The sequence below is a fragment of the Streptomyces atratus genome (assembly GCF_014648655.1).
GTDB classification, from domain to species: Bacteria; Actinomycetota; Actinomycetes; order Streptomycetales; family Streptomycetaceae; genus Streptomyces; species Streptomyces atratus.
The window spans coordinates 426,092-483,762 of the sequence record NZ_BMRN01000001.1; the positions used below are offsets into that span (position 1 = coordinate 426,092).

Here is a 57,671-nt window from a genome sequence, read left to right on the forward strand (position 1 = left end):
CAGCACCGAGGGCAAGTCCAGCGGTAGCACCGAGGGCAAGTCCAGCGGCAGCACCGAGGGCAAGCCCAGCGGTGGCGTTCAGGCCGGCGGCGGCTTCATGGCCCGGGTCATCACCGACGACGAAGGCGGCCGTGGCGGCGACGAGGGTGGCCGCGGCGGCGACGACGAGGGTGGCCGCGGCAGCGACGAGGGTGGCCGCGGCAGCGACGACGAGGGTGGCCGCGGCAGCGACGAGGGCCAGTCCAGCGGTAGCGACGAGGGTGGCCGCGGCGGCGACGACGAGGGCCAGTCCAGCGGTAGCGCCGAGGGCAAGTCCAGCGGCAGCGACGAGGGCAAGTCCAGCAGCAGCACCGAGAGTAAGCCCAGCGGCGGCGTCAACGCCGGCGGCGGCTTCATGGCCCGGGTCATCACCGACGACGAAGGCGGTCGTGGCGGCGACGAGGGTGGCCGCGGCGGCGACGACGAGGGCGGTCGCGGCAGCGACGACGAAGGCGGTCGCGGCAGCGACGAGGGTGGCCGCGGCGGCGACGACGAGGGCCAGTCCAGCGGCAGCGACGAGGGCAAGTCCAGCGGCAGCGCCGAAGGCGGCCTCAGCGGCGACGAGAGCAAGCCCAGCGGCGGCGTCAACGCCGGTGGCGGCGGGATGGCTACGACCAACAGCAGCCTGGCCGCCGGCTCGGCGCTGCTGATCGGTGGCATCGGCGTCGGTGCGTACAAGCTGCGCCGTCGCCAGTCGTCGGGCGGTGCGATCGCCTGACCGGGCCCAACGGCTGACTGGTCGTTTCGTTTGTCGCGGCCGTCGTCCCTCGGGGCGGCGGCCGCGGCTTCGATTGCACACCACCACCCCACCACCGCACCCCACCCCTCCCCCCTTTCTCCTTTCTCCTCTCCAACACCGCACAACCGAAAGGCACGTTCCCATGGCCGCCCCGCAGTCTCCCGGCTCCATCCCAACCCGGACTGCCCCCGGAACCCCACTGGGCCGCGCCTTGATGTGGCCCGCTGTGGCAGCCGGGGTCGGCATGCTCGTGATCTACAACTCCATCGAAACCTCGGTCGACGACAAGCCGCCCGCCCCACCCGCCGCCGTCGCGCCCGCAGCCGTACCCGAGGTCCTCGGCTCCCATGCCGCGCCCCGACCCGTCACCCCGTCGGCGCCCGCCGTCGGCCCGGCGATGTCGCGTTCCGTCCCGACGCGGCTGCAGATTCCGTCCCTCGCCGTCAAGGCACCGTTCACCGACCTGTCCATCGGCGCCGACGGTCGGCTGAACCCGCCGCCCCCGAACGACAGCAACTTGGTGGGCTGGTTCAAGGGCGGTGTCACCCCTGGCGAGCGTGGTGCCGCGATCGTGGCGGGCCATGTCGACACGACGACCGGTCCGGCCGTGTTCCTGCAGCTCCAGTTCCTCAAGCCGGGTTCCACGGTCGACATCACCCGCGCCAACGGATCGGTCGCCACATTCAAGGTCGACTCCGTCGAGACGTTCAGCAAGGCGAAGTTCCCGAACAAGCGCGTCTACTCGGACACCCCGTCCGCGCAGCTGCGCCTGATCACCTGCGGCGGCCCGTACAACAGGAAGGCCAAGCACTACGAGGACAACGTGGTGGCCTTCGCCCACCTCGAATCCTCCAAGAATGGCTGACGGCCGGTCGACGGTCGACGCCGGGATACAGCCACCCGCCGGGCCGGGAGGTCGTACGGGGCGGCACGGAGCCTGAGTTCCTGTCGCCCCGATTCACCTTCTGAACACCGGAGTTGATCAACGTGCCCGTGCTCTCCCACCGCCGCCGCCCGGCGATCGCAACCGGCATCGTTCTGGTCGCCGGAGCTGTCTTGATGCCCGTCGGCCACGCCACGACGAAGCCGACCGCCCCTGCGGCAAGCACGCCGAGCGCCAGGGCATGGGCAGCTACTGTCACTACAACGTCGACCCGACGACCCGTCAGTACCACGGCTTCGAGGTGCCGGTGAAGCCGGGCGTGAGGTTCCACGATCTGCTGGTGGTCCCGCTCGGCGGTCAGGGACCGTACGAGCACGTCATCAACGACACCGGATCCGCCACGTCCGGGGCGAGCACCGTTCCGTCGCAGGTGGTGTCCTTCCCGTAGCCGGGGGGGAGCGGGGTCCGGTCGCGGCGACAACGGCGGCCGGGCCTCGGCCTGCTGCTACGGCTCTACAGCCAGCCCTTTTCCTGGGCGATGCGGACCGCCTCGGCCCGGTTTCGGGCCGCCATCTTCTGGATCGCCATGGAGAGGTAGTTGCGGATCGTCCCCTGCGAGAGGTGGAGCGCGGCCGCGATCTCCGCGTTGGTGGAGCCGTCCGCCGCCGAGCGCAGCACATCGCGTTCGCGGTCGGTGAGCGGGCTCGCCCCGTCGGCGAGTGCGGCCGCCGCGAGTGTGGGATCGATGACCCGCTCGCCCGCCAGCACCTTCCGTACCGCCGAGGCCAGTTGGGCGGCGGGCGCGTCCTTCACCAGGAAGGCGTCGGCGCCCGACTCCATGGCCCTGCGCAGATAGCCGGGGCGACCGAAGGTGGTGACGACGACGACCTTCACGGCCGGGAGTTCGCGCCGCAGGGCCGCTGCCGCGTCGATACCGGTCATGCCCGGCATCTCGATGTCCAGCAGCGCCACATCGATGCGGTGCTCGTGGGCCGCGGCCAGCACCTCGTCGCCGCGGGCGACCTGGGCCACCACCTCGATGTCGGGTTCCAGGCCGAGCAGTGCCGCGAGGGCCTCGCGCACCATGGACTGGTCCTCGGCGAGGAGGAGTCTGATCATGCTCATTCCGTGGATCCTAGGCCGGAACCGAGCGGAACACTCAAGGTCAGGGTGAAGCCTTTATCGGAACCGGAGTTACCGGCCCGGGTGGTCAGCGTGCCGTCGACCGTGGCGAGGCGTTCGGTGATGCCGGTGAGGCCGTTGCCCGGTTTCGTACCCGCGGCTCCGACGCCGTCGTCCGCGACGGTGAGTTCGAGGACCCTGCCGTCGAGGGTCTGGCGCGGGGTGAGGATTACGGTGCAGTGCCGGGCGCTGCTGTGGCGTACGACATTGGTGACGGCTTCGCGCAGCGCCCAGGCGAGCACCTCCTCCGGCTTCTCGGGGAGGCCGTCGGGGGCCTCGGCCGGGACGTCGGCGGTGATGCCCGCCGCGGCGAGTGCGGTACGGGCTCCGGCCAGTTCGCCGGGGAGGGTGGGCCGGCGGTAGCCGGTGACGGCGCTGCGCACGTCGACCAGGGCCTGGCGGCTGACCTGTTCGATGTCCGCGACCTGGGCGGCCGCCTGCTCCGGGTGGCCGGGGAGCATCCGCCCGGCCAGTTCGCTCTTGAGCGTGATGAGCGAGAGCGAGTGGCCGAGCAGGTCGTGCAGATCGCGGGCGAGCCTGAGCCGCTCCTCGTTGGCGGCGAGCTGGGCGACGGTCGCGCGGGCCTCGCGCAGCTGGATCGTCGTGCGGATCAGCTGCCGTACCCCGGTCATCGCGAACCCGCCGAACAGCGCCGGGAAGACCAGCGCGGTGGTGATCTCGCGGGGGTGGTCGACGGTCAGTCCGATGCAGACCAGTGCGGCGACGACCACGGGGATCAGCCAACGGGCGTTCCTCAGCGGCATGGTGGCGCCGACGGAGACCGCCACGTACACGAAGAGGACCAGCCACGCGGCGCCGAGCGTCAGGGAGAGGACGGCGGCGAGGGCGCCGAGGAAGGCGATCGTCGTGTGGACGGCGCGCCGGTCAAGGGCCTTCGACGTGTGGCGGAAGACCAGGACCAGATAGGCCCCGACGAAGACCAGCAGACCGAGTGCGCCCAGCGCGGTCGCCCACTGCGTGTGGTCGCCGTCGGCCAGATCCTTGACCGGGGCGCTCATGAAGGCGAGCCAGATGCCGATCCAGAACAGCTTGATCCACACCTGTCGGCGGCCCGTCGCCGCGAACCCGATACCTACGGACGTCTCCTCGTCGTTCACGCCTTCAGGGTGTCCTTCCGGTAGAGCCAGGCCGCGCCGCCCGCGAAGATCAGGAAGTAGGCGCAGAGGATGGCGACGTCCTTGGCGTGCGGCGAGCCGCCCATCTCGATCGCCTGACCGAGAGAAGCGTACGCGTGGGTGGGAAGCCACTCGGAAACGTTCTGCAGCCACTGCGGGAAGGTGGCGCTGGGCATCCACAGACCGCCGAGGATGGACAGCCCGAAGTAGATGATCATCGTGATCGGGCGGACCGCGTCACCGCTGGCGATGTAGCCGATGGCGACCCCGAGCGCGGCGAAGACCAGTGAACCGGCCCAGATGACCCCGGCCAGCGTGAACCACTGCCAGGTGTCCAGCCGTACGTGCTTGACGCCGGCGGCGACCAGGAAAACGACCACGATGCAGGGCAGGGTGACGATCGCCGCGCCGGCGATCTTCGCCAGGACGTAGCCGCGGCTGGGCAGTGCGGTGAGCCGGAGCTGGCGGACCCAGCCCTTCTCGCGCTCCTTGGCGATGCGTTCGCTGTTGCCCATGAGGACAGCGGTCAGCGCGCCGAAGGAGGCCATCGAGACCATGAAGAAGGCTTGGAAGGTGAGATCGCTGTGCGGGACCTTGTCGGTGGTGTTCCGGGTGCCGGAGATCAGCAGATAGATCACCGACGGGTAGATGACCGAGAAGAACATGAACTTCTTGTTCCGCAGGGTGCGGGTCACTTCGAGCCTGATCAACGCCCACGAAAAGAAACTCAGCATGCGGTCCTGGCCTCCTCGGCCTCGGTGATGGCTACGAAGGCCTGCTCCAGACCGAGTCCCGCGACTTCGAGCTCGCGCGGGTAGAGGCCGAGTGCGTAGACGGCGTGCACTGTCGCGTCGGCGTTGTGCGACTGGATGCGGACCCGGTTGCCGGTGATGTCGAGCGCGGAGAGGAACGGCAGGGCGCGCAGGGCCGCTTCGTCGACCGGGCCCTCCAGTTCGAAGGAGATCCGGCGGGCTCCGGCCTTCGCCTTGATCTCGGCGGCGGTGCCGTCGGCGAGCAGCCGGCCCTTGTGGAGGACGAGGACGCGGTCGGCGATCGCGTCGGCCTCTTCGAGGTAGTGGGTGGCGAACAGGACGGTACGGCCCTGCTCGGCCTGCTCCCGCATCGTGGCCCAGAAGGCCTGGCGGGCGGTGACGTCCATGCCGGTGGTCGGCTCGTCGAGGACGATCAGGTCGTTGGCCCCGGCGGTGGCGAGCGCGAACCGTACGCGCTGCTCCTGGCCGCCGGAGAGCTTGTTGACCATGCGGTCGGCGATCTGCGCGATGCCGGCCCGGGACAGCACCTCGCCGACCGGGTAGGGCCTGGGGTGCAGTTCGCAGGCGAGGCGGACCAGCTCCTCGACCGTGACGTCCTCCATCAGACCGCCGCTCTGCAGCATCGCGCCGACGCGGCCCGCTGCGATGGCACCCTGCGGGGTCGTGCCGAAGACCCGGACGGAACCGGAGTCGGCGGTGCGCAGGCCGAGCAGCAGGTCCAGGGTGGAGGACTTTCCGGCGCCGTTGGGGCCGAGGAGCGCCACGGTCTCGCCGGGGTGCAGGTCGAGGGTGAGTCCGTCGACGGCGCGAACCGCTCCGTAGGCCTTGCTGACCTGGTCGAAGCGGACCACGGCGGTCTTCGCCCCAGTGGCCTCGGTGGCTGTCGTTGTCATGCGTCCAGCCTGGCGGAGAAGGGGGTACGTCCGGCAGGGCCGCGGGTCGTGGAAACGGGATGACAGATGTCATGCCGCGCGCATGACGCCGCTGTCGTGCCGTACGTCTGCCGAACACGACGCCGCTGCAGTGCCGTATGCCGCCGAACACGACGCCGCCCCCGGCCGGGAGTCCGGACGGGGGCGGTTGTGCGGTGCGGTTCGCCTTGGTGGGGCGGTTATCCGTTGCCGTTCAGGCCGATCGTGACGGTCCGCTCGGCGGTGGTCCTGCCAAGCAGCGCGGTCTGCATGGCTTGTGCCACATCGTCCGCACCGATCTGGTGCTTCTTGCCGTCACCCTTGGTGATCATGATGCCGTCGAAGACGCCGTCGCAGAGGGTGTCGATGGCCTTCTTGTCGTAGTGCTCGACCAGTCGGCCCTTGACCGGCACCATCGTGAGGATCTGCGGCAGCGACTTCGCCGGGCCGAACTGGATCTGCTTGGGACCGGCCTTGATGGTGACGAGGCCGGACATCGCGGGCTTCGCGAAGTCCTTCATCGCCCGGTCCAGTTCGGCCTGGCTGATGGTGGGCTCCCTGGTGGTGACGGGCAGTTCGACGGTGGCCGCCTTGCCCGTCTGCACCTGGGCCCGGTACGCGTCGCGTACCGAGATCATCGACTGGTTGACGTCCAGCGTCTTGCCCGACTTGCCGGGTACGGCGACGGCCTTGCCCGGCTCGAACCTGATCGTGCCGTCGTTGGCCGAGCCGGAGACACCTGCCAGGTCCGTCAGCGCGACACCGAGCTTCTCCTCGTCGACCGGGATCACCGGGTCGACGGTGCGCTCGCCGCCGAAGAGGGAGCCGATGACGGAGACCGGGTTGTAGTCGCTGCCCGCGGCGGAGCGCACGGTCTCCTGGCTGTCGAGGCCGAGCCCGGCCTTGTCCGGTGCGAGCTCGGTCTTCTTGCCGTCCACGGAGAGCTGGAGGGGAGTCTCGGCGCGCTTGCCGAGGGCGGCGTCCAGCTTCGCGACGCCCTCCTCCTTCGTGCCGCCGCCGATGTCGACGCCGAGGACGGTGGTGCCCTTCGGGACGTCGGAGTGGTTCATCAGCAATCCGGCGCCGTACGCGACACCGAGCAGACCGACGACGCCGACGCAGAGGAGGACCAGCTTGGAGCGGCCCTTCTTCTTCGCGGGCGCGGGCGCCGGGGCGGGACGGGCGGCGGGGGTGGGCGCCGGGGCGGCGGGACCGCCGGGTCCTGCCGGTCCGGTGCCCATCGCGTCGTCCGGGATACGGGGAGTCAGATCGGGACGCCCGCCACCGGCGCCGCCCGCGCTCGGGAACAGGGACGGCGAGCGGTGCTCCGGCGGAACGACGGGGATGCCGCTGGTGAGCGTGTCACCGGAGACGTTGCCGCCGGGCCCGGCGGAGGCCGGGGCCGCGAACTGAGGCGTCAGCACCGCCGTGTCGTCGGACATCCGCGGGGGCACGCCACCGGATGCGCCAGGACCCTGCGGGCCCGCGGGACCACCGGAGCCTCGCGGACCGCCGGGGCCCGGGCCGCCCGCTCCGTCGAGGTTCGGGGTGAGGGACGAGGCGCCGGTGACCGGGCCCGCGGTGGGTCCGGAGGGGCCCGGCGTACGCACCCCGAGGTTCGGCGTGGGGCGCGGGCCGGCTGCGGGGCCGCCGTGGCCGAACTCGTCGAGGGCGCTGCCACCGGGGCGGGGTGCGTCCTGGTCGGCCGCGCGCTGCGGGCCGTCCGAGAAGTACGGCAGGTCGGCGCGGGGCGGGGTGGGTGCCTCGCCCGTGGGGCCGTCGGCGCCACCGGCAACGCTGCCGCCGACGACCGAGGTGTTCGTGGGGGCCTTGCGCGGGGCGAACCAGTCGCTGCCGCTCTTCTCCCTGGCCGGCTTGTCGGCAGCCGGTTCCGCGGGCGCGGAAGAACCGGCTCTCGCCTCGGCGCCCGGGTCGGCGTCGGACGCACCCGACGCGCCGCCCGGCGCGGGCGAGCCGGGGCGCGGAATGCTGCCCGTGCGCTCGCCTTCGGCCGTGTCGGCGTCGCTCATGGGCGTACGCATGACAACCGGCGGGATGGGACGCGAGCCCGGAATGTTGATCCGGATGCGCGTCGTCAGCGTCGTCTCGGTCCTCGGCTCCTCGGACTGAGGCGGGTCCGCAGGCTCCGGGGCCCCCTCCGGGGCGTCCTGCGAAGGGTGCAGCGACGGATACTGGCGGGATCCGTACGGCGGCGTCCCCGAGGGGTACGCGGCTCCCCCGCGCCCCTGGGGCCCGGAGGACGAAGTGTCAGTTTCACGACTCAAAGCAGGTTCTCCCGATTGGCTCCGCCGCCCGTACTTCCCCCATGCCGCAGGCCAGGGGACGGCTCGGCGCGCGGACCACCTTACTGGCCGCCGCCGACAGACACCCCGCGACCGGGGGAAACGACTGCGTGACCACCGGACGGACAAGGGGCATTACGGGATCGGACGTGGCACTCTACTTGCCAGGTCGGCCGCTGTCGGCGCCCGGTTGAGGCGACCGCGACATGGTGGCACAGATCACAGCGATCACCATCCCGCCCAGCAGGAAAAGGGTGAGGCCCGTTTCATCGCCGAAGACATAGTCGCCTTCCGGTCGTCCGCCGAGCAGTAGAAGGACCGAAATCAGCCAGCCCGCCGCGGGTGCCAGGGCGCCGAGCTGGGTGCCGAAGACGCAGCGCCCGCCGTAGAACAGTCCGGCGCAGGCGGCCAGCGCGAGCAGCAACCCGCCGGGGAACCAGGCGGCTTGGACGAGCGCCCCGGCGATCCCGACGAGCGCGCCGAGCACGGCGAGGCCCGCATAGGCGGCGATCCGCCCGGGGTTGAGGGGCGCGGCGAGACCGGTGCCCCGAACGTCCCGGGAGGGTGCGCCGGTGCGCGGTGTGCGCTGCTTGCCGCTCATTGTTCCGCCCCCGGTACACCGGCGAACAGGTCGTCCTCGCGCACCCCTTGAGGGGCCCCGGAGGCGCCATGTACCAACTCGTAGTACTCGGTGGTGAAGACGGGCTGGCCGAGGTCGTTGGAGAGGGCGAAGAAGGGGCCGTCCACGGCGATCTGCGTGGCGTGGGCCCGCATCGCCGCGCGTTTGGCCGCCGCATGGGCGGAGCCGTCGATCTGCGCTGTGATCCTCGTGTCGTCGACCACACCCGGTACGTCGTCGATGGCGGCGATCCCCGGGAAGGCGTCCGGCACCGTGTCCCGCAAGCGCGCGAAGCCCTCTTCGGCGACCGAACGCGGCACCCGGTTCCAGTAGATCTTCGCGACGGTGTGCACCGCGCCCGCCCCGGTGCGGTACGCGGGATCGGCGGCGAGCTCCGCCGCGCGCATCGCGACGCGGTGCGCCTGGATGTGGTCGGGGTGCCCGTAGCCGCCGTCGGGGTCGTAGGTGACGAGGACCTGCGGGCGCACCGAGCGGATCACCTCCACGAGGTACTGGGCTGCGTCGTCCACGTCCGCGTCCCAGAAGGCGGCGGGGCGGTGATTCTGCTCGGCGCCCATCATTCCGGAGTCGCGGAAGCGTCCTGGGCCGCCGAGGAGCCGGTGGTCGGTGACCCCGAGCTCCTTCATCGCCGCGGCCAGTTCGCCCTGGCGATAGGGGCCCAGGGTGTCGTCCCGGTCTGCCGCGAGATGGGCGAGCGCGGGCGGGATGATCTCGCCCTCCTCGCCGAGCGTGCAGGTCACCAGGGTGACCTGGGCACCCTCGGCCGCATACCTGGCCATGGTGGCGCCGTTGTTGATCGACTCGTCGTCGGGGTGCGCGTGCACCAGGAGCAGACGCCGGGCGGGATGGTCCGTCATGGGGACCAGCCTACGAGCCGGGCAGACCCTGGTCCGACCGCGCCCGCGCACGAGCCGCCGACGAGCCGGGGCTCAGAGAGCGGTTCGAACCGCCCTCTCAGAACTTGAGGCTTCCGATCATCCCGGCCACATTCGTGGTCAGGTTCGAGATGCTGGGCGCAATGGACGAGCTGGCGAGATAGAAACCGAGCAGCGCGCAGACCACCGCATGTCCGCCCTTAAGTCCGGATTTCCGGATCAGCAGGAAGACGACGATCGCCAGCAGCACCACCGCCGAAATCGAGAGTGCCACGGCGGTTCACCTCCATCAGTACGGTCGGGACGGGCAGCACACATGGAGCCAGCAGGTTCATACCCACCAAGCGCTACGGATCATAACTATCCGTGGCACCGCATTGATCGGGGCACAGCAGCACGAGGGGCGCACGACCGGGCGGTCGGGGACTAGGTTCGGGCTCATGACTTCGCAGAAGATCTCATTTCCGCGCCAGCACGCCAGGACGATGCGTTTCACCCTCGGCGCTCCCCGCGCGTTCACCGTTTCACCCGACGGGGAGCGGGTGATCTTCCTGCGGTCGGGCTCCGGCACGGACCGGACGGGCCGGCTGTGGGTGCTGGATCTGCCTGCGGGCGGTACGCCGAAGGAGCGCGTCGTCGCCGACCCCGAGACGCTGCTCGGCGGTTCGGCGGAGCGGCTGTCGGCCCAGGAGCGGGCACGGCGCGAGCGCAGCCGTGAGGGTTCATCGGGGATCGTCGGCTACGCGGTCGACGCGGCGGCCGAGTTGGCCGCTTTCGCGCTCTCCGGGAAGGTGTACGTCGCGGAGTTGCGGGCGGGTACGGCGCGTGCGCTGCCGGTGCCGGGCCCGGTGATCGACCCGAGGCCGTCACCGGACGGGCGCCGCATCGCGTATGTGTCGAAGGGCGCGCTGCGTGTCGTGGGTGCCGAGGGCGACGGGGACCGGGCGCTCGCGGAGCCGGAGGGCGCGAACATCTCCTACGGCCTCGCGGAGTTCATCGCGGCCGAGGAGATGCAGCGCTCGCGGGGCTTCTGGTGGTCACCGGAGTCGGACCGGCTGCTGGTCGCCAGAGTCGACGACAGCCCCGTACAGCGGTGGTGGATCGCGGATCCCGCACACCCGGAGCGCAGGCCCGCCGAGGTCGCCTACCCGGCGGCCGGGACGCCCAACGCCGAGGTGCGGCTCTTCGTGGTGGGCCTGGACGGCACCCGTACCGAAGTGCTCTGGGACCGGGCACGCCACCCGTATCTGGCACAGGTGCACTGGTCGTCGGCCGGGGCTCCGCTGCTGCTCGTGCAGGCCCGGGACCAGCAGAGCCAGCTCTTCCTCGCGGTGGACACAAAGACGGGTACGACGCGGACGGTACATGTCGACGAGGACCCGGTTTGGCTGGAAATCTTCCCCGGCGTGCCCGCCTGGGCGCCGGACGGGCGGCTCGTGCGGATCGCGGACGAGGGCGGGGCGCGGGTGCTCGCGGTCGGCGACCGGCTGCTGACCGGGGCGCAGTTGCAGCTCCAGGCGGTCCTGGACATCGGTGAGTCGGATGTCCTGATCTCGGCGTCGGCGGGCGAGGAGGCCGCGGAGCCGGAGATCGGCGAAAGCCATGTGTACCGGGTCAATGAGCTGGGCGTCGAGCGGGTCTCCGAAGGGGCGGGGATGCATTCGGCCGTCCGCGCGGGCGACGTGACGGTGCTGGTCTCCCACTCGCTGGAGCGGCCGGGGGCCCGTGCCGACGTGTTCCGGGACGGCAAGCGGATCGCCACCGTCGCAAGCCATGCGGAAGAGCCGGTTCTGTCGGCGCGGGTGCACCTCACCGAGGGGGGCGCACGGCGGATTCCGTGCGCCGTGCTGCTCCCCGAGGGGTACAAAGAGTCGGACGGCCCGCTTCCGGTACTCATGGATCCGTACGGCGGTCCGCACGGCCGGCGGGTGCTCGCCGCCCACAATCCGCATCTGACGTCGCAGTGGTTCGCCGATCAGGGCTTCGCGGTGGTCGTCGCGGACGGCCGGGGCGCACCGGGGCGTTCACCGGGCTGGGAGAAGGCTGTCAAGAACAACCTCGTCCTCACCGTGGACGACCAGATCGAGGCGCTGCACGCGCTCGCCGGACGGTTCCCGCTGGACCTCGGCAAGGTGGCGATCCGGGGCTGGTCGTTCGGCGGCTACCTGGCGGCCCTGGCCGTGCTGCGGCGGCCGGATGTCTTCCACGCGGCGGTGGTGGGCGCGCCGGTGACCGACCAGCGGCTGTACGACACCCACTACACCGAGCGCTATCTCGGCGACCCGGCGAAGCAGCCGGAGGTGTACGCGCACAACTCGGTGCTGACGGACGAGGGGCTCTCCGAGGCCGCGGACCAGGTCCGGCCGATGATGATCATCCATGGTCTGGCGGACGACAATGTGGTGGTCGCGCACTCGCTCAGGCTGTCGTCGGCGCTGCTCTCGGCGGGGCGCCCGCACGAGGTGCTGCCGCTCAGCGGGGTGACACATATGACGCCGCAGGAGCAGGTGGCGGAGAATCTGCTGCTGCTCCAGGTGGACTTCCTGAAGCGGTCGTTGGAGCTGCGGGGGTGACCTGACCGGCGGCGCCCGGTGATCGCTTCCGGCCGCGCCCGTCACCAGCCGGGCGGTGGCTGGGACGGGGGCGGCGGACCGAAGACGCCGGGCGGCGGATAGCCGTACCCCTGGTCATAGCCCTGGTGGGGCCCGTCAAGGGCGTCGGCGGAGCCCCGCCGGGCCAGCACGATGAACACCACCACGGCGACGACCGCCTCGAAGAACCAGGTCACCACCGTGAGCTGGTCCTCGGTCGGCAGATCGCCGAAGCGGTCGAGCATCTTGTAGTGCACGGCGCGGGACACTCCCGTCACCCCGCCGGTCAGCAGCAGACCGACGGCGATCAGGCCGAACGGCCGTGCGTGCACGGCGCGGGAGAGCGCGCTCACCGCCGCGAACAGACACAGCAGCGCGATGACCGCGTCGCCCCAGCCGGGCGGCGGATCGATCAGCCCCTGGAAAAGCCGGTCCCCGCCCACGTACCACTGCGGGAAGATGTCGGGGAACCGCACCACCTGACGGATCTCCCAGGCGATCACGACCGCCCCCGAGGCGCCCAGCAGCAGAAAGGTGGTCACACCCGCGCCCCGGCCCGGCCGGGTCGGCGTGCGTTCGGAGAAGTCACGCGGCGGTCTGCGTCCGGCCCCCGCGGTGATGACGAGCGCGATGCCCGCCGCGAGGGCCGCGAAGGAACAGATCAGGGCGCGGGTACGGAGGTCGTCGGCGAAGCGGGCACTCATCGCGGGCTCGCCGATGTTCCAGAGCCCGGGCAGCCGCATGGCGAGCGTCACCACTCCGGTGGCGACCAGGGCGGTGGCGGCCGCCGAGGACCGCAGGGCCGCGAAGAAGGCGACGACATACACCACGAGCAGCGCCACGTCGTTGGCCGAGGTGGTGGGCATCGCGGAGAGCCGCACGTCGTAGTAGCCGGCCCAGTACCGCACCAGATCCGCGGGCTCCTCGACCGCCCTGAAATCCCGTACGAGCCAGCCGGCGACGATCAGCGCGAGCAGGGCGCAGAGAACGGCGCCGGTGATCCTGGCCCCCCGTGTGAGTATCACGCGAGCGATACTCCACCGTCGCGGCCCGCCGGACAAGGGAGTTGTCCGGGCAGTGCGCGAACGGGCAACCGGCCGGGGAGACTTGACGGCCCCCGGCCGGTTCACGGCACCCGCACGGCCGTACGCCGACCATGGTGGCGCGTTCGTATGTCGGCTGTGAGACAGCCGAGTTGCCCGCGCGTCAACGTGTTTGCGGTCAGCCGGCCCGGCTGCTCCCGGAGGACGGCGGTCCGTCCTCGTGGCCCACCGCGTCGGACGGGCCCGGGGGGTCCTCCTGGCCGGACTCGTCCGCCTTCTCCTGCGAAACCGCCTTCCCCACCACCGTCTCCCCCGGCGTCTCCAGCAGCCCCTCCGGCGGCACCACCTGCTTCTCCTCCGCGAAGTGGCAGGCCGAATCGTGCCTGGCCGGCGAGTCCGCCGGCCGGAAGACCGCCGGCACCGCCAGCAGCGGCACTTCCCGTTCGCACCGCTCCTGCGCCTTCCAGCAGCGGGTGCGGAACGGGCAGCCGGAGGGCGGGTTGGCGGGCGAGGGGACATCGCCGTGCAGGAGGATCCGCTCCCGGTGCTCGCGGGCCATCGGGTCCGGCACCGGGACGGCGGACAGCAGCGCCTGGGTGTACGGATGCGTGGGGTGGTCGTAGATCTGCTCGTCGGTGCCGATCTCGACGATCCGGCCCAGATACATCACGCCCACCCGGTCGGAGATGTGCCGGACGATCGACAGGTCGTGCGCGATGAAGACGTAACTCAGCCCGAACTCCGCCTGGAGCCGGTCCAGCAGGTTGACGACCTGCGCCTGCACGGAGACGTCGAGGGCGGAGACGGGTTCGTCGGCGACGATGATCTCGGGGTTCAGGGCCAGCCCGCGGGCGATGCCGATGCGCTGGCGCTGGCCGCCGGAGAACTGGTGCGGATAGCGGTTGATGTACTCCGGGTTGAGCCCGACGACGTCCAGCAGATCCTGGACCTTTCTGCGCCGGTCGCCCTTCGGGGCCACCTCGGAGTGGATCTCGTACGGCTCCCCGATGATGTCGCCGACGGTCATCCGGGGGTTGAGCGAGGTGTACGGGTCCTGGAACACCATCTGGATGTTGCGGCGCACGGCCTTCAACGCGCGTCCCGACAGTTTGGTGATGTCCTCGCCCTTGTACCTGATCGCACCGGCCGTCGGCTGTTCCAGATGCACCAGCATCCTGGCCACGGTCGACTTGCCGCAGCCCGACTCCCCCACGATGCCGAGCGTCTCGCCCGCCGCCAGGTCGAAGGAGACCCCGTCGACCGCCTTGACGGCGCCGATCTGCTTCTTGATCAGGATGCCCTGGGTCAGCGGGTAGTGCTTGACCAGATCGCGTACCTGCAGAATGGGTTCGCCGCCCACGCGGACGCTCCCCGGTTCAGCGTGCATCGAGCGTCTCCTTCCAGAAGTAGCAGGCGCTCTCACGGTGCCGGGCCACCTCGAAGAGAGGCGGTACCTCGCCTCGGCAGATCTCCTGAGCCATCGGACAGCGCGGGTTGAAGGCGCAGCCGGGCGGGATGTGCAGCAGGTTGGGCGGCAGGCCCTTGATCGCGTACAGCTCCTGGCCCTTCTGGTCCAGGCGCGGGATCGACTGGAGGAGGCCCTTGGTGTACGGGTGGGCGGGGGCCTTGTAGATCTCGTGGACGGGGGCCGACTCGACGATCCGGCCCGCGTACATCACGGCGATGTAGTCGGCCACGTCCGCGACCACGCCCAGATCGTGAGTGATCAGGATGAGTCCCATGTTGAGCTCGCGCTGGAGCTCGGCGAGCAGGTCCATCACCTGGGCCTGGACGGTCACATCGAGGGCGGTGGTGGGTTCGTCCGCGATGATCAGCGAAGGTTCCAGCGCCATCGCCATGGCGATCATGATGCGCTGGCGCATGCCGCCGGAGAACTGGTGCGGGTAGTTCCCGACGCGTTCCCTGGCGGCCGGGATGCGGACCCGGTCCATCAGCTCGACGGCCTTGAGCCTGGCGTCCTTGTGGGACATCCCGCGGTGGACGACGAACATTTCGCCGAGCTGTTCCCCCACGCTGAGCACGGGGTTGAGGGAGGAGAGCGCGTCCTGGAAGATCATGGCCATCTCCTGGCCGCGGATCTTCCGGCGCTCCTCCTTCTTCATCTTCAGCAGATCGCGGTCCTTGAAGACGATCTCGCCGCCGCTGATCTTTCCCGGGGGCATGTCGAGAATGCCCATGATCGCCTGTGCGGTGACCGACTTGCCGGAGCCGGACTCGCCGAGGACGGCGAGCGTCTCACCCTCGGCCACCGAGTAGTTGACCCCGTTGACGGCTTTGGCCACCCCGTCGCGGGTGTGGAACTCCACGTGCAGATCGCGCACTTCGAGCAACATGGCAACGGGCTCCTCAGCGCAGCTTGGGGTCGAGGGCGTCGCGCACCGCGTCGCCGAGCATGATGAACGCGAGCACGGTGATCGCCAGCGCCCCGGCGGGCCAGAGCAGCATGTGCGGGGCGTTGCGGATGTAGTTGGCCGCGGCGGAGATGTCGATGCCCCAGGAGACGGCAGGCGGTTTCAGGCCGACGCCGAGGAACGAGAGAGTCGCCTCCAGAGCGATGTACGTACCCAGGGCGATGGTCGCGACGACGATCACAGGGGCGACGGCGTTCGGCGCGATGTGGCGCAGCATCATCCGCGAGTTGGAGGCGCCGAGCGCGCGGGCCGCCTGGACGTAGTCGTTCTGCTTGGCGGTGATGACCGAGCCACGTGCGATACGGGCGATCTGCGGCCAGCCCAGCAGCACGATGAAGCCGATCACCGGCCAGACGGTGGAGCTCGGCACCACGGAGAGGAAGACCAGGCCCCCGAGGACCACCGGGATACCGAAGAAGATGTCGGTGATGCGGGAGAGGAACGAATCCGACAGGCCGCCGTAGAAGCCGGCAAGGCCGCCGAGGAGGCCGCCGAGCAGGGTGACGCCCAGGGTGGCGCAGACGCCCACGGTCACCGAGTTCCTGGCCCCGTAGACGGTCCGGGTGTAGACGTCGCAGCCCTGTCCGTCGAAGCCGAAGGGGTGGCCGGGCTGTGAGCCCTCCTGGGCCTTGCCCAGGTTGCAGTTGAGTGGGTCCTGGTCCGCGATCAGTGACGGCCAGATCGAGATGATCACCAGGAAGAGGATGATCAGGGCGGAGATGATGAAGACCGGGTTGCGGCGCAGGTCCCGCCAGGCGTCGGACCACAGACTGCGCGGCTTCTCGGCGGGGCCGGTACCTTCGGGGCCGCCCGGTGTCTTTTCGAGGGTCGCACCCTCCTCCAGGGCGAGGTCCATCGCACCTCCCGCTCCGGCCGACGAGATCGCCTCGTCCGGTGTCTGCTCAGGCATAGCGGATCCTCGGGTCGAGTACGGCGTACAGCAGGTCGACGATGAGATTCGCCGCCAGGAAGACGAGGACCAGAATGGTGACGAACCCGACGACGGTCTGGGAGTTCTGTCGCAGGATGCCCTGGTAGAGCTGATAGCCGACGCCGTGGATGTTGAAGATCCGCTCCGTGACGATCGCCCCGCCCATCAGGGCGCCCACGTCCGTACCGATGAAGGTGACGACGGGGATCAGGGAGTTGCGCAGCAGATGCCGGATGATCACGCGGCGCCTGGGCAGGCCCTTGGCGATGGCGGTACGGACATAGTCGGCGCGGGCGTTCTCGGCGATCGAGGTCCTGGTGAGCCGGGTGACGTACGCCAGGGAGACGGAGGCGACGACGAGCCCCGGGATGATGAGTTCGTCGAGCGGCGCCTGTGAGGAGACGGACGGATGGATGATCCCCCACTTCACACCGAGGAGGAGCTGGAGCAGCAGACCGGTGACGAAGGTCGGGATGGAGATGACGACCAGGGTCAGGATCAGCACGGTGGTGTCGATGGGGCGGCCGCGGCGCAGACCGGTGACGACGCCGAGGCTGATGCCGATGACGATCTCGAACAAGAGCGCCACGATGGTGAGCCGGATGGTGATGGGGAAGGCGGTCGCCATCAGTTCGGTGACCTTCTGCCCGTTGAACGCGGTGCCGAAGTCGCCGGTGAAGACGTTGCCCATGTAGGTCAGGTATTGCTGCCAGACGGGCTTGTCGAGGCCGAATTCCGAGCGGAGTTGTGCTGCGGTCGCCGGATCGCACTGGCGTTCGCCGCAGAGGCCCGCGATGGGATCACCCATCACGTTCACCATGAGGAAGATCAACAGCGTGGTGCCGAAGAAGACCGGGATCATCTGCAGCAGCCGCCGGATCACATAACGTCCCATGAAGGGCTCCGGAGGTCGCGGGGGTCAAAGGCGCGTGGCTGGGGAGTGACGCGTCGACGGGATGCGGAAGCCGGGCGGCCGGTGCCAGGAACGCACCGGCCACCCGGCCTCAACGGGTCACTTGACCTTGATCTGCTCGTACACCGGGACGCTGAACTGGTTCAGCGACACATCGGTGATCCGGTCCGAGTGACCGGCGCTGCCGTTCTGGTACCAGAGCGGGATCACGGGCATCTGCGCGACCAGGACCCTCTCCGCGTCCTGGAAGGTCGAGACGGCCTTGGCCTTGTCGGACTCGGCGTTGGCCTTGTCGACGAGGCCGTCGAACTGCTTGTTGCTCCACTTGCCGTCGTTGGACGAGGCGTCGGTGTAGTACACCGGCTGCAGGAAGTTCTGGATGAGCGGGTAGTCCATCTGCCAGCCGGCCCGCCAGGCGCCGTTCAGCTTCTGCTGGGAGACCTGACTGCGGAAGTCGGCGAAGGTGCCGACCGGGGCACCGACGCACGCCTTGTTGTTGCCCATCACCTTGTTGATGCTGTTGCAGACGGCGTCGACCCACTCCTTGTGGGAGCCGGTGTCCGCGTTGTACGAGATCTTGAGCTGGCCGCCGGGGATGCCGCCGCCCTCCTGGATCAGCTTCTTGGCGTTCGCCGCGTTGTATTCGCAGGGTGCGCCGCACAACCCCTTCTTGAATCCGCCGTCCACGCCGAGGACCGGGGAGGTCCAGTCGGAGGCGGGGGTGCGGGTCTTCTGGAAGATCTGACTGGTGATCTGATCGCGGTTGATCGCCATCGACAGGCCCTGGCGGACCTTGATGCCGCCGGGGGTGTCCCACTTCTTGTCGTAGAAGGGGAAGGCGAGGGTCTGGATGATGCCGGCCGGGGTGTTGATGTACCGGTCGCCGAGGTCCGCCTTGACGTTCTTCAGCTGCGAGGCGGGCACATCGTCGACGAGGTCGAGGTTGCCGGCCGTCAGGTCGGTGTAGGCGGTGTTGTTGTCCGTGTAGACCTTGAGGTCGATGCCGCCGTTCTGCGCCTTGTCGGCCCCGGGGTACTTGTCCCACTTGCGCAGGTTCATCGACGAGCCCTTGGTGTAGTTGTCGATGGTGTACGGGCCGTTGCCGATCGGCTTGGACACCCAGGCGGCGTGGTCGGTGAAGAAGGTCCTGGGCAGCGGGGCGAAGGCCGGATAGCCGAGCGTGTCGGGCCAGAGGGAGAACTTCTGCATCAGCTTGACCGTGAAGGTCTTGTCGTTGACGAGCTTGAGGCCGGAGAGCGTGTTCGCCCTGGAGCTGCCCGACTCGGGGTGGACCTTGCTGTATCCGTCGATGTAACCGAAGAAATAGGCGTTCTTCTGATTGTTCTTCAGCAGGGCCCCGTAGTTCCAGGCGTCCACGAACGACTTCGCGGTGACCTTCTCGCCGTTGCTGAAGGTCCAGCCGTCCTTCACGGTGATCGTGAAGTTCTGGTTGTCCTTGGTCTCGATCTTCTCGGCGAGCATGTCGGTGGCCGCACCGGTCTTCGGGTCGTACCTCTTGAGTCCCCGGAAGATCATGTCGAGGACCTTGCCGCCCTGCACCTCATTGGTGTTGGCGGGCTCCAGCGGGTTCTGCGGGTCACCCCAGGAGGAGCTCACGATTCCGTTCGCCCCACCGCCGCCACCACTGCTGTTGCCCCCGCCGCCACATGCCGTCGCCGCCAGGGCGACGACCACCGCACATGCGGCCCACTTGGCCTGTGTGGCTCCGCGCATGGAGTGCCTCCTCTTTGTGCTCCGCCTTACGTAGAGTCGAATATCACCGCATAACACTCTTTCCACACATTTACCCCCGCCATCCGGGCGCGCCGGAATCACCTGACCCCAGCCGGGCGGGGGACCCGGGTGCCACTCGACACGACCACGGACAGGCCGGGCGTGAACCTGACCAGCGTCCGAGCGGTAACGGCCACGCATCGAATGCGCATCATCCATGTACACACCTGACCGGATGTACGAATTCCGAGACACTGCCGCCCGAATATCGGACCCATTGCCCGATTCACCCTCGATGGCCCCGAATGCGCTTTCGGGGAAGTTAACAACGGGTAAAGATATGCTCATCAAGAGACCATGAAGTGGTCAAATTTCCAAAGAGCGACCCATGGGGACCGACCATTCATTGACTCTGCATGAATTGCGTTGAAAAGGTCCGGGTAGCCCGTAGGTGTGCCCTGCGGAGTCCTTCGACCCTCCGGGCCAGGAGCACCATGACGATTCCAACTTCGAACGCAACCACGCCCGTTGAGGTGGAGGACGCGAAGCCGCAGTCCACAACGGGCCCGTCCGCGGTCAAGGGCGGCGACGGCCGCTCACCGGGCAAGATGGCCTGGCTGCGTTTCAAGCGTGACCGTACGGGCGTGATTTCGGCCTATGTGGTCATTTTCTTCTTCGTGATCGCCATCTGCGCACCGCTGATCGCGAAGCTGTACGGCAAGGACCCGCACACGATGTACGGGCAGGACCAAGAGGGTCTGCTCAACGACTTCGGCTTTCCGATCAAGCCCAACGGCGGGATCAGCAGCGACTTCTGGTTCGGGATCGAACCACAGCTCGGCCGTGACCTCTTCACCTTCCTCCTCTACGGCATCCGCAACTCGCTGTTCATCGCCGGTGTGACAACACTCCTGGTGACCTTCCTCGGCATTGCGATCGGCGTGACCGCCGGTTACCTGGGTGGGAAGACCGACTACTTCATCGGCCGGGTCATCGACATCCTGCTGGCGTTCCCCTCGACGCTGTTCTTCATCGCCTTCTGGCCGGTACTCATGTCGATCCTGGTTTCGCCCGAGGAATCCACCCCGATCTGGCTCACCGTCACCAGTCTGATCCTGGTGATGACCGCGTTCGGCTGGGCATCCATCGCGCGTCTCCTGCGCGGCGAGGTACTGGCCCTGCGCGAGCGGGAGTTCGTGGAGGCCGCCAAGGTGACCGGCGCCTCGCCGGTCCGGATCATCTTCAAGGAACTGCTGCCCAATCTGTGGACGCCGATCCTCATCCAGGCGACCCTCGCTCTCCCGATGTTCGTGACCGCCGAGGCGGGGCTCGCCTTCCTCGGTGTCGGACTGACCGCGAAGACGCCCGACTGGGGCGTGATGCTTCAGCGCGGTGCCGACGTCTATCAGGACGACATCACCTTCATGCTCTTCCCGGGCGTGACGATGGTGGTCTTCGTCCTCGCGTTCAACCTTCTCGGCGACTCGGTCCGCGACGCTCTCGACCCGAAGACCAAGCGCTGACAGTTCCGCCCCGGACCGGAGCGACGGGGCTCCGCCGGATCATTCGTCCCTTCTCACCGACCAGGGCAGGTTGCCATGTCTCTCTCCCGCAGAAACTTCGTCATCGCCACATCCGTCGCGGCGGGCGGCTCACTCGTTCTCTCCGCGTGCAGCAGCGGTGACGCCGGCGGAGGCGGCGGCAAGGGCACGCCGCAGGCGGGCGCGACCGAGTACACCGGTGCCTCCGTCAAGATCGGCACCAAGGAGGACTCGACGGGGCCGGCTCCGGAGGTTCCCGGTGCCAAGAAGGGCGGGACGATCTACGGCGTCTCCGAGGACGACTTCTCCCACCTCGACCCGCAGCGCATCTACTTCGCGTTCAACTCCTCCGGGGCGCTCATGTTCGCGCGTGGCCTCACCGGCTACAAGATCGACATGAAGGGCGCCGCGACCCTCGTCGGCGACCTCGCCACCGATGTCGGCACCGCGTCCGCCGACAACAAGACCTGGACCTTCACGCTGAAGGACGGTCTCAAGTGGCAGGACGGCAGCGAACTGACGGTCGAGGACGTCCGTCACGGCATCGAGCGCTCGTGGGCGCCGTTCATCACCGAGGGAGCTGCCTACGTCCAGCAGGCCCTGACCGGCAAGGGTGACTGGCGCAAGGGCTACGAAGGCCCGTACGGCGGGAAGCACCTGGACTCGATCGTCACCGACAAGGCGAAGAAGACGATCACTTTTAAGCTGGCGGAGCCCCGTCCGGACTTCAACTTCACGCTGGCCATGAGCTCCTACGCGGCCACTTCGATGAAGCTGGACACCAAGGAGAAGTACGACAAGCAGCCGGCTTCCTGCGGCCCGTACATCATCAAGCACCGCTCCATCGACAAGTCGATGACGCTGACGCGCAACAAGCACTGGGACCCGGCGACCGACCCGATCCGCAACGCCTACCCGGACAGCTTCGAGTTCGAGTTCGGCCCCACCTCGCTGGAGTCCGCGGACCGGTTCATCGCGGACCAGGGCAAGGACCAGCAGATGGTCTCCATCTACAAGTCCGTGCCGGCCGAGCGCATGCAGAAGGTGCTCACCGACCCGGAGCTGAAGAAGCGCACCTTCAACGGTCTGCTCACCGGCACGTACTACTACGCGATCAACTGCAAGCGCACCACCGACCTCGAGGTGCGCAAGGCGCTCAACACCGCCTGGCCGCTCGAGCAGATCCGCAAGATCTACGGCGGGCCGTCCGCGGGCGACTACGCGAGCACCATCCTCAGCCCCGACATCCTGGGCCGGAAGGAGTTCGACCTCTACGGCAAGCTGAAGACGCCGCAGGGAGACGCCGAGGCGGCCAAGGCCATCCTCAAGAAGGCCGGCAAGCTCGGTCAGAAGGTCGTCTACGCGTACCCGCAGAGCCCGACGTACGACAAGACGGCCGTCGTCATCGAGAGCGCGCTCAAGAAGGCCGGCTTCACGCCGGTCATCAAGGCCGTCGACTCGACCTCTTACTACGACCAGATCCAGCAGGTCGACAACAGCTTCGACGTCATGTGGTTCGGCTGGTCGCCCGACTGGCCGACGGCGTACACGATGATCCAGCCCCTCTTCGACAGCGTCTCCGTCGGCAACGGCCAGAACAACGTCTCCCAGACGAAGGTCGACTGGATCGACGCCGCCATCAAGGAGAACGTCGTCATCAGCGACCAGAAGAAGGCCGGCGAGGCCTGGGCAGCGCTGGACAAGCGCATCATGGACGAGGTCGCCCCGATCATCCCGGAGACCTTCCAGCGGCGCTTCTACCTGTACGGCTCCAAGGTCGGCGGCGCCATGATGGACCCGATGTTCTCGGCGACGCTGCTCTACAAGACGTACGTCAAGGCCTGACGAACGGCCCCCGCGGGGAGCGGGTGACTCTCCAGCGGAGAGTCACCCGCTCCCCCTCCTCCCTCTCGGCATCCGTCAGGAAAACCCACTGCCATGCTGCGCTTTCTTCTCCGCCGTGTCGTCGGCGCCGCGGTCATCCTGCTGATCATCAGCGCCCTGGTCTTCGTCCTCTTCTACACCGCCCCGCGCGACCCCGCCCGGGTAGCCTGCGGCAAGGTCTGCACTCCCGAGACGCTCGCACTGGTACGGCAGAACCTGGGGATCGCCGACCCGATACCGGTGCAGTACTGGCACTGGCTGCAAGGGGTCTTCTTCGGTCGCGACTACGCGTCGTACGGTCATTGCCCGGCCCCTTGCCTGGGTTACTCGTTCATCAACCGCGAGCCGGTCTTCGGCACCATCGTCGACCGGTTCCCGACCACCCTCTCGCTCTCCGTCGGCAGCGCCTTCGTCTTCGTCATCTTCGGCGTCGGCACCGGCATGCTCGCCGCGGTCAAGCAGGGCAAGCTGCTCGACAAGGTCGCCTCCTCCGCGTCGCTGGTCGCCTCCTCGTTGCAGATCTACATCGTCGGCGTGGTCGCCATGTACTTCCTCACCGACCAGCTGCACCTGCTGGACCGGCCGAGCTACACACCGCTCACCGACAATCCCGGCGCCTGGTTCTCCGGCCTTCTGCTGCCATGGCTGGTCCTGTCCGTCATCTTCACGGCCAACTACACCCGTATGGCCCGGTCCCAGCTGGTGGAGTCGCTGAGCGAGGACTACGTGCGGACGGCCCGCGCCAAGGGCCTCTCCCGGCGGACCGTCTTCTTCAGATTCGCCTGGCGCGGAGCCATGGGACCGATCATCACGATCTTCGGCCTCGATCTCGGCGTACTCCTCGGTGGCGCGATCATCACCGAGAAGACCTTCAGTCTCCAGGGCATCGGCGCACTCTCGGTCAAGGCCGTATCCACCAATGACCTGCCGACGCTGCTCGGCGTGATGATGGTGGCCGCCACCGCGATCGTGGTCCTCAACATCGTCGTCGACGCCGTCTACGCCCTCATCGACCCGCGCGTCCGCCTCGCCTAGGGAGAGATCCAGTGAGCACCCCCTTCCTCTCCGTACGCGATCTGCGCGTGCACTTCTCCACCGAAGACGGCATGGTCAAGGCCGTCGACGGGCTGTCCTTCGACATCGAGAAGGGCAAGACGCTCGGCATCGTCGGCGAGTCCGGTTCCGGCAAGTCCGTCACCAACCTGACCATCCTCGGCCTGCACCACCCGGACCACACCGAGATCGAGGGCGAGATCCTCCTTGACGGGCAGGATCTGCTGGCCGCGTCGGAGCGGGAGCTGCAGCGGCTGCGCGGCAACAAGATGGCCATGATCTTCCAGGACTCGCTGGCCTCGCTCTCGCCGTACCACACCATCGGCAGGCAGATCGGCGAGACGTACCGCAAGCACACCGGCGCCTCCAAGCGGGAGTCCAGGGCGCGGGCGATCGAGATGCTCACCAAGGTGGGCATCCCGCAGCCCGATCTGCGGGTGGACGACTATCCGCACCAGTTCTCCGGCGGTATGCGCCAGCGCGCGATGATCGCCATGGCGCTGGTCTGCGACCCGGAGCTGCTGATCGCGGACGAGCCGACCACCGCGCTGGACGTCACCGTGCAGGCCCAGATCATGGACCTGCTCAAGGACCTCCAGCAGGAGACCGGCACCTCGATCATCTTCATCACCCACGACCTCGGTGTCATCGCCGACATCGCGGACGACGTGCTGGTGATGTACGGCGGTCGCTGCGTCGAGCGCGGTACGAAGAAGGAGGTGCTGCGGGCACCCCAGCACCCGTACACCTGGGGCCTGTTGGGCTCCATGCCGAGCCTCGAAGGGCCGGTCGACGTACCGCTGTCGCCGATTCCCGGCTCCCCGCCGAGCCTCCTCAACCCGCCGACCGGCTGCCGCTTCCACCCCCGGTGCACGTTCACCGAGCAGGTCGGCGGCAAGCGCTGCGCGACGGACCAGCCGCCGCTGGAGCTCACCGCCGGGCGCGGCGCCGCCTGCCACCTCACCACCGAGCAGCGCGCCGAGTTCTTCGCAGACTTCGCCGGCACCCGGCCCAACTGACGTACAAGAGACGGGACTTCCCTACGATGAGCAGCACAGATCCCCTCCTGGACGTCTCCGGACTCACCAAGCACTTCCCGATCAAGGGCGGCTTCCCGATCCGGCGGACGGTCGGCGCGGTCCAGGCCGTCGACGGGCTGGACTTCACCGTCGCCGAGGGCGAGAGCCTGGGCCTGGTCGGCGAGTCCGGCTGCGGCAAGTCGACCACGGGCCGGCTGATCACCCGGCTCCTGGAGCCGACGGCGGGCACGATCTCGTACCGCGGGCAGGACATCACCCACGCCACGCGCAAGCAGCTGTCCCCGGTCCGCTCCGAGATCCAGATGATCTTCCAGGACCCGTACGCCTCGCTGAACCCGCGGCAGACCGTCGGCAAGATCATCACCGCGCCGATGGAGATCAACGACATCAACCCGGCCGGCGGCCGCGAGGCGCGCGTACGGGAGCTGCTGGAGACCGTCGGGCTCAACCCGGAGCACTACAACCGCTTCCCGCACGAGTTCTCCGGCGGTCAGCGCCAGCGCATCGGGGTGGCCCGCGCGCTCGCCCTGGAGCCGAAGCTGATCGTGGCCGACGAGCCGGTCTCGGCGCTGGACGTGTCGATCCAGGCCCAGGTGGTGAACCTGCTGCAGCAGCTGCAGAAGGAACTTGGCATCGCGTTCCTGTTCATCGCCCACGATCTGGCCGTCGTACGCCATTTCTCGCAGCGCGTGGCGGTCATGTACCTCGGCAGGATCGTGGAGATCGCCGATCGCGAGGACCTGTACGGCAACCCGCGCCACCCGTACACCAAGGCGCTGCTCTCCGCCGTGCCCGAGGCGAGCGCCGACGACACACCGGCTCGTGAGCGCATCCGGCTCGTCGGCGATGTGCCGTCCCCGGTCAACCCGCCGTCGGGCTGCCGCTTCCGTACCCGTTGCTGGAAGGCGACGGACAAGTGCGCGAGCGAGGCACCGCCGCTTGTGCGGGCCGAAGGCAGCCGGGAAGGCCATCTGACGGCCTGCCACTACCCCGAGGACGCGCAGTCCGTCGCGGCCGTCCCGAAGGCCCGTACCGCCTCGTCCAAGCCGAAGCTCGACAAGAAGACCGCCGAAGACCCCAAGGCCGGGGCCTGACAACCCTGCCCCGACCCCGGGGCGCCTCGCGGACAAGGGACCCGATCGGTCCTCGGACGCGGGGCTCCCCGGTCCCGAGGAACCGAGCACGTGAGCCCATTGACCCGAGCCACCTGCGCGCGCGGTTCCGGGGAAAGGAAGAAGCGCCCGGAACCGATCGGTTCCGGGCGCTTCCGCGTCGTTCGGGCCGTACTACGAAGCCGCGCCGACGATGTCCTTCTCCTCGGCGAAGTGGCACGCCGATTCGTGCGCGGCCGGGGAGTCCACGGACTTGAAGCGCTCGGGGATCGCCAGCAGCGGCGTCTCCGTGGCGCACTTGTCCTGGGCCTTCCAGCACCGCGTACGGAAGCGGCAGCCCGACGGCGGGTTCGCCGGCGACGGGACGTCACCGGTGAGGATGATCCGCTCGCCGCGCTCGCGGGCCTCCGGGTCCGGGACCGGGACCGCCGACAGCAGCGCCTGGGTGTAGGGGTGCGTCGGGTGGTCGTAGATCTCCGAGTCCGTGCCGATCTCGGCCATCTTGCCGAGGTACATCACGCCGACCCGGTCGGAGATGTGCCGGACGATGGACAGGTCGTGCGCGATGAAGAGGTAGGAGAGGTTGAACTCGTCCTGGAGCTTCTCCATCAGGTTGATGACCTGCGCCTGCACCGACACGTCGAGCGCGGAGACCGGCTCGTCGCAGATGATGATCTCCGGGTTGAGCGCGAGGCCGCGGGCGATGCCGATGCGCTGGCGCTGACCGCCGGAGAACTGGTGCGGATAGCGGTTGATGTACTCCGGGTTGAGACCGACGACGTCCAGCAGCTCCTGGACCTTGCGGCGCCGGTCCCCCTTCGGGGCCACCTCCGGATGGATGTCGAAGGGCTCGCCGATGATGTCGCCGACCGTCATGCGCGGGTTCAGCGACGTGTACGGGTCCTGGAACACCATCTGGATGTTGCGGCGCACGGCCTTCAGGGCACGCCCGGACAGCCGGGTGATGTCCTGGCCCTTGTAGAAGACCTCGCCGGACGTGGCCGTCTCCAGCGTCATCAGCAGCCGCGCGACCGTGGACTTGCCACAGCCCGACTCGCCGACGATGCCGAGCGTCTCGCCCTGGTAGAGGTCGAAGGAGACCCCGTCCACGGCCTTGACAGCGCCGATCTGGCGCTTGAAGAGGATGCCCTGGCTCAGCGGGAAGTGCTTGACCAGATTGCGCACCTGAAGGATCGGCTCACCGCGTTCCACCGGGGCCTCGATCGCCGCGACCGCCGCCGTCTCGTCGGCGGCCTCGACCTCCACGACGTCGGTGACGTTCGGGGTGCTGTCCAACGATCCGTCGTTCTTGTCGAGCTCAGCCATGGATCGTCTCCTTCCAGAAGTGGCAGGCGCTGCCGCGGCCGGGCAGCTCGCTGCCGTCCTGCTCGGAGACCGGCACCAGAGCCGGAATCTCCGTGCGGCAGATGTCCTCCGCCTTGGGGCACCTCGGGTTGAAGGCGCAGCCGGACGGAATCTTGAGCAGGTTGGGCGGCAGGCCCTTGATCGCGTAGAGCTCCTGGCCCTTCTGGTCAAGGCGCGGGATCGAGTCGAGCAGACCGCGGGTGTACGGGTGCGCGGGCCGCTTGTAGAGCTCGTGCACCGGGGCCGTCTCAACGATCCGGCCCGCGTACATGACCGCGATCTTGTCCGCGACGTCGGCGACGACGCCGAGGTCGTGGGTGATCAGGATCAGGCCCATGTTGAACTCGGTCTGCAGCTCCTTGAGCAGGTCCATGACCTGGGCCTGGACCGTCACGTCGAGCGCGGTGGTCGGCTCGTCCGCGATGATCAGGTCCGGCTCCAGGGCCAGCGCCATGGCGATCATGATGCGCTGGCGCATACCGCCGGAGAACTGGTGCGGGTAGTCGTTGACCCGCTGCTTGGCAGCGGGGATCTTGACCCGCTCCATCAGCTCGATGGCCTTGGCCTTCGCCTGCTTCTTGGAGAGTCCCTGGTGGACACGGAACATCTCGCCGAGCTGGTAGCCGACCGAGAGCACGGGGTTGAGCGAGGAGAGCGCGTCCTGGAAGATCATCGCGATCTTCTGGCCGCGGATCTTCCGCCGCTCCTCGTAGCTCATGGTGAGCATGTCCTGGCCGCGGTACAGGATCTGGCCCTGCGGAATCTTGCCGGGCGGCATGTCGAGAATGCCCATGATCGCCTGAGCGGTCACGGACTTGCCGGAACCGGACTCGCCGAGCACGGCCAGGGTCTCGCCCGAGTCGACGCTGTAGTTCACACCGTTGACGGCCTTGGCGACACCGTCACGCGTGTGGAACTCCACGTGCAGGTCGCGCACTTCGAGGAGCGGGCTGTCGTCCGACCCCCCGGCACGGGGCGCCGGGATGTCTGCTGTCTTGTCCATGATGGTCACGTCGTACGCCCTCCTCAGCGCAGCTTCGGGTCGAGTGCGTCGCGCACCGCGTCGCCGAGCATGATGAACGCGAAGACCGTGAGGCTGAGCATTCCTGCCGGGAACAGCAGCACATGCACGTTGTTACGGATCTCTTCGCTGCCCGAGGCAATGTCGATGCCCCACGAGATGGTCGGGTCGGCGAGACCCAGGCCCAGGTAGGACAGCGTCGCCTCGGCCGAGATGAAGCCACCGAGGGCGATGGTGGCGACCACGATGGTCGGCGCGAGGGCGTTGGGCAGGACATGACGGAACAGCATCCGGCCGGTCCCCGCGCCGAGAGCGCGCGCCGCCGTCACATAGTCCGCCTGCTTCGCGGTGATCACCGAAGCACGCATCACACGGCAGATCGAGGTCCAGCCCAGGAAGGCGAGGGCCGCGATCACGACGTACACCTTGCGCTCGGCAAAGGCGTTCAGGACGACCATCGTGCCGAGCAGGAAGGGCAGACCGAAGAAGATGTCCGTGACGCGGGAGATGATCGCGTCGAGCCAGCCGCCGAAGTATCCGGAGAGCAGACCCAACAGACCGCCGACGATGGTGATCGCCACGGTGACACCGACGCCGACGAGGATCGAGGCACGGGTTCCGTAGATCACCCGGGCGTAGATCGAGCGGCCCTGAACGTCGTAGCCGAACCAGTCCGCCTGGAAGAAGTGCCCCAACTCGGGCTTCTGCAGGTAGTGGTTGGTAAGGTCGCCGGCCCGCGGGTCGGCGCCGGTGAACAGGCCGGGGAAGGCCGCGATCACCAGCAGCAGGGCCAGCAGGCTCGCCGATATCCAGAACATGGGGCGGTGACGCAGGTCGAACCAGGCGTCACCCCACAGACCACGGGGCTTGCCGGTGGATTCCGCGACGGGGTTGGCCGGCGTCTCGTCGACCGTCACGGCCACGTCCACTCCGGCATCCTTGATGCTCTGATCCTTGGTCATGTCAGGCATACCGGATCCTCGGGTCCAGGACCGCGTACAGCAGGTCGACAATCAGGTTGATCACGAGAATGATCAGTACGAATACGGTGACGACACCGACGATGGTGGAACCTTCACGCTGCTGCAGCGCCCGGTAGAGCAGGTTGCCGACACCCTGGACATTGAAGATGCCCTCGGTGACGACCGCGCCGCCGATGAAGCCGCCGACGTCCGTACCGAGGAACGTGACCACCGGGATCAGCGAGTTGCGCAGCAGGTGCACACCGACGATGCGGCGCCGCGGCAGCCCCTTCGCGAGCGCCGTGCGCATGTAGTCCGCGCGCAGGTTCTCGGCGAAGGTCGTACGCGTCAGTCGGGCGACGTACGCCATGGAGAGCATGGCCAGGACGAAGCCCGGCAGGAACAACTGCGTGATGTCCATCGAGTCTTCGACGTTTGGCGCGACCCAATGCAGTGTGTCCGCGAAAATGAACCGGGCCACGTAGCCGAGGATGAACACGGGGATCGAGATGACGACCAGCGTGAAGATCAGCACGCCGGTGTCCGGTGCCTTGCCCGCCTTGAGTCCGGCCCACGCGCCGAGGCTGAGACCGACGACCATCTCGATGGCCATCGCAACGATCGTGAGACGGATCGTGACAGGGAAGGCCCTCGACATCTCGTCCCAGACGGGACGGCCGCCGAAGGTCTCGCCGAAGTCCAGCTGGAACAGGTCCTTCATGTAGTTGATGTACTGCATGGGAAGGGACTGGTCCAGCCCGAACTTGTGACGCAGCGCCTCGACCTGTGCGGGGTCGGCCGCCTTGTCACCCCACATCGCCCGGATGGGATCACCGGGAAGGATGTGGACCATAAGGAAAATCAACAGAGTAGTCCCGATGAACACCGGGATCATCTGGAGCAGTCGCCTAGCGACGTAACGCCCCATCATGCCTCCATGCCGTGAGGGGTCGGCGATGGCCTACACATGGTCTCCACCGCGGGGTTGTGGGGAGATTGCCGGGCCAACGCCTGCAAGCCGGTGCCGCCATCCGTTCCGGAGGGCGGCACCGGCCGGCAGGTCCCGAAACTTACTTCTTCGACTTCACCTGAACGTCGGTGAAGATGGGGTCGCCGTCCTGGCCGTAAACGATCTTTCCGAATACGTTCTTGGACTGCCCCGAGTTGACCTTGTAGAACCAGAGCGGGATCGACGGCATGTCCTTCGCCAGGAGCTGCTCGGCCTCCTGGTACATCTTCACGGTCTCGTCAAGGGTCTTCGCCTTGTCGGCCTTGGAGGCCAGCTCGTCGAACGCCTTGTTGGAGTAGCCACTGGTGTTACCGGCGGCCGTCGTGCCGTACAGGTCGCGCATGAAGTTCGAGTTGACCGGGTAGTCGAGCACCCAGCCACCGCGGTACATGGACTTGACCTTCTTGCCGTCACGGGCGTTCAGGTCGGTCGCGAAGTCCGGCTTGGAGTCGCCGACACACTCGACGCCGGTGGCCTGGCGGATGCTGTTGCAGACCGCGTCGACCCACGCCTTGTGCGGCTGGTCCGCGTTGAACTGGATCGAGATCTTGTCGCCCGGGACGCCACCACCCTCCTTGATGAGGGCCTTGGCCTTGGCCGGGTCGTACTTCACGATGTCGCCGAGGGCGCCGGGCTTGTAGCCGAGCACACCACGGGCGACGTACGAGTCGGCCGGGGTACGGGTGCCGTTGAGGACGGTCTTGGTGATCGTGTCACGGTCGATCGCCATCGACAGGCCCTGGATGACCTTGGGGTTGATGTTCTTGAACTGCTTCGTGTAGAACGCCGGGACGATCGACTGGACCGCGGAGTACTCCTGGTCGATCGCTCGGTCACCGAGGTCCTGCTTGTAGTTCTTCAGCGCGGTCACGGGGACCTGCTCGATCCAGTCGAGCTGGTCCGAGCGCAGGGCCGAGTAGGCGGCCTCGGCGGTGGTGTAGTTCTTGAAGTCGATGCCACCGTTCTTGGCCTTGTTCGGGCCCTGGTAACCGTCGAACTTCCGAACCTTGATCATCTTGTTGTGGTCCCACGAGACGAACTTGTAGGGACCGTTGCCGATCGGCTTCTGGCCGGCGGCCTTCGGGTCCTTGAAGAAGGACTCGGGCAGCGGCGACCAGACGTCGTAGCCCAGCTTGTACGCGAAGTACGAGACCGAACCGGTCAGGGAAATCGTGAAGGAGTTCTCGTCAACGACCTTCAGACCTTCCATCTCGGTCTTCTTCGGGTCACCCTTGTCCGGGTGGACATCGCTGTAACCCTTGATGTCCTGGAACCAGCTGGAGTTGGTCTGGTTGTTCTTGACGTTGGCCGACCAGTTCCAGGAGTCCACGTAGGACTTGGCGGTGACCGGGGTGCCGTCGTGGAACTTCCAGCCCGGCTTGAGCTTGACGGTCCACACGGACGAGTCCGCGTTGGGCGTCACGGACTCGGCGTTGACGTACGTGAGCTTGCCGGTGCCGGGCTCGTAGTCCACCAGGCCGGCGAAGATGGCGCGCAGGACACGGCTGCCCTGGCTCTCCTTGGCGTTCGCCGGCTGCAGCGGGTTCTGCGGCTCGCTGAGCTGGGCGGTCAGGATCCCGTTCGGGTCCGCCTTGCCCGAGTTCATGTCCTTGCCGCTGTCACTGTCGCCACCACCACAGGCGGTCGCAGCCAGGGCGATGATTGCCGCTCCCGCGACCCACTTGGCGCTCTTGGCACCACGCATGGGTTTCCTCCTCATGAGTCCACTTTTGACTACAAGAAGGGCACTGGAGTTGATACACCGACACCCCTGACGGCGATCGTTTCAGTGCCCCTAGTGTGCTCGTGAGTCGGCACTCCCCACAGTGCGTGACCCATTGACCCGAGCTCAGTGGAGCCAACTATTGAGTACGAGCGGGCCGTAAACCACACTTAAAGGGTCTCGGTTTGACAACATCGACAGGGCCTGGTTGACCGAAATCCGGACAAAGCGAGCCCAGACAGACACGCCCGAAACGGACCGTTAACACATGTTCCGGAGAGCAACGTCCGATAACCGGACGCACAGCTCGCGAAAACGGGTTGCGTGCCCGCGGGCTCAACACCCCGGCAACGCTTCGCGGTCAGGGCGCGAAAAGTGCCCCCCGACCCGCGCAAGCGGACCGGCGGGGCATGTGCACAGACTACTGGGCCACCGAGTCAGCAGTACTCCTTCTTCACGACCGCGGCCAACGACGACTTGGGCGGCTTCGTACCGCAGCGCACTCCGCCCTCGGTGGGCGTCGTCCAGCTCTGCGCCTTGCCGTACCGGCCGGTCTTGATCCACTTCGTGCCACGGTCGCAGCGGTACTGCGTGTAGTAGCCCTTGGCCTTCTTCGTGCCGGAGTAATAGATGTAAGTGTCATACTTCGTCATGTTGTAGGTGACGGACTCGGACTTCTTGTTCGTCACCTTCCCCTCGGCCTTGAGCTCCAGACCGATGGACCCCTCGAGGCCGGCGAGGACGACCTTCCCGCCGATCTTTCCCCCGGCCGTCGCGGTCACCGACGCCTTGACTTCGGCGATCTTGTCGACCTTGAACGTCTTCTTCGCCGGGTCGGTCGTGAAGTGCTCGACCCGCCTCTTGTGCGTCACGACCCAGGGCTTGCTCTTCGTGGACCACACCAGCTTGGTCCGCCCCGGGCTGCACATCGGGTCGCCGCCCGATGAGGCCGCCACCGCCGGCGTCGTCAATACGGCCGACATCACCGCCCCCGCGAGCACAATCGCCACAGTCTTCCGCATCAGAATCCTTTGCTCTGGCGAACTGGGTGAGTTCGCTTTGCGATCCTCGCCTCACCGATCGGTGCGACAGCGGCGATTTTGTCGCCCAAAAAGGCTGCCATGCCTGCGCCTTGAGGAACTGTTGAGGTTTCTGCGACGACTCATGCACGCAACACAATCGGAGAATTTGCTTCCGCTAGCATTTCCAATCGCACATGCCTCGTAATTCGTGCAGCGCGTCAGGGGCAGGGGGAAACGGCCGAAAGGCCCGGCTCCCCGCAGAGTTGCGGGGAGCCGGGCCTCTCGGCGGCTGTGCTCGGATCAGGGATCAGCGCTTGGCGCGCGAAGCGGCGCGGCCGCGCTCCTTCTGGTCCAGGACGACCTTGCGGATACGGACGGTCTGCGGGGTCACCTCGATGCACTCGTCCTCGCGGCAGAACTCCAGGGACTGCTCCAGGGAGAGCTTGCGGGCCGGGACCACGTTCTCCGTGGTGTCCGCGGAAGCCGCACGCATGTTGGTGAGCTTCTTCTCCTTGGTGATGTTCACGTCCATGTCGTCGGCGCGGGAGTTCTCGCCGACGATCATGCCCTCGTAGACCTCGGTGCCGGCCTCGGTGAAGATGACACCGCGCTCCTGGAGGTTGACCATGGCGAACGGCGTCACGGAACCCGCGCGGTCCGCGACCAGCGAGCCGTTGTGACGGGTGCGCAGCTCGCCGAACCACGGCTCGTGGCCCTCGAAGATGGAGTGCGCGATGCCCGTACCGCGGGTCTGCGTCAGGAACTCCGTACGGAAGCCGATGAGGCCGCGGGACGGGACGATCCACTCCATGCGGACCCAGCCCGAACCATGGTTCGTCATCGTCTCCATGCGGCCCTTGCGGGTCGCCATCAGCTGGGTGATCGCACCGAGGTGCTCCTCGGGGGAGTCGATCGTCATGCGCTCGATCGGCTCGTGCGTCTTGCCGTCGACCTGCTTGGTGACGACCTCCGGCTTGCCGACCGTGAGCTCGAAGCCCTCACGGCGCATCTGCTCGACGAGGATGGCCAGCGCGAGCTCACCACGGCCCTGGACCTCCCAGGCGTCGGGGCGCTCGGTGTCCAGGACGCGGAGCGAGACGTTACCGATCAGCTCGCGGTCGAGGCGGTCCTTCACCTGGCGGGCGGTGACCTTGTGGCCCTTGCCGCCCTTGCCGACGAGCGGCGAGGTGTTGGTACCGATGGTCATCGAGATGGCCGGCTCGTCGACCGTGATCAGCGGCAGCGCGATCGGGTTCTCGGGGTCGGCCAGGGTCTCGCCGATCATGATGTCCGGGATACCGGCGATGGCGCAGATGTCGCCCGGGCCGGCCTTCTCGGCCGGCTTGCGGGTGAGCGCCTCGGTCATCAGCAGCTCGGTGATGCGGACGTTGGACATCGTGCCGTCGCGCTTGATCCAGGTGACGGTCTGGCCCTTGCGCAGCTCACCCTGCTCGACGCGGCAGAGCGCGATACGGCCGAGGAAGTTGTCGGCGTCCAGGTTGGTGACGTGGGCCTGCAGCGGGGCCTCGTCGTCGTACTCCGGGGCCGGGACGTGCGACAGGATCGTGGAGAAGAACGGCTCCAGGTTCTCGCTGTCCTGCGGGACGGTGCCGTCCTCCGGCTTGGTCAGCGAGGCGACGCCGTCACGGGCGCAGGCGTAGACGATCGGGAACTCGATCTGGTCCTCGTCCGCGTCCAGGTCCAGGAACAGGTCGTACGTCTCGTCGACGACCTCGGCGATCCGGGAGTCGGGACGGTCCGTCTTGTTGATGCAGAGGATGACCGGCATCTTCGCGGCGAGCGCCTTGCGCAGCACGAAGCGGGTCTGCGGGAGCGGGCCCTCGGAGGCATCGACGAGCAGCACGACCGCGTCCACCATCGACAGACCGCGCTCGACCTCGCCGCCGAAGTCGGCGTGGCCGGGGGTGTCGATGATGTTGATCGTGATCGGGTCCCCGCCGTCCTTGGGGTGATACTTCACCGCCGTGTTCTTGGCGAGGATCGTGATGCCCTTCTCACGCTCCAGGTCGTTCGAGTCCATCATGCGTTCGTCGAGGTTCTCGGCGGCGTGCGCGGCGAAGGCGCCGGCCTGCCTGAGCATGGCGTCGACCAGGGTGGTCTTGCCGTGGTCGACGTGGGCGACGATGGCTACGTTACGGATGTCGTGGCGCGTGGGCATGGGTGGCTTGCGCTTCTCTCGGATCGTGGGATCAGGCGTCTCAGTCGCTCTCGGGTCCTCGTACGCCCGCCGGGCGGACGCGCCACGGCTACCCCCCATGGTACGGGGCTGGCGCGTCCCGGGCTTCCCGGACCGATCCGCGAGACCGGTCTTAAGGCACTCTTCAACCGATATTCGGCCGGTATTACCTCACTACCGGGGGTGTGCCAGGTGGGTGCGCGTGGCAGGAGGGGGATGCGGAGGGATCCGTGGGGGGATCCGTGGGGGCTCCGCAAGGTCCCGTGGGGGGCATGTGGGGGGGCGAGCGGCTCGGGTCCGGTCGGGACACGAGCTTGCCCGCCGGGACCCCGGCGGGCAAGGAACTTGAGCCAGTTCTGAGCTTCTGGAGCCGTTCTGACCTGCTACTTCTTCTTGTTCGCCGGAGCCCCGGCGGGCTGCGGCTTCTTGAAGCCGATGTCCTGGTAGTGGGGTGCGCCGAAGCCGAAGGCGCCGACGTTCACCAGCTTTCTGTCGGTCGCCACGAGCTGTGGACGCTGATAAAGCGGAATCGACCCCGCGGCGGCCCAGATCCGGGCGTCCGCCTGTTCCATCAGATCCCGGGCGGTCCCCTCGTCGAGTTCGGAGACCGCCTGCTCGAAGAGCTGGTCGATGTGGTCCGTACCGACGCGGGTGTAGTTCTGCTCGACCAGCAGGGAGCCGTCGGTGGCCGGCACCGGCTTGGCGAAGATCGGACGGTCGTCGGTCGCCGGGTAGGCGGTGGCGGGCCAGGAGTACAGGGCCAGGTCGTAGTCGCCGGAAGCGATGTGGTCCTGGAAGTAGCTGTCGTCGGAGACCTTGGTGATGGCCGTACCGATGCCGATCGAATCGAGCATCGCCGCGATCTTGTCCCCGACGGCACGCAGCGGCTCCGACCCCGGACCGGCCGGCAGGACGAAGCGCAGGCTCAGCGCCTTGCCGTCCTTGCCGAGCGGGCCGCGGCGCGCGTCGGGGGCCTGGGCGGGGGCCGCGGTGCCCGCCGGTGCGTACGCACCGGCGGCGCCGCCCGGCCGCTGGTCCTGGGCGGCGACCTCGGAGGGGACGTCCTCGGTGGTGCCGGTCTCGGCCAGGTATCCGGCCTGGCGCAGCAGAGCGGCACTGTGGAACGCGGCGGCGGGGGCGGGGGCGAGGACCTGAGGGGCGTTGCCGACTCCGTCGCTGTCGCCGGGCTTGTCGTCGCCGCCGACGACGGCCTGTACATCGTCGGCGGCGTGCTCGCGCTCAGGAGCGGCGTTGTCGGCCTTGCCGTCGCCGCTGCCGGTCTTGCCGGGCTTCTCGGACGAGGCCGCCTTGTCGTCCTTCCCGGCGGTGGTGTCCTCCTTCTTCGCACCCTTCTTCTCGACCTCGCTGCCGGCCTTGGCACCGCCCGGTTTCTTGACCGCGCCCTCCCGCGTCCAGCCCGCGTCGGCCAGCAGCGCCTGCGCCTCCTCGGTGTCCTGGCCGCCCAGTGCGCCGCTGTTGTCCTTGTACGCCGGCTGTCCGGCCAGGGCCAGGTGGCTGCCGAGCGGCGTGGCGGGCAGGCCGAGCGGTTTGAGTACGGTGTCGACGAGTTCCTGGCGGTTCAGGGCCCGGGCGACCGCCCTGCGTACCCGGTCGTCGGCGAGCGGCCCGGACTCGCCGTTCAGCGCGAGCTGGGTGTAGGCGGGCTCCAGCGACTTGCGGACCGCATACGCGCGCAGCTTGCCCTGCTCGGCGGCGTACGCCTCGGCGGCTGCCCGGTTCCTCTCCCTGGCCGCCTGGGCGGCCGCCGCCGCCGTTTCGTCCGAGCCGTGTGCCTCGGCCCAGGAGCGCAGTGCGGCGGCCGGGCCGGTCCCGGAACCGGAACCGGGGCCCTGGGCGAGCGGCTGTCCGTTGCCGCCCTTGTCGTCGGCCGCCTGCACGATCCGGTGCGCCGCCGCGGCGTCGATGTCCGCGACGTCGACCTTCCCCTCGGTCAGGGCCTCGGTGCGGTCCTGCGGCTCGACGGCCCGGAAGACCAGCGAGTCGAGCTTGGCCCGATCGCCCCACCAGCGTGGATTGCGGACCAGGGTGACCTCGCCCTTCACCATGTCCACGCCGCCCAGCCGAAACGGTCCTGCAGTGGCCTTGAGCGTGGTCCGCGCGCCGTCGTTGAAGGCGTCCGGGGAGCCGGTCGCCTCCTTCGGGTACAGCGGCGAGAAGAGCGAGCGCCAGTCCGCGTACGGCTTGGCGAACGTGACCCGGACCTCCTGGTCGTCGGCGCCGCGCTCGATCTTCTCGATCCGCTCGTAGCCGGCGTTGCGGGCGGTCCAGAACGCCGAGTCCTTGCCGCTCAGCGCCCGCCACTGGGCCACGAAGTCGGACGCCCCGATGTCCCGGCCGTCGCTCCAGACCGCCTGCGGGTTGATCCGGTAGAGCACCACCTGCCTGGGCTCGCGCTCGACCACCTTCGCGGACTCCAGATAGTCCGGATCGAGCTGCGGCCTGCCCTTGGCGTCCAGCGGGAAGAGCGTCGGCAGCAGGGCGCCCGCGATGCGGGTGGTGGAGCTGTTCGCGTCGGCCTGGAAGACGTTGAGAGTGGTGGGCACGGCGTCGATCGCCCAGTTGACCGTGCCCCCTGCGGCGACCGCATTCCGGGCCGCGACCGCGATGTCCTGGGGAGCGGCGGCCCCGGTGGAGCCGCCGCCGTCGTCAGAGCTGCAGCCGGCCAGCACGGGGAGCGTCAGCACACCCGTCGTGAGGAGCGCGAGCGAACGGCGCTTTCGGGCCGTCCCCCTCGGGACGCCGACGTGGGACATGGCTGATACCTCCGGGGCCGGCCCGGCCCACCCACACACGGATGGGCCGAATTGTGCGTTTCTGGTGGCATATGCAGTTGATCACACTGGTTCCGTCCGTCCACTGAAAGCGCCCTCGCGCGAGAGGCGGCGCAGACACGGCGTCAGTACCCCCGAACCTCACCCGCGCGGCGGAACACCCCGCGAGACCGGGAAGGCCTGCACGCTTCACAACCGGGGCGTGACGCGCGACGCTCTCAGGCGCATGAACATGACCACCCGCGACCGCGGAAGTGAGAGCAAGTCATGTCACTGCACGGAGAATTGACGGCGGTTCAGCACCGCCTCGACGACCTGGTCCGCACCGTCGGACGGCTGGAGTGGTGCGCGACCGCGAGGAGAAGCAAGACGGCGTTCGCCGGACCGCGCTTCCTGATGCGGATCGCCGAGCTGGACATGCACCCCCTGGATGCCGCCGCCGAGTCGGGACTCGACCGGAAGGCTACGACCCGGGAGGAGCACGGGCTCGGCTACTGCAACATCACGAAGTGCCTTACGGAGGTGCGCTCCGAACACATCAAGATCACCAAACAATGCGCGGAATCGAAGCCGGCGCCGGTTCAGAACAGCCCGACAAGTCTGACCGCCGGTGATCGAAACTTGCCTCAATCATGGCCATGACCTGAAAGTTTGGGTGATCATCACCAGCAGAGCCCGCCGACGAGCGATCGCACGTGCACTCTCTGCGGGGCCACCCCGCAGCAGGCCACCTTGCCCGTCCTCTTATCCGCGATCTAGGGTGAATGCGCTTTCATAAGAGGGTCGGCAGCTGCAACAGCAGGTGCTTCGGTACGGAAGAAGAAGCGGACGGTCGGTCGAGTGAGCGCCCCAACGGTGTACGACGTCGCCGAGCGGTCGGGCGTCTCCATTGCCACGGTCTCGCGGGTCTACCGCACCCCCGATTCGGTACGTGCCCAGACCCGCGAGCGGGTCCTCGAAGCCGCCCGCCAGCTCGGTTACGTACCCAGCGGGAACGCCCGGGGCCTGGCCAGCCGGACCACCGGCGTGCTCGGTCTCTGCTTCCCCGACTACGCCGACGCCGACGCCGAGGCCGACGCGGAGGCGGACAGCGACGCCGACGACGCGGTGATGCTCTACTCCGACCAGATCATCCGCGGCATGGAGCGGGCGGCGCGCCGGCACGGTTACGCGCTGTTGATCGCCGCCTCGCTGGAGGGCGGCCCCGAGAGCCTCGTCGCGAAGGTCGCGGGACGGGTCGACGGCTTCGCGGTTCTGGCACAGACCGTGCCGACCGAGGACCTCGAAGTGATTTCGCGCCGACTGCCGGTGGTGATGCTCGCCGGACCGCGCGAGATCGACCATCTCGACCACATCGTCGTCGCGAACGCGGACGGGGAGCGCGAACTGGCCCGCCATCTGATCGAGGACCACGGGCTGCGCAGGCTCGCCTTCGTCGGGGGCGAGGCCGAATCCCCGGACGCCGAAGCGCGCTTCCTCGGCTTCCAGGAGGCCTGCCGCGACGCCGGGCTGCCGGTGCCGGACGAGCCGGACCTGCGGGCCGAGATGATGACGCAGGCCGAGGGCGCGCGGGCCGCGGAGGCACTGCTCGACCGGGAGACCGAATGGCCACAGGGCGTGCTGTTCGCCAATGACCAGATGGCGGTGGGCGCACTGCGCGCGCTGGAGCGGCGCGGGGTGCGGGTGCCCGAGGACATCGCGGTGACCGGCTTCGACGGGATTCCGCTGAGCCGGATCGTACGGCCGCCGCTGACGACCGTACGCCAGCCGATCCGCCAACTCGGCGAACAGGCCGTCGAGTTGCTGGTGCAGCGCCTGGGCAACAGCGGGCGCGAACCGGTATCGCTCATGCTCCCGGTATCCCTGATCCGCCGCGCGAGCTGCGGTTGCGGCTGACGGGGACGCCACCGCCGAGTCCGGGCGGATCAAGCCCGTCCGGCGATTGAGGACGAAGCACCCGCCGGGCACCGTCGGCCACCACCCCGCCCCACGTCACCGCCCCAGCCGCGCCCCGAAGAACCCCCGCCGAGCGGCCCGCAGCTCCGCCACCTCCGCCGCCAGCCCCTCGTAATCGAAGTGCCCCGCGCTCAGCACCCGCAGCTCGCGCTCACCGGCCGACGCGTTGTGCACGGCGAACTGCCCCGGCGGCGGCACCGAGGGATCGAAGAGCGCCGCAGCCACCAGCGTGGGCAGCTCCAGCCGCGTCGCGGCCGTGGCGGCGTCGAAGTACCGCAGCACCTCGGTGACCTCGGGGTGCTCCCGGTGGTAGCTCCGCACCGCCTCCCCGCTGCCCACACACGGCAGCGTGAGCCGCAACGGATGGTTGCCGAAGGTGGGCACGGTCAGCTGCGCGGCCCCGAACCGGTCGTCCCAGGGCAGAGCCAGCGCACCGAGCCCACCACCGAAGCTCTCTCCGAGGTATCCGAGCCGCGGGCCGCCCTCCCCGGGCGCCAGTTCCGGCACCAGCTCGTGCAGCGCCGACGCTGCGCACCACAGGTCCGCCACGCAGTCGCCGATGACATAGCTGTCGCGCGACTCGATGCCGTGCAGCACATGGCCGTCGGCCGCGTCCGGGATGCCCGGATGCAGGCCACGCGCTCCCATGCCCCGTACGCAGGGCAGGATGGCCGCCGCCCGGGGCAACGGCAGCGGCACGTCGGGGCCCGGCTCCTGCCGGCCTCCGTAACCGTGCCCGACGACGAATCCGTACTCCGCGCTCCCGTCGGCGGGCAGCGCGACCCAGCCCCCGAGCCGCACCCCGCCCACCGACGTGAACGTCACGCCGTGAATCCGTACACCGTCGCGCTCGTCCTCCAGCGGGCCGATCTCCGGCTCCGTGGCGACCTTGCGGGCTGCCTCGTACCGGGCTCGCCAGAAGGCGTCGAAGTCGTCCGGGGCGGCGGGAGCGGGGATGAGCAGCAGGTCGTCGAGCGTGTGCCCGTAAGCCGGATCGAAGGGGAAGTCATGTTCGAACGGAGCCATGATCACGACAATATCGCCCCCGCCCATGCCGGTGCAGACCATCGAGCACGCGGATCAACGCCGCGAAATAGGTCACATCGTTCCCAATTTCACAAACGTCACGCTTACCGTGCCAAGTTGAACATTCAGATGTCCAGCACGTTGCACGAGTGTGACCTAGCACCCTCTTGCGGATTCCTGAATCTCTGTCGCAGAGTGATGTATGCGCTTACAGGCAGCGCATACATTCGGATTGCTCGAGGAGGAGCCCTCCATGCCCCGCACCGCCAGAAACGCCTCGATCGGTATCGCAGTCGCAGCCGCGCTCACTTTCGGTCTCACCGCGTGCGGCAGTTCCGGTGGCGACGACGTCGCCGCGGACAAGAAGCAGACGCTCACCGTCTGGGCCATGGGGGCCGAGGGCGAGAAGCTCGCAGATGTGGCCAAGGTCTACGAGAAGGCCAACCCGAACATCAACGTGAAGGTGACCCCGGTCGGCTGGGACGTCGCCCACCAGAAGCTGGTCTCCGCGGCCGCCGCCGGCACCCTGCCGGACGTGGCGCAGATGGGCGGCACCTACATGGGCGAGTTCGCCGAGCTCGGCGTTCTGGAGCCGGTCGACACCAAGACGTTCAACGAGAAGGACTTCTTCCCGTCCGGCTGGAAGCAGGGCGAGGTGGACGGTCAGGCGTACGGCGTGCCGTGGTACGTCGACACCCGCGTCCTCTACTACCGCACCGACCTGGCCGAGAAGGCCGGCATCACCAAGGCTCCGACCAACTGGAAGGAGATGCAGGACCTCGCCTCGGCCTACCAGAAGAAGGCCGGAACCAAGTGGGGCCTGTCCATCCAGCCCAGTGGCCTGGACACGGTGCAGAACTTCTACTCCTTCCTGTACTCGGCCGGCGGCGAGATCGTCAACGACAAGGGCGAGGCCGTCATCGACAGCCCCGAGGCCGTCAAGGCGCTCAAGGAGTACGGCTCGTACTTCGACAAGGGGCTCTCCAACAAGTCCGTGCAGCCCGGCTACGACGTGGTGAAGGACTTCGGCAACGGCCGCGTCCCGATGTTCTTCGGCGGCCCCTGGCACGTCACCCTGCTGAACGAGGGCCAGCCGCAGATCAAGGGCAAGTGGGCGGTCGCCAATGTGCCCGCCGACAAGTCCTCCGTCTCCATGGCCGGCGGTTCCTCCCTGGTGATCTCCAAGGACAGTGAGCACAAGGCGGCCGCCACGGAATTCATCAAGTACCTGACCGACACCAAGGGCCAGGCCGACTGGTACAAGCGCACCAAGGACCTGCCGGCCAACACCTCGGCCTGGACCTCCGGCGACCTCGCCGACGACGCCGACCTCCAGGTCTTCAAGAAGCAGATGGACACCGCCAAGTCGTCCCCGTCGCTGTCCAACTGGACGGAGATCACCGACAAGGTCGACCAGGCCATCGCCAAGGTCACCCAGGGCAAGGCGTCCGCCGAGGACGCGCTCAAGACGGCTCAGTCCGAAATCGAAGGCCTCGTGAAGTAGGAGTCATGCGCACCATGACCTCAAAGGCCGCGCAGTCGGCCAAGGTGCAGGCCGGGCCGGGGGCTTCCGAGTCCCCGGCCACCGGGCCCGCGGGTCGCCGGGGTGGCAAGAAGTCCTCGATGGGCGTGCAGAACCTGGCCGGCTGGCTGTTCTCCACTCCCTTCCTCGTCCTCTTCCTCGTCTTCATGGCGCTCCCGATCCTCGCGACGCTGGTGATGAGCTTCACCGACTTCGGGCTGCGCAATGTCACGCACCCGATGGACGCGAACTTCATCGGCTTCGAGAACTACGTCAATCTGTTCAGCGACGAAAAGTTCCTCAAGTCGCTGTTCAACACGGCGTACTTCGTGGTGATCGGTGTCCCCCTGACGATCTTCCTCGGGCTGGTCGTCGCCGTACTGCTGAACAACGGCATCGACCGGGCGCGGACCTTCTTCCGCGTCGGCTTCTACGCTCCGGTGGTCACGACCATCGTCGCGGTCGCCGTGGTCTGGCGGTTCGTGCTCGACCCGAGCGACGGGCTCGTCGCGGGGCTCTTCTCCGAAGTGGGCCTCACCTCGCCCGACTTCCTGGGCTCCGAGACGCTCGCCATGCCCTCGATGATCGCGATGGCGGTCTGGCGCAACCTCGGCACGGTCATGGTGCTCTTCATCGCCGGCCTGCAGGCCATTCCCACCGAGGTACGGGAGGCCGCGCGGCTGGACGGTGCCAGTGTCTGGCAGGAGTTCAAGGGCATCACCGTGCCCCTGCTGCGGCCGACGCTGCTCTACGCCACGGTGATCACGACCATCGGCTACCTCAATGTCTTCGAGGAGCCGTTCGTGATGACCCAGGGCGGTCCCTCGGACTCCACGCTCACGGTCTCGCTGAACATGTACCGCGAGGGCTTCAACTTCTTCCACATGGGCTATGCGAGTGCCATGGCGTATGTCCTCTTCGTAGTGATCATGGGCATCACGGTGCTGCAGCTCCGACTGCTGAAGGACAACACGAAATGAGCGCCACCAGTGCACCGGGCGCCGTCTCGACGGCGCCGTCGAAGAAGCCCGGGGACATGCAGCCGTCCCGGCCGAAGAAGGCCCGCAATCTGAAGCGCCCCCTCGTCTACGTCCTGCTCTCGGTCGGCCTGCTGATCATGTCGGCGCCGTTCCTGTGGATGGCCCTCTCCGCGTTCAAGACGCCGCAGGAGCTGACCGCGAGCCCGCCGGTGTGGATCCCGACCGAGTGGACCCTGGAGAACTTCCGGGACCTGCTCGACAAGCTCGATCTGCCGCTGTACTTCATGAACTCGTTGATCGTGGCGGTGCTGGTCACCGTCTCGAACCTGGTGTTCTGCTCGATGCTCGGGTACGCCCTGGCCAAGCTGAACTTCGCCGGGCGCAACAAGATCTTCGGCCTGGTTCTCGGCGCCCTGATGGTGCCCGGCAACCTGATGCTGCTGCCGCTCTTCGTGCTGATGAGCAAGCTGCACCTGATCGACTCGTACGCCGGTCTGGTGCTGCCGTTCGCCGCCGGGGCCTTCGGTGTCTTCCTGATGCGGCAGTTCATGCAGTCGATCCCGGACGAGCTGCTGGAAGCGGCCCGGATGGACGGCGCCGGTGAGTGGTACATCTTCTGGCGGATCGTGATGCCGCTGGTGAAGCCCGCCCTGGCGACGCTTTCGATCTTCACGTTCCTGGGCTCCTGGAACAACTTCGTCTGGCCGCTCATCGCGACCAACGACCCCGACAAGTACACGCTTCCGGTCGCCCTGGCCACCTTCGCCACCGACCCCAACAAGGCGGGCGGGTCCAACGGCATGCTGATGGCCGGGTCCTTCCTGATCGTCCTGCCGGTCCTGGTCGTCTTCATCGCGCTCCAGCGGCACTTCACCCAGGGCATCGCGACCGCCGGCATGAAGTAGCCGTCCCCCTGGGCAGGCCGGCCCGTCCCGGCCGCCCCACCGAAACGTACGAGGCCGCACCCCGCACCCCCGCCGGCCACACCCCTTCATCACCAGAAAGACAGTTTGCGATGACTCACACCCAGGTCCCGTTCCCCGAAGGCTTCCTGTGGGGTGCCTCCACGGCCGCCCACCAGATCGAGGGCAACAACACCAACAGCGACTGGTGGGTCAAGGAGCACGCCGCGGGCACCCACATCCAGGAGCCCAGCCTGGACGCCTGCGACAGCTACCACCGCTGGCACGAGGACATGGACACGCTGGCCGGTCTGGGCTTCACCGACTACCGGTTCTCCATCGAGTGGGCGCGGATCGAACCGGCCGAGGGCCAGTTCTCCCGGGCCGAACTCGCCCACTACCGCCGCATGGTCGAGGGCGCCGTCGAGCGCGGCCTGCGCCCCATGATCACCCTGCACCACTTCACCGTGCCGCAGTGGTTCGAGGCGCGCGGCGGCTGGACCGCCGACGGCGCGGTCGAGCTCTTCGCCCGCTACGTCGCGGCCTGCGCACCGGTGATCGGCGAGGGCGTCAGCCACGTCTGCACCATCAATGAGCCGAACATGATCGCCGTGATGGCGGGCCAGGCCAAGCGGGGCGACAACAGCTTCCCGCCCGCCGGTCTGCCGACCCCCGACGACGAGACCACCCAGGCCGTCATCGCCGCGCACCACGCGGCCGTCAAGGAGGTCAGGGCGATCGACGCCGGCATCCAGGTCGGCTGGACCATCGCCAACCAGGTCTACCAGGCCCTGCCCGGCGCCGAGGAGGTCACCGCGGCCTACCGTCACCCCCGCGAGGACATCTTCATCGAGGCCGCCCGCGGCGACGACTGGATCGGTGTGCAGTCCTACACCCGGACCAAGATCGGCACCGAGGGCCCCATACCCACGGCCGACGGCGTCGAGCGCACCCTCACGCAGTGGGAGTACTACCCCTGCGCGGTCGGCTACGCGCTGCGCCACACCGCCGAGGTCGTCGGCAAGGACGTGCCGCTGATCGTGACCGAGAACGGCATCGCGACCGACGACGACAGCCGCCGGATCGACTACTACACCGGCGCTCTGAACGAGGTCGCGTCCGCGCTGGAGGACGGCCTGAACATCCAGGGCTACCTGGCCTGGAGCGCGCTCGACAACTACGAGTGGGGCTCCTACAAGCCGACCTTCGGTCTGATCGGCTGGAACCCGGAGACCTTCGAGCGCCTGCCCAAGCCGTCCGCCGTCTGGCTGGGCGAGATGGGCCGCACGCGCGCACTGCCGCGCATCGCCGACTGACGTCGGCCCCCGACCGGGAGCGACCTGACAGCTCCCGCCCGTACGGGAACCGGCGGTACCTGACGGACGCCGGTTCCCGTACAGCTCTGCCCGCGCGCGGCGCCGCCCGTGTCCAGCTCCGCCCACGTGCGGCGCCCGCGCGGGTGCCGCACGTATCACGGCGCCCCGCGCCCTCAGTCACGACCGACGAACGAAATCCGCCCACCGCCCACAGTCGGTGGCTCTTCTTCGAGGGGTTCTGATGGACCGTCGCACGTTTCTCACCGCCGCGGGAACAGGGGCTGCCGCCCTGTCCCTCGGAGCCGTGTCCGCGCCTTCGGCAGGCGCCGCGCAATCCGTGCACGGCTCGGACACACCACTGCTCCGGCGCTGGTTCCACGACACCTACCGCTCGATCGAGGCGATGACGACCGACTTCGGTCTCGCCGTCGACAAGATCGACGTCAGCGGCACCGCCCCCGTCCAGTCGCGCCAGACGTCCCCCACCAACATCGGCTGCGGCCTCTGGTCGACCGTCGCCGCGGCCGGGCTCGGCGTGATCAGCGATGCCACGATGGAACGCAGGCTGGAGCGCACCGTCGGGGCCGTCGAGAAGCTGGAGCGCCACCACGGGTTCTGGCTCAACTGGTACGACGCGCACGACGGTTCGGTCCTGACCGAGTGGCCCGGCAGCGGCGACCCGGTGCGTCCGTTCCTCTCCTCCGTCGACAACGCCTGGCTGATCACCGGTCTGCGTATCGCCGCCGACGCCTCGCCCGCCCTGCGCCCCCGCATCGCCCGCATCCTGGCCACCGCCGACTGGTCGTACTACTACACGCCGTACGACCCGGCCGACCCCGTCGCAGGTCCCGGTCAGCTGCGCGGCGGGTTCTGGACCGACACCGAGGAGCCCACCGGCCATCACTACGGCGCGCTCAACACCGAGCCGCGCATGGCAAGTTACCTGGGCATCGCGGACGGCTCGCTGCCCACCGACCACTACTGGCACCTGCTGCGCACGATGCTCCCCGAGCACGGGCAGGAGCAGCACCCGCAGGGCAGCTACGTCGCCATGGACGGCGTACGCGTCTGGCAGGGGCACTACACCCACCGCGGCCGGAAGATCGTCCCCACCTGGGGCGGGTCGATGTTCGAGGCTCTGATGGTGCCGCTGTTCGTACCGGAGCCGGAGTGGTCGCCGCGGTCCTGGGGCCTCACCCACCGGCGCTACGTCCGCAGCCAGATCGAACACGGCATGAAGGAAGCGGAGTACGGGTACTGGGGCTTCTCCCCCGCCAACATTCCCGAGGGCGGGTACCAGGAGTACGGCGTCGACGCGATCGGCATGCAGGTGGACGGATACGCCTCCAACACCGACCGTACTCACACCACGGACGGTGAGCCGCTGCCGCCCCCCTCGGCGTTCACCAACGGTGTGGTCACCCCGCACGCCTCCTTCCTCGCCCTGCCCTACGCGCCGGACGAGGCGATCGCCAATCTGCGTGCTCTCGACCGCGACTTCGGCGCCTACCACGCCGGATACGGATTCCGGGACTCCGTCAACGTCGGCACCGGGCGGGTCAGTGACTACATGCTCGCTCTCGACCAGGGCATGATCGCCGCGGCGCTGGCCCAGGCGATCCGCCCGGGCCTGCTGCAGCGGCCGTTCCGGACCGGTGGGTTCCAGTCGAAGGTGCGTCCGCTGCTCGTCAGGGAGCGCTTCTCCATCTGATCTGCCCTGTGGCGGCGTGCGCGGAGGTCAGTTCCAGCCCTTCCGGTACGCCGCCCAGTCGCCGTCCCGCGCCGCGAAGTCGACGTAGAGCGCGACCCCGAACCGTTCCCGGCCGCGGTCCGTGCGCCCCAGCCCGAGTCTGGTGCCCCGGACCGCGGCCGCGACCGTCTCCGCCGCCTCGTGGTGTCCGAGGTCGTTCTCGTGGAAGAACGGCAGCCCCATCAGCAGATCGGTCTCGGGGGGTGTCACCTCCAGGGCGAGCGCGGTCTGCTCGGCGACGTAACCGCCGTACATGCCTTCCAGCGGCATCCAGGTGTCGTACGACATGACGGCGATCTGGTCGACCCGGCGTGCGACCTGCCCGAAGAACTTCTGCGACCACCACTTCGGGCTGCCACTGAGCGCCCCCACCACCCTGTGCGCCTCCGGCAGCGGGTCGATCTGGTGGGCGGCGACCGACAGGGGGACCTCGCGGGCCCGGGTGAGCCCGCGCAGGTCGTCGAGGAGCGAGAGGTAGTTGCCGTCGCCGGAGTGCAGCGGCTCCAGGTCGAAGTGGACGCCGTCGAACCCGGCGTCCAGGATCTGCCGGGTCGATGCGACGACAGCGCTTCGGGACGCGGCCCGCTCCAGGCGCAGCCCGTCGGGCCCTTCGGTGGCGAGCTTGTCGCCGAGCCAGGCCTGGACCCGGATGCCGGGCAGGGTGCGGTGTACGGCGTCGAGCAGCCACCGCGCCCGGGGGTAGCGGGCGGCGGGCAGGGTGCCGTCGTGTTCCAGCGGCCCGGCGTGGACGTACAGGTCCTTGATCCCGGTCCCCTTGATCCGGGCGGCGAACGCGGCGAGGTCTGCGTCGTCCTTGCGCCCGTCGACCCAGGCATGGCCGAGCCAGATGGCATCGTGGCCACGGGTGCGGGTGCCGTCGCCGGGGTCACCTGAATAGTTGAGCCGCAGAGCCGCCCCGGCGGTGAGGACCGGTACCACGATCACCAGAACCGCTCCCAGCGCGATCCGTCTCGGCCAGGTCCCCCACAGCCCACTCCAGCGGAACCGGGCCGCCCGGTTCCGTACGGCCTGAGTCATGCGCTTCATCCGCGTCCGCACGTCCGTCCCCCTGAATGCCTGATGTCGGTGTGCCGTCGCAGTATGAACGGCATCGTTCCCGGCTCCGGGCCCGATCGCCCGGTCGCGGGCGACAGAGGGTGGACATAGCCTCACAAATGTGATGCCGCTCGTGAGCCGTACCCGGATATCCATACCGGGCCGGGCCCTTCTCTCCGTGCTGTTGACGGTGTGCTGGCTGGCCCTTCCCGCCGCGCTGACCGCTCGCGCCGACGATCCCGTCATCCTGTCCAGGGACGGGCAGATCACCGACAAGGTGGGGGCTCTCGGGAACCGCAGGGACCAGGTCACGGCCGCGCTCGACCGGCTGTACGCCGACCGCCGCGTCCAGCTCTTCGTGGTCTACGTACGGGACTTCTCCGGCCGGTCCGCGCAGAACTGGGCCGATGAGACGGCCAACCGCAACGGCCTCGGCCGCGAGGACGTCCTGCTCGCCGTCGCCACCCACGACCGGCAGTACGCGTACACCGTCGAGCAGGGCTCACGCCTCACCGACGCCCAACTCCAGGACGTGGCCGACACAGCGATCGAGCCCGCGCTCAGGGAGCACGACTGGGCCGGCGCGGCGATCGGCGCCGCGAACGGGTACTCCGCCGTGCTGGCCGACAAGGCCGTGCCCACCCCGACGATCACACCTGGCGTCGCCGATCCCGGAACCGGGAATTCCGGCGGGCCGAGTGCCACGGACCTGATTCTGCCGGTGGTCGTCGTCGGCGGGGCGGCAGCGGTCGCCGGCTATGCGTACATCCGGCGCAGGAGGCGGGCCACGACCCGCACCACGCCCGGTGCGACGGGCTGGGGTCCGGGCTCCGCCGGATCGGGCCCGCCGCCCCGGCCACCGACTCCGTTGCCGGAGCTCGATGCCCGTGCGAAGGAGTTGCTGGTGGACACCGACGACGCGGTCCGCACCAGTGAGGAGGAACTGGGTTTTGCCACCGCCCAGTTCGGTGAAGAGGCCGCAGCCCCCTTCACCGAGGCCGTCACCTACGCGAAGAGCGAGCTGACGGCCGCGTTCCGGTTGCGCCAGCAGCTGGACGACGCCTTTCCCGAGGACGACGCGACGCGGCGCCGGATGCTGGACGAGATCATCAGCCGCTGCACGGACGCCAACACCCGCCTCGATGCCGTGTCCGAGGACTTCGACCGGCTGCGCGCCCTGGAACGCAACGCTTCGCAGGCCCTGGCCACGGCCGAGACCGCCTTCCGCGCTCTCGCCGGCCGCGTCGGCGCTGCCGGGGCCGCTCTGACAGCGATGCGCAGCCGGTACGCGGAGTCGGCCTCCGCACCGGTCGCCGGCGCCGTCGAACAGGCCAAGGACCGGCTCGTCTTCGCCACGTCCGGTCTCAACCAGGCCCGGCAGTCGGTGGACAGCGGGAACAACGCCGCAGCGGCGGTATATGTACGGGCTGCCGAGGGCGCTGTCGACCAGGCGAGCACCCTCGTCGATGCCGTGGACCGGCGGAGCCGGGAACTCGCGGAGGCGGCGGGCAGACTGCCCGCCGCCCTCACCGAGACGGAAACCGACCTGGCCGATGCGGGCGGGCTGCTCGAAGGCACCGCGGAGGGTGTGTCGACGGCGGACCTACGGGGCCGGATCGCGCGCGCGGAGTCGGTGCTCGGTGACGTGAAGGGGGAGATGCAGGCCGGTCCGTACGACCCCATCGACGCACTGCGCAGGGTGGAGGAGGCCGATGCGGCGCTCGACGAGGCGCTGGCTGGCGCCCGTGAGCAGGAGCAGGGCGACCGGCGGGCCCGTTCCCTTCTCGACCAGGCGACGCTCACCGCGCGTTCGGCGATCGCCGCCGCAGCCGACTGCATCACCACCAACCGCGGAGCCGTGGGCAGCCAGGCCCGGACCCGCCTCGCGGAGGCCCAGCGGCGGCTCGACCAGTCCCGCGAACTGGCCGGGACCGGCGATCCCCAGGGCGCGCTGGCCCAGGCGCAGCAGGCGGATTCCCTGGCCGGGCAGGCCCGGAGCCTGGCCGAACAGGATGTGCGGTCGTACGGGGGCCCAAGCGGTCCTGGCGGTATGCAGGGAGGGGGCGGCGGGGTCGGCGGCGCGGTGCTCGGCGGGATCATCCTCGGCGGACTCCTGGGCGGCGGCGGGGGCGGCCGCGGCGGCGGGGGTTACGGAGGAGGTTTCGGCGGGGGTCTCGGAGGGGGCGGCGGGCCGGGCAGCTTCGGCGGCGGGGGCACGCGCGGCCGGCGGGGCGGCGGCGGCCGCTTCTGAGCCGATGGCACGGACACCGGCTCGAGGCTTCATTCGTACGCGTTCACACACAGGAGAGGTGCCATGACCAAGCAGACCGTTCTCGGCCGCGTCACCCAGCTGGCGAAGGCCAACATCAACGCGTTGCTGGATCAGGCGGAGGATCCGCAGAAGATGCTGGACCAGCTGATCCGCGACTACACGGCCAACATCTCGGAGGCCGAGCAGGCGGTCGCCGCGACCATCGGCAATCTGCGGCTGTTGGAACAGGACCACCAGGAGGACGTCGACGCGGCCAGGGAGTGGGGCGGCAAGGCACTCGCCGCCAGTCGCAAGGCCGACGAGCTGCGGGCGGCCGGGGCGGGCGCGGAGGCGGACAAGTTCGACAACCTGGCCAAGGTCGCGCTCGGCCGTCAGCTCCAGTCGGAGAAGGAAGCGAAGACCGCGGAGCCGACCATCGCCTCGCAGACCGAGGTGGTGGACAAGCTCAAGTCCGGCCTGGACCAGATGAAGACCAAGCTGACGGAGCTGAAGTCCAAGCGTGACGAGCTCGTCGCACGCGCCAAGTCCGCCCAGGCGCAGAACCGGATGATGGACTCCGTCAAGAACATCGATGTGCTCGACCCGACCAGTGAACTCAGCCGTTTCGAGGACAAGGTACGGCGCGAGGAGGCTAAGGCGCTGGGCAAGCAGGAGCTCGCCGCGTCGTCCCTGGACGCCCAGTTCGAGCAACTGGACAGCCTGGGCGACAGCGCCGAGGTCGAGGCCCGTCTCGCCGCCCTGAAAACGGCCTCGTGACCGCGGTCCCGGCGGGCTGATGACAGGGCGGCGCCGTCGGCGGCCCCATGGCGGGCAGCAGCCCTCGGCGGCCTCCCGAACCGCTCAGAACATGCTCAGCAGCTGCTCGACCGTGCGCTCGGCGGCCGGCTCCCCGTCGGGCAGCGCCAGTTCGAACCAGACGGTCTTGCCGCGCGGTGTCCGCCTCGACCCCCAGGCCACACTCAGCAGCCCGACCAGCTGCAGCCCACGCCCGCCCTCATCGGTGTCGCGTGCCCGCCGCCGCCGCGGCTGGACGAGGCCCGCGTCCCATACCTCGCACACGAGCGTACGGTCGCGCAGCAGCCTGAGCCGGATCTCGCCCTCCCCGTACCGCAGGGCGTTGGTGACCAGCTCGCTGACCAGTAGTTCGGTGGTGTCCACCAGCTCCTCGAGGTCCCAGGCGAGCAGCCGGCCACGGGCCAGTTCGCGGGCGCGGCCGACGGAGCGGGGTTCGCGGGGCAGCCGCCAGTCGCCGACGGCGTCGGCCGGCAGCCCCCGGATGCGGGCCATGAGCAGGGCGATGTCGTCCTCGCCGTGCCGGGTGTCGAGGGTGGTCAGTACGTGGTCGCAGACGTCTTCGAGCGGCCGTTCCGGTTCGACGAGCGCACCGCGCAGGGCGTCCAGTCCTTCGTCGAGCGGATGGTCGCGGGACTCGACGAGGCCGTCCGTGTAGAGGGCGAGCAGGGCGCCCTCCTTCAGCTCGACCTCGACCTCCTCGAAGGGTTCGCCGCCGACGCCGAGCGGCATCCCGGGCGGGACGTCGAGCAGCATGGCCGGTTCGCCCGGCTCGACCGCGGCAGGGGGGAGATGGCCGGCGTTGGCGAAGGTGCACCGCCGGGTGACCGGGTCGTAGACCGCGTAGATGCAGGTCGCCAGGTAGACCTCGGAGAGGTCCGCCTCGCGGGACTTGTGGGCGGCCCTTGAGGGCCACTGGGCGCCGCCGAAACCGCCGGACGAGGAGCTGCCGCCGCCGGGGGTGCCGAGCCCGCGGGCGACCTCGTCGAGTGCGGAGAGCACCTCGGCGGGTTCCAGGTCCAGGAGGGCCAGGGTCCGTACGGCGGTGCGCAGTTCACCCATGGCCACGGCGGCCCGCAGGCCACGGCCCATGACGTCGCCGACGACGAGGGCGGTCCGGTGGCCGGGGAGTTCGATCACGTCGAACCAGTCGCCGCCCACCTCGGTGGCCGTGTTGCCGGGGAGGTAGCGGCACGCGATGTCCAGGCCGGCGGCCACGGGGTCACCGGGTGGCAGGAGGCTGCGCTGGAGGATCAGTGCGCGCTCGTGCTCGCGCCGGTAGAGGCGGGCGTTGTCGATACAGACCGCGGCGCGGGCGGCGAGTTCGGTGGCCAGTGCACGGTCCCTCTCGCCGAAGGGTTCGCTGCCCTTCGTACGGGAGAACTGGACGAGACCGACCACCGTGTCGTGGGCGACCATCGGTACGGCGAGCGTGGACTGGACGAAGCCCTGGTCGTCGCCGGGCACATCCTCGACATGACCGGTGCGCAGGGCAATGGCACAGGGCGAGTTGTACGAGAAGCGGTGTACGGCGCCGAGCGCGGGCGGGCCGGCGTCCGCGTCGGGTGCGGCGGTGGCGGGCAGCGCGTCCGACACGGCGCTGGCAAGGGCGACGCGGCGCAGTTCGGCGGAGCCGCCGACGGACTCCTGACGGAGCGAATCCCAGCTGCCGGGTGGCGCGTCGTCGCCGGTGAGCAGCCCCTGGTAGAGGTCGACGGAGGCGAGGTCGCAGAAGCCGGGCACGGCGACATCGAGGAGCTCGCGGGCGGTCGTCTCCAGGTCGAGGGAGTTGCCGATACGGGCACTGGCCTCGTTGAGCAGGGCGAGGTTGCGGCGGGCGCTGGCGGCCTCGCGGGCGGCGATGTGCCGTCGGGTCACATCGGTGGCCAGCCCGGCGATGCCGATGGGGCGGCCCGATCCGCTGTGCACGCGGTAGAGGTTCATGGACCAGTGGCGGTTGTCGCTGTCGCCGGGCGCGGTGCCGACGAGCTGGAGATCGGTGACGGACGCGCCGGTCTCCAGAACGCGCTCCAGCGTGGCGGTGAGCCGGTCGGCCTCGGGGCGGGAGAGGTAGTCGTCGACCGTACGGCCACGGTGGTCGGCGGCCTGGCCGCCGAAGACGGTGGCGAAGCGCTGGTTGGCCCGTATCACCGTGAGGTCCGTACCGAACAACACGAAACCGAAGGGAGATTGGCCGAATATGGCCTGTGACGCAGCAAGGTCCGTCTCGATGCGGCGCAGCGCGCGAACGTCCACGACGATGCAGAGCGCGGCGCGTTCCCCGGTACCCGTCTCGCTCGGCATCACATAGATCTCGGCGAGACCGTGCACGGGATCCTCGCCCGGTATCCGGAAGGGGACGAGGCCGGTCCACTCCTTGCCGTCGAGAATCTCGCCGACTCGGCGGTGGCCGTCCCCGCGCAGTTCCGCGGGCATGAACGCCTCGACCGGATCCATGCCCACCGCTTTGTCTGCGGGAACGCCGAAGAGACCGGCGGCCCGCCGGCTCCACTGCTCGATCAGGCCGTCGGGGCCGATCGAGAAGGAGGCGACCCTGATGTAGTCATAGATCGAGCCAGGCGGGCTGCTCTGCCACACAATGTCGCCCGCTGTCCCAGGTATTTCGCTCACGCGACCGTCCCCTCCAGCTCACACACCGGACCGGTCCTGCCCGCAGTATTCAGCACTGCAGCCCTTACCGACACGGCGTTCACGATCACAGCACGGTCTCAGTACCTTTCAGCCAGGTTCTGCCCGACCTCTGGTGATCGCTGTGCGTCCCACCCCACTCCTAACCAGGCAGGGCCAGCTCGAACCACACGGTCTTGCCGGTCTTCCCGCGCCTGGTCCCCCAGCGGCGAGCAGAACGGGCCACCAGCTGCAGTCCTCTGCCGCCTTCGTCATCGGGTCCCGCCATACGTTCGGTGGGCGGATCCGGAAGCGGATCGGAGACTTCCACGAGCAGTCCGGGACGGGCGGCGGGAGCGTCACCGTTGAGATGCGGGCGCAGCAGACGTACCCCGATGGGGCCCGATGTGTACTGCATGGAGTTGGTCACCAACTCGCTGACCAGCAGAACTGTCATATCCCCGACGGCAGCGTCGAGCCCCCAGCCGCGCAACGCCTCATGGACGGCATGCCGCGCGGAACGCACGGCGCCCGGCACAGCCGGAAAGGTCCACTCGGCGCAGTCGCCTTCGGTGTCGATCACGCCGACCACTTCCCAAGACCAGCAACGAGGAACGTCTTGTTTACGGGGGTTAATCAGGACATACCCGATATTTGGGGCGAACTATCGCCGGGGTCGACACGTGGGGCGTACGGGTGTATGGCCGCGCGCACGAACAGACGTACACAGACAGAGGGGCGCACGGGGCAATCGGCGCGCGCCACCGGAATCATGCCGCAATCCACGCCGACAGCTCTCGCCGCAGCGTTCCGCGTCAGCGGGGCGCACCGTCCGGCAGGCGGCGCATCGCCTCCGCGACCGCGGGCAGGTCCTGGTCCAGCCAGTCGACCGCGTCGCTCTCACCGGGCCCGAGCCAGCGCAACTCGTCATGGTCCTGGAGCGGTGCGGGCACCCCGGACACCAGACGGGCCGTCCACACCCGGAGCACGTACCCGGGCTTCAGCGGCCACTCACCGGGGATGCGCTCCAGCGGTTCCGTCTCCACGCCGAGCTCCTCGCGGAGTTCCCGTACGAGCGCCTGCTCGCCGCTCTCCCCCGGCTCCAGCTTCCCGCCCGGCAGCTCCCACCGGCCGGCCAGCTCGGGCGGGGCGCTGCGGCGGGCGGCCAGCAGGCGGCCCCGGTCATAGACGGCTCCGGCCACCACCACACGATCGTTCATGAGCCGGAGCGTAACGCCCCGCCCGACTCCTTGCGGACGCTCTACGGCCGGGCACTCTGCCCGATGCGCTCCACCCAATAGAGCTGCTTGTGGCCGTGACCGTCGAGCTTGTCGGCAGTCTTCTGAGCCTCGCCCCGTGTGGCATACCTGCCGACGCGGTAGCGATTGCCGTTGTCGTCCTGCCGTATCACCAGCCAAGGGAGCTCGGCACCGTTGTCGCTCATCGCGCACCTCCCTCGAACGGCATGCATGTCTCTAAGGATCCCCAGGAAACCGCAGTACGCATATGCCGGACCCTACGCCTGACCTTCACTCAACGGATACGTAATTACACAAAGAGATACCGATCCGGCCACGAGAAAGGGGGCGCACCCGATTGGATGCGCCCCCTGCGGCAGCTGCGCCCCCGGTCCGTCGCCGTACGCGCCGTCGGCATCGGCATCGGCATCGGCCCGAGAACGGGCCCGTTCACCTTCCGGTGTACGGGTACGAACAAGAAGGAAGGAGCGGGACATGACAAGCCATTACAGCCGGTGGTTGCCCCTCGGTTACGGCACCCGGCAGGGCGTTGGCCTGTCGCCACCGACGCCGGACGGCGCCCTCCAGGTACCGGTCACCTGACCGGAAGGTGGTAGGCGATCCGGAAACGATCAGCGGGCACCACCACGTCCGCCGTCTCGACCGGGCGACCCGATGCGTAATACGTACGCTCGATCACCATCACCACATGACCCGGTACGCCGCCGAGCGCCAGGAGCTCCTCCGCCAGCCCCGGACGCGCGCCGACCTGCTCGGCCACGTTGTCCACGACGACATCGATCGCGGCCATCCGCTCGACCACCCCGCAGCCGCCCAGCGGGCCCTCCTCCGGCAGCATCACCGGCGTACGCCCCGTCACGGCGAGGGGTTCCCAGGATGTGGAGAGCATCATCGGCTCCCCCGCCTCCCGGAAGGTGTATCTCGTACACATCACCCGGTCGCCCGGTTCGATGCCGAGGCGCTCGGCGACCTCACCGCTTGCACTCTCCTGCTCACTGCGGGACTCCCAGGTCCCGCGCACCCCGTCCGCCGTCTGCTCCTGACGGAACGGGCTGGCCCCGGCCCCGGTCCGGTAGCCGGAACGGGCGATCCGGCGCGGGACCGGGCGCTCGCGCACATACGTACCGGAGCCGGAACGTCCCTCGACCAGCCCCTCGGCCATGAGCACCTTGCGCGCCTCCAGCGCGACGGTGTCCGAGACTCCGTACTCCTCGCGGATACGAGCCTGCGACGGCAGGCGCGCGTGCGGCGGCAGCGAACCGTTGACGATCTTCTCTCTCAGATCGCTCGCAACGCGCAGATAGGCGGGCTGCTCACCGAAAGTCACAGGCCACTCCCAACAGGTTGACAGTCTGCAACAGCCTGGCAACCGTCGGTTGTGGATCGCAAGCGCAGGCCAGAGTTTCACCCGAAGTGATGATTCATCATGACCTCGCGCATACCTCGCCGTCGGCCACCGAAGAGGCCCCGGCCCTTCCGGCCAAGGCAAGGGCCACGGCAGCAAAAACACCGGCAACCACGGCTCGGCCCCCGCCGTACATCCGCAAGCACGGTCTCGGCGGCGCGATGTTCTGGCCGCCGGACGGGGACACGGACGACGGCGAGCCGATGACCGCGGTCGACCGGGGCCTCGACCGGCGCCGCCCCACACACGCTCAATGGCTCACGGAGCCGTCATCAGAACTGCAGGGCCCAGGAGTTGATCCTCCCGGTGTCGGCCGCCGCATTGTCGCCGACCCGCAGCTTCCAGGTGCCGTTGGCCACCTCCGACGAGGCGTTCACCGAGTAGCGGTGTCGATGATGTACGCGGTGACACCCTCGCCCGCCTTGTCGGGGTAGGTGTAACTCTGGTTCAGCGGCAGGTTCTTCTGGTCGATCCGGTCCAGCCCCCAGGAGGGCGGCGAGGGCTGGGTGCCGGAGACCGTGAAGGTCCGGTTCTGTACGACGGACTCGACGGCCGGGTCCGCGGCGAACTTCTTCGCCTGCGCGGCGGAGAGTTCGACCGCGTAGCCGTTGAGGGCCGCGTGGTAGGTCTTCTTGATCTTGGCGCCGTACTCCTTGGCGAGCGCCCTGCCCTGCTCGGAGCCGGCGTCGGCCGCCGCTTCGTCGAGCGTGACGATGTAACTGCCGCTGATGGTGCCCGGGGCACCCGCGTTCTCGATCCGGCCTTCCGTCGCCGTCCCGGCCGCGGTGGCGGGGAACGCCGCCGCGGTGGAGAGCGCGAGGGCGGCACCGGCTATGACGCTCGCCGCGGCGAGTCTTCGACGCGCGTGGGGGGTGTGACGCATCACTGACATGTGAGGGGTCCTCCTCGATTGCGGTGCGCTGGTGGGGGGTTCCATGGGAAATGGAGGTGGGGCAGGGCA

The 57,671-nt window shown here is 68.7% G+C and carries 46 protein-coding genes and 3 pseudogenes; 18 read left to right on the top strand and 31 right to left on the bottom strand.

From position 1 onward, the window contains the following. The 3 genes and pseudogenes from IEZ15_RS01845 to IEZ15_RS01855 form a co-directional block, all read left to right on the top strand. Positions 1-757: hypothetical protein (locus tag IEZ15_RS01845; RefSeq protein WP_194535959.1), on the top strand; the 757-nt coding region annotated here is incomplete at its 5' end. Positions 758-920: 163 nt separating this feature from the next. Beyond that, a complete protein-coding gene (locus IEZ15_RS01850) occupies positions 921-1,643 on the top strand; it encodes a class F sortase (RefSeq protein ID WP_114246471.1) in 723 nt (240 codons plus the stop codon). A gap of 247 nt (positions 1,644-1,890) precedes the next feature. After that, positions 1,891-2,109, top strand: a pseudogene (locus tag IEZ15_RS01855) (coagulation factor 5/8 type domain-containing protein); the annotation flags it as partial. Between the two features lie 65 nt (positions 2,110-2,174). On the opposite strand, the gene IEZ15_RS01860 reads toward IEZ15_RS01855, so the two are convergent. The 8 genes from IEZ15_RS01860 to IEZ15_RS01895 form a co-directional block, all read right to left on the bottom strand. Continuing rightward, complete coding sequence (locus tag IEZ15_RS01860) at positions 2,175-2,786, bottom strand: response regulator transcription factor (RefSeq protein ID WP_189273597.1); 612 nt, start codon at positions 2,784-2,786, stop codon at positions 2,175-2,177. Further along, positions 2,783-3,961 (bottom strand): sensor histidine kinase, encoded by a 1,179-nt coding sequence (locus tag IEZ15_RS01865; RefSeq protein ID WP_189273599.1) that lies wholly within the window; start codon positions 3,959-3,961, stop codon positions 2,783-2,785. The genes IEZ15_RS01860 and IEZ15_RS01865 overlap by 4 nt, the downstream gene beginning before the upstream one ends. After that, positions 3,958-4,713: an ABC transporter permease gene (locus IEZ15_RS01870; RefSeq protein ID WP_189273601.1), complete on the bottom strand. Its 756-nt coding sequence runs from the start codon at positions 4,711-4,713 to the stop codon at positions 3,958-3,960. Before IEZ15_RS01870 ends, IEZ15_RS01865 begins: the two co-directional genes overlap by 4 nt. After that, entirely contained in the window at positions 4,707-5,645 is a 939-nt protein-coding gene (locus IEZ15_RS01875) for an ABC transporter ATP-binding protein (RefSeq protein ID WP_189273603.1), read from the bottom strand. The genes IEZ15_RS01870 and IEZ15_RS01875 overlap by 7 nt, the downstream gene beginning before the upstream one ends. 218 nt (positions 5,646-5,863) lie before the next feature. Further along, complete coding sequence (locus IEZ15_RS01880) at positions 5,864-7,948, bottom strand: hypothetical protein (RefSeq protein ID WP_189273605.1); 2,085 nt, start codon at positions 7,946-7,948, stop codon at positions 5,864-5,866. A gap of 175 nt (positions 7,949-8,123) precedes the next feature. Beyond that, a complete protein-coding gene (locus IEZ15_RS01885) occupies positions 8,124-8,567 on the bottom strand; it encodes a DUF6113 family protein (RefSeq protein WP_114246465.1) in 444 nt (147 codons plus the stop codon). Continuing rightward, positions 8,564-9,463 (bottom strand): N-acetyl-1-D-myo-inositol-2-amino-2-deoxy-alpha-D-glucopyranoside deacetylase, encoded by a 900-nt coding sequence (mshB, locus tag IEZ15_RS01890; protein ID WP_114246464.1) that lies wholly within the window; start codon positions 9,461-9,463, stop codon positions 8,564-8,566. The genes IEZ15_RS01885 and mshB overlap by 4 nt, the downstream gene beginning before the upstream one ends. Positions 9,464-9,560: 97 nt before the next feature. Beyond that, positions 9,561-9,755 carry a hypothetical protein gene (locus IEZ15_RS01895; protein ID WP_093896879.1) on the bottom strand — a complete coding sequence of 65 codons (195 nt, stop codon included), beginning with the start codon at positions 9,753-9,755 and terminating at the stop codon, positions 9,561-9,563. Positions 9,756-9,921: 166 nt separating this feature from the next. On the opposite strand from IEZ15_RS01895, the gene IEZ15_RS01900 reads away from it, so the two are divergent. Next, positions 9,922-12,054 carry a S9 family peptidase gene (locus IEZ15_RS01900; protein WP_189273606.1) on the top strand — a complete coding sequence of 711 codons (2,133 nt, stop codon included), beginning with the start codon at positions 9,922-9,924 and terminating at the stop codon, positions 12,052-12,054. A gap of 41 nt (positions 12,055-12,095) precedes the next feature. Here IEZ15_RS01900 and IEZ15_RS01905 read toward each other — a convergent pair whose 3' ends face one another. The 6 genes from IEZ15_RS01905 to IEZ15_RS01930 all read right to left on the bottom strand — a co-directional run bounded on the left by IEZ15_RS01905 (position 12,096) and on the right by IEZ15_RS01930 (position 19,125). Continuing rightward, complete coding sequence (locus tag IEZ15_RS01905; protein ID WP_229845683.1) at positions 12,096-13,097, bottom strand: hypothetical protein; 1,002 nt, start codon at positions 13,095-13,097, stop codon at positions 12,096-12,098. 196 nt (positions 13,098-13,293) lie between these two features. Continuing rightward, on the bottom strand, positions 13,294-14,502 hold the full coding sequence (locus IEZ15_RS01910; RefSeq protein ID WP_189273608.1) for an ABC transporter ATP-binding protein: 1,209 nt from the start codon (positions 14,500-14,502) through the stop codon (positions 13,294-13,296). Further along, positions 14,492-15,469 (bottom strand): ABC transporter ATP-binding protein, encoded by a 978-nt coding sequence (locus IEZ15_RS01915; protein ID WP_114246461.1) that lies wholly within the window; start codon positions 15,467-15,469, stop codon positions 14,492-14,494. Before IEZ15_RS01915 ends, IEZ15_RS01910 begins: the two co-directional genes overlap by 11 nt. A gap of 13 nt (positions 15,470-15,482) precedes the next feature. Continuing rightward, positions 15,483-16,457, bottom strand: a complete 975-nt coding sequence (locus IEZ15_RS01920) for an ABC transporter permease (RefSeq protein ID WP_189273610.1) — start codon at positions 16,455-16,457, stop codon at positions 15,483-15,485. Further along, positions 16,450-17,373: an ABC transporter permease gene (locus IEZ15_RS01925; protein WP_114246459.1), complete on the bottom strand. Its 924-nt coding sequence runs from the start codon at positions 17,371-17,373 to the stop codon at positions 16,450-16,452. The genes IEZ15_RS01920 and IEZ15_RS01925 overlap by 8 nt, the downstream gene beginning before the upstream one ends. Before the next feature lie 117 nt (positions 17,374-17,490). Beyond that, the gene (locus IEZ15_RS01930) at positions 17,491-19,125 is read right to left on the bottom strand and encodes a peptide ABC transporter substrate-binding protein (protein ID WP_189273611.1); all 1,635 of its coding nucleotides are present in this window, start codon (positions 19,123-19,125) and stop codon (positions 17,491-17,493) included. A gap of 494 nt (positions 19,126-19,619) precedes the next feature. On the opposite strand from IEZ15_RS01930, the gene IEZ15_RS01935 reads away from it, so the two are divergent. The 5 genes from IEZ15_RS01935 to IEZ15_RS01955 all read left to right on the top strand — a co-directional run bounded on the left by IEZ15_RS01935 (position 19,620) and on the right by IEZ15_RS01955 (position 25,737). Next, on the top strand, positions 19,620-20,648 hold the full coding sequence (locus IEZ15_RS01935; protein ID WP_189273613.1) for an ABC transporter permease: 1,029 nt from the start codon (positions 19,620-19,622) through the stop codon (positions 20,646-20,648). A 75-nt stretch (positions 20,649-20,723) separates the two neighbouring features. Then, entirely contained in the window at positions 20,724-22,511 is a 1,788-nt protein-coding gene (locus tag IEZ15_RS01940; protein ID WP_189273615.1) for an ABC transporter substrate-binding protein, read from the top strand. 93 nt (positions 22,512-22,604) lie between these two features. Beyond that, the gene (locus tag IEZ15_RS01945; RefSeq protein WP_189273616.1) at positions 22,605-23,585 is read left to right on the top strand and encodes an ABC transporter permease; all 981 of its coding nucleotides are present in this window, start codon (positions 22,605-22,607) and stop codon (positions 23,583-23,585) included. Between the two features lie 71 nt (positions 23,586-23,656). Next, positions 23,657-24,622 carry an ABC transporter ATP-binding protein gene (locus tag IEZ15_RS01950; protein ID WP_229845707.1) on the top strand — a complete coding sequence of 322 codons (966 nt, stop codon included), beginning with the start codon at positions 23,657-23,659 and terminating at the stop codon, positions 24,620-24,622. A 26-nt stretch (positions 24,623-24,648) separates the two neighbouring features. Beyond that, on the top strand, positions 24,649-25,737 hold the full coding sequence (locus IEZ15_RS01955) for an ABC transporter ATP-binding protein (protein WP_189273618.1): 1,089 nt from the start codon (positions 24,649-24,651) through the stop codon (positions 25,735-25,737). Positions 25,738-25,929: 192 nt separating this feature from the next. Here the strand turns inward: IEZ15_RS01955 and IEZ15_RS01960 are convergent, their stop codons facing one another. From IEZ15_RS01960 to IEZ15_RS01995, 8 genes are all read right to left on the bottom strand, one after another. Beyond that, a complete protein-coding gene (locus IEZ15_RS01960; protein ID WP_189273619.1) occupies positions 25,930-27,081 on the bottom strand; it encodes an ABC transporter ATP-binding protein in 1,152 nt (383 codons plus the stop codon). Then, the gene (locus IEZ15_RS01965) at positions 27,074-28,132 is read right to left on the bottom strand and encodes an ABC transporter ATP-binding protein (RefSeq protein ID WP_114246452.1); all 1,059 of its coding nucleotides are present in this window, start codon (positions 28,130-28,132) and stop codon (positions 27,074-27,076) included. Before IEZ15_RS01965 ends, IEZ15_RS01960 begins: the two co-directional genes overlap by 8 nt. A 14-nt stretch (positions 28,133-28,146) precedes the next feature. Then, positions 28,147-29,112, bottom strand: a complete 966-nt coding sequence (locus tag IEZ15_RS01970; protein ID WP_189273620.1) for an ABC transporter permease — start codon at positions 29,110-29,112, stop codon at positions 28,147-28,149. Continuing rightward, positions 29,105-30,031 (bottom strand): ABC transporter permease, encoded by a 927-nt coding sequence (locus tag IEZ15_RS01975; protein WP_189273621.1) that lies wholly within the window; start codon positions 30,029-30,031, stop codon positions 29,105-29,107. The genes IEZ15_RS01970 and IEZ15_RS01975 overlap by 8 nt, the downstream gene beginning before the upstream one ends. Before the next feature lie 142 nt (positions 30,032-30,173). After that, on the bottom strand, positions 30,174-31,817 hold the full coding sequence (locus tag IEZ15_RS01980) for a peptide ABC transporter substrate-binding protein (RefSeq protein WP_189273623.1): 1,644 nt from the start codon (positions 31,815-31,817) through the stop codon (positions 30,174-30,176). Positions 31,818-32,272: 455 nt separating this feature from the next. Then, positions 32,273-32,857 (bottom strand): hypothetical protein, encoded by a 585-nt coding sequence (locus tag IEZ15_RS01985; RefSeq protein WP_189273625.1) that lies wholly within the window; start codon positions 32,855-32,857, stop codon positions 32,273-32,275. Between the two features lie 307 nt (positions 32,858-33,164). Further along, positions 33,165-35,036 carry a translational GTPase TypA gene (gene typA, locus IEZ15_RS01990; protein ID WP_114246447.1) on the bottom strand — a complete coding sequence of 624 codons (1,872 nt, stop codon included), beginning with the start codon at positions 35,034-35,036 and terminating at the stop codon, positions 33,165-33,167. Between the two features lie 401 nt (positions 35,037-35,437). Continuing rightward, positions 35,438-37,828 carry an ABC transporter family substrate-binding protein gene (locus IEZ15_RS01995; RefSeq protein ID WP_189273628.1) on the bottom strand — a complete coding sequence of 797 codons (2,391 nt, stop codon included), beginning with the start codon at positions 37,826-37,828 and terminating at the stop codon, positions 35,438-35,440. A gap of 350 nt (positions 37,829-38,178) precedes the next feature. Between IEZ15_RS01995 and IEZ15_RS02000 the strand changes: the two are divergent. Both IEZ15_RS02000 and IEZ15_RS02005 read left to right on the top strand, forming a co-directional pair. Continuing rightward, positions 38,179-38,395: pseudogene (locus tag IEZ15_RS02000) on the top strand (succinate dehydrogenase/fumarate reductase iron-sulfur subunit); the annotation flags it as partial. A 291-nt stretch (positions 38,396-38,686) separates the two neighbouring features. Beyond that, positions 38,687-39,742, top strand: coding sequence for a LacI family DNA-binding transcriptional regulator (locus IEZ15_RS02005; RefSeq protein ID WP_189273630.1), 1,056 nt, complete (start codon positions 38,687-38,689; stop codon positions 39,740-39,742). Between the two features lie 96 nt (positions 39,743-39,838). Here IEZ15_RS02005 and IEZ15_RS02010 read toward each other — a convergent pair whose 3' ends face one another. Then, a complete protein-coding gene (locus IEZ15_RS02010) occupies positions 39,839-40,828 on the bottom strand; it encodes an acetylxylan esterase (RefSeq protein WP_189273632.1) in 990 nt (329 codons plus the stop codon). Between the two features lie 253 nt (positions 40,829-41,081). Between IEZ15_RS02010 and IEZ15_RS02015 the strand changes: the two genes are divergently transcribed. The 5 genes from IEZ15_RS02015 (at position 41,082) to IEZ15_RS02035 (ending at position 47,259) form a co-directional block, all read left to right on the top strand. Continuing rightward, positions 41,082-42,332, top strand: coding sequence for a sugar ABC transporter substrate-binding protein (locus IEZ15_RS02015; protein ID WP_189273634.1), 1,251 nt, complete (start codon positions 41,082-41,084; stop codon positions 42,330-42,332). 5 nt (positions 42,333-42,337) lie between these two features. After that, positions 42,338-43,330, top strand: a complete 993-nt coding sequence (locus tag IEZ15_RS02020) for a carbohydrate ABC transporter permease (RefSeq protein WP_189273636.1) — start codon at positions 42,338-42,340, stop codon at positions 43,328-43,330. Further along, positions 43,327-44,235, top strand: a complete 909-nt coding sequence (locus IEZ15_RS02025; RefSeq protein WP_114246442.1) for a carbohydrate ABC transporter permease — start codon at positions 43,327-43,329, stop codon at positions 44,233-44,235. The genes IEZ15_RS02020 and IEZ15_RS02025 overlap by 4 nt, the downstream gene beginning before the upstream one ends. A gap of 110 nt (positions 44,236-44,345) precedes the next feature. Beyond that, positions 44,346-45,548 carry a glycoside hydrolase family 1 protein gene (locus IEZ15_RS02030; RefSeq protein ID WP_114246441.1) on the top strand — a complete coding sequence of 401 codons (1,203 nt, stop codon included), beginning with the start codon at positions 44,346-44,348 and terminating at the stop codon, positions 45,546-45,548. Between the two features lie 241 nt (positions 45,549-45,789). Then, the gene (locus IEZ15_RS02035) at positions 45,790-47,259 is read left to right on the top strand and encodes a glucoamylase family protein (RefSeq protein WP_189273638.1); all 1,470 of its coding nucleotides are present in this window, start codon (positions 45,790-45,792) and stop codon (positions 47,257-47,259) included. A 27-nt stretch (positions 47,260-47,286) separates the two neighbouring features. Here IEZ15_RS02035 and IEZ15_RS02040 read toward each other — a convergent pair whose 3' ends face one another. After that, positions 47,287-48,345: a glycoside hydrolase family 18 protein gene (locus tag IEZ15_RS02040; RefSeq protein ID WP_373302474.1), complete on the bottom strand. Its 1,059-nt coding sequence runs from the start codon at positions 48,343-48,345 to the stop codon at positions 47,287-47,289. A 133-nt stretch (positions 48,346-48,478) separates the two neighbouring features. On the opposite strand from IEZ15_RS02040, the gene IEZ15_RS02045 reads away from it, so the two are divergent. Then, positions 48,479-50,605: a TPM domain-containing protein gene (locus tag IEZ15_RS02045; RefSeq protein ID WP_189273640.1), complete on the top strand. Its 2,127-nt coding sequence runs from the start codon at positions 48,479-48,481 to the stop codon at positions 50,603-50,605. 63 nt (positions 50,606-50,668) lie between these two features. Next, positions 50,669-51,382, top strand: a complete 714-nt coding sequence (locus IEZ15_RS02050) for a PspA/IM30 family protein (RefSeq protein WP_189273641.1) — start codon at positions 50,669-50,671, stop codon at positions 51,380-51,382. A gap of 84 nt (positions 51,383-51,466) precedes the next feature. Here the strand turns inward: IEZ15_RS02050 and IEZ15_RS02055 are convergent, their stop codons facing one another. From IEZ15_RS02055 to IEZ15_RS02085, 7 genes and pseudogenes are all read right to left on the bottom strand, one after another. Further along, entirely contained in the window at positions 51,467-54,016 is a 2,550-nt protein-coding gene (locus tag IEZ15_RS02055; protein ID WP_114246438.1) for a SpoIIE family protein phosphatase, read from the bottom strand. Positions 54,017-54,209: 193 nt separating this feature from the next. Further along, positions 54,210-54,638, bottom strand: coding sequence for an ATP-binding protein (locus IEZ15_RS02060; protein ID WP_114246437.1), 429 nt, complete (start codon positions 54,636-54,638; stop codon positions 54,210-54,212). A gap of 223 nt (positions 54,639-54,861) precedes the next feature. Next, positions 54,862-55,266, bottom strand: a complete 405-nt coding sequence (locus IEZ15_RS02065; RefSeq protein WP_093896846.1) for a (deoxy)nucleoside triphosphate pyrophosphohydrolase — start codon at positions 55,264-55,266, stop codon at positions 54,862-54,864. Between the two features lie 41 nt (positions 55,267-55,307). Further along, the gene (locus IEZ15_RS02070) at positions 55,308-55,490 is read right to left on the bottom strand and encodes an SPOR domain-containing protein (RefSeq protein WP_189273643.1); all 183 of its coding nucleotides are present in this window, start codon (positions 55,488-55,490) and stop codon (positions 55,308-55,310) included. Positions 55,491-55,879: 389 nt separating this feature from the next. After that, positions 55,880-56,632 (bottom strand): GntR family transcriptional regulator, encoded by a 753-nt coding sequence (locus tag IEZ15_RS02075; protein WP_189273645.1) that lies wholly within the window; start codon positions 56,630-56,632, stop codon positions 55,880-55,882. A gap of 350 nt (positions 56,633-56,982) precedes the next feature. Beyond that, entirely contained in the window at positions 56,983-57,087 is a 105-nt protein-coding gene (locus tag IEZ15_RS02080; protein WP_189273646.1) for a proprotein convertase P-domain-containing protein, read from the bottom strand. Then, a pseudogene (locus IEZ15_RS02085) lies at positions 57,087-57,602 on the bottom strand (protease inhibitor I9 family protein); the annotation flags it as partial. The gene IEZ15_RS02080 and the pseudogene IEZ15_RS02085, both read right to left, overlap by 1 nt. Positions 57,603-57,671: the final 69 nt, after the last annotated feature.

Excerpts from the sequence above, each read along its gene's own strand:
- IEZ15_RS01960 (WP_189273619.1), bottom strand. The coding sequence starts at position 27,081 with ATGGCTGAGCTCGACAAGAACGACGGATCGTTGGACAGCACCCCGAAC.
- IEZ15_RS01910 (WP_189273608.1), bottom strand. The coding sequence starts at position 14,502 with ATGCACGCTGAACCGGGGAGCGTCCGCGTGGGCGGCGAACCCATTCTG.
- IEZ15_RS02020 (WP_189273636.1), top strand. The coding sequence starts at position 42,338 with ATGCGCACCATGACCTCAAAGGCCGCGCAGTCGGCCAAGGTGCAGGCC.
- IEZ15_RS01875 (WP_189273603.1), bottom strand. The coding sequence starts at position 5,645 with ATGACAACGACAGCCACCGAGGCCACTGGGGCGAAGACCGCCGTGGTC.
- IEZ15_RS01870 (WP_189273601.1), bottom strand. The coding sequence starts at position 4,713 with ATGCTGAGTTTCTTTTCGTGGGCGTTGATCAGGCTCGAAGTGACCCGC.
- mshB (WP_114246464.1), bottom strand. The coding sequence starts at position 9,463 with ATGACGGACCATCCCGCCCGGCGTCTGCTCCTGGTGCACGCGCACCCC.
- IEZ15_RS02025 (WP_114246442.1), top strand. The coding sequence starts at position 43,327 with ATGAGCGCCACCAGTGCACCGGGCGCCGTCTCGACGGCGCCGTCGAAG.
- IEZ15_RS02050 (WP_189273641.1), top strand. The coding sequence starts at position 50,669 with ATGACCAAGCAGACCGTTCTCGGCCGCGTCACCCAGCTGGCGAAGGCC.
- IEZ15_RS02070 (WP_189273643.1), bottom strand. The coding sequence starts at position 55,490 with ATGAGCGACAACGGTGCCGAGCTCCCTTGGCTGGTGATACGGCAGGAC.
- IEZ15_RS02045 (WP_189273640.1), top strand. The coding sequence starts at position 48,479 with ATGCCGCTCGTGAGCCGTACCCGGATATCCATACCGGGCCGGGCCCTT.
- IEZ15_RS01975 (WP_189273621.1), bottom strand. The coding sequence starts at position 30,031 with ATGGGGCGTTACGTCGCTAGGCGACTGCTCCAGATGATCCCGGTGTTC.
- IEZ15_RS01995 (WP_189273628.1), bottom strand. The coding sequence starts at position 37,828 with ATGTCCCACGTCGGCGTCCCGAGGGGGACGGCCCGAAAGCGCCGTTCG.
- IEZ15_RS01915 (WP_114246461.1), bottom strand. The coding sequence starts at position 15,469 with ATGTTGCTCGAAGTGCGCGATCTGCACGTGGAGTTCCACACCCGCGAC.
- typA (WP_114246447.1), bottom strand. The coding sequence starts at position 35,036 with ATGCCCACGCGCCACGACATCCGTAACGTAGCCATCGTCGCCCACGTC.
- IEZ15_RS01920 (WP_189273610.1), bottom strand. The coding sequence starts at position 16,457 with ATGCCTGAGCAGACACCGGACGAGGCGATCTCGTCGGCCGGAGCGGGA.
- IEZ15_RS02015 (WP_189273634.1), top strand. The coding sequence starts at position 41,082 with ATGCCCCGCACCGCCAGAAACGCCTCGATCGGTATCGCAGTCGCAGCC.
- IEZ15_RS01950 (WP_229845707.1), top strand. The coding sequence starts at position 23,657 with ATGGTCAAGGCCGTCGACGGGCTGTCCTTCGACATCGAGAAGGGCAAG.
- IEZ15_RS01860 (WP_189273597.1), bottom strand. The coding sequence starts at position 2,786 with ATGAGCATGATCAGACTCCTCCTCGCCGAGGACCAGTCCATGGTGCGC.
- IEZ15_RS01985 (WP_189273625.1), bottom strand. The coding sequence starts at position 32,857 with ATGCGGAAGACTGTGGCGATTGTGCTCGCGGGGGCGGTGATGTCGGCC.
- IEZ15_RS01900 (WP_189273606.1), top strand. The coding sequence starts at position 9,922 with ATGACTTCGCAGAAGATCTCATTTCCGCGCCAGCACGCCAGGACGATG.
- IEZ15_RS01955 (WP_189273618.1), top strand. The coding sequence starts at position 24,649 with ATGAGCAGCACAGATCCCCTCCTGGACGTCTCCGGACTCACCAAGCAC.
- IEZ15_RS02035 (WP_189273638.1), top strand. The coding sequence starts at position 45,790 with ATGGACCGTCGCACGTTTCTCACCGCCGCGGGAACAGGGGCTGCCGCC.
- IEZ15_RS01935 (WP_189273613.1), top strand. The coding sequence starts at position 19,620 with ATGACGATTCCAACTTCGAACGCAACCACGCCCGTTGAGGTGGAGGAC.
- IEZ15_RS01970 (WP_189273620.1), bottom strand. The coding sequence starts at position 29,112 with ATGCCTGACATGACCAAGGATCAGAGCATCAAGGATGCCGGAGTGGAC.
- IEZ15_RS01980 (WP_189273623.1), bottom strand. The coding sequence starts at position 31,817 with ATGCGTGGTGCCAAGAGCGCCAAGTGGGTCGCGGGAGCGGCAATCATC.
- IEZ15_RS01940 (WP_189273615.1), top strand. The coding sequence starts at position 20,724 with ATGTCTCTCTCCCGCAGAAACTTCGTCATCGCCACATCCGTCGCGGCG.
- IEZ15_RS01930 (WP_189273611.1), bottom strand. The coding sequence starts at position 19,125 with ATGCGCGGAGCCACACAGGCCAAGTGGGCCGCATGTGCGGTGGTCGTC.
- IEZ15_RS01850 (WP_114246471.1), top strand. The coding sequence starts at position 921 with ATGGCCGCCCCGCAGTCTCCCGGCTCCATCCCAACCCGGACTGCCCCC.
- IEZ15_RS02065 (WP_093896846.1), bottom strand. The coding sequence starts at position 55,266 with ATGAACGATCGTGTGGTGGTGGCCGGAGCCGTCTATGACCGGGGCCGC.
- IEZ15_RS01945 (WP_189273616.1), top strand. The coding sequence starts at position 22,605 with ATGCTGCGCTTTCTTCTCCGCCGTGTCGTCGGCGCCGCGGTCATCCTG.
- IEZ15_RS02010 (WP_189273632.1), bottom strand. The coding sequence starts at position 40,828 with ATGGCTCCGTTCGAACATGACTTCCCCTTCGATCCGGCTTACGGGCAC.
- IEZ15_RS02040 (WP_373302474.1), bottom strand. The coding sequence starts at position 48,345 with ATGAAGCGCATGACTCAGGCCGTACGGAACCGGGCGGCCCGGTTCCGC.
- IEZ15_RS02030 (WP_114246441.1), top strand. The coding sequence starts at position 44,346 with ATGACTCACACCCAGGTCCCGTTCCCCGAAGGCTTCCTGTGGGGTGCC.
- IEZ15_RS01925 (WP_114246459.1), bottom strand. The coding sequence starts at position 17,373 with ATGGGACGTTATGTGATCCGGCGGCTGCTGCAGATGATCCCGGTCTTC.
- IEZ15_RS01885 (WP_114246465.1), bottom strand. The coding sequence starts at position 8,567 with ATGAGCGGCAAGCAGCGCACACCGCGCACCGGCGCACCCTCCCGGGAC.